The organism is Luteibacter flocculans (genome assembly GCF_023612255.1).
Taxonomy (GTDB): Bacteria; Pseudomonadota; Gammaproteobacteria; order Xanthomonadales; family Rhodanobacteraceae; genus Luteibacter; species Luteibacter flocculans.
On the sequence record NZ_CP063231.1, the window covers coordinates 1,883,037 to 1,940,707 of the forward strand.

Below are 57,671 nucleotides of genomic sequence, written 5' to 3' on the forward strand. Positions count from 1 at the left end.
GGCGAATGGCGCTTGCTGGACACCGCCGACGTCGCTCGTCTCTTCGGCACGGCCACTTCTGTCGCGTGAGCCGGCGCCTCGGGCATGGGGCTCTGGACGCTTCCTGCACGGCGGGTGCAGTATCGAAAGGTTCCCTCGACCCAAGGAGTGCGTACGATGAAACATCTCGCCCTGGCCGTGGCCGGTCTTCTCGGCTGCGCGGCCGCGCAGGCCGCCGATAAGAGTGTGACGGTACCCATGCATCTCGTAACGGCTGACGGTGCGGGTGCATCCGTCGGCAAGGTCACCGTGACGGAAACCGCGGGCGGCCTCGTCTTCACCCCCGAACTGAAGGGCTTGCCGCCCGGCGAGCACGGCTTCCACCTGCACGAGAAACCCAGTTGCGATCCGGGTGAGAAGGACGGCAAGAAGGGGGCGGCGCTCGCGGCTGGCGGTCATTACGACCCGGGCCACACCGGCAAGCACGAAGGGCCCGACGCGTCCGGCCACGAAGGCGATCTGCCGAAGATCACGGTCGCTGCCGACGGCACTGATACGACCGCCGTCACGGCGCCGCGTCTGAAGACGCTCGCCACGCTCAAGGGCCACGCGCTCATGATTCACGCTGGCGGCGACAACTACGCCGACGAGCCTCAGCCGCTCGGTGGCGGCGGGGCGCGGATCGCCTGCGGCGTCGTCAAGTAAGGATCCGATGTCTCAGGGCGGCTTGTTCGCTTCCGAACCGCTCGTGCTCGTCGATGACGAACACGGGCGGTTCGTCTATATGCCGGGCGCTGTGGCGCCCGAGCGTGCGAGCGCCTGGTTTGCCAGTCTGCTTGCGGATATCCCGTGGGAGGCACAGCGTCGCGCCATGTACGGCCGCGAGGTGGACGTGCCGCGGCTTACGCAGCACTACGCGCTCGACGATCCGTCGCTGCCGCGTGTGCTCGGCGAGGCGGGGCGCGCGATCGTCGACGTCACGGGTATCCCGTTCACCACGGTCGGCCTCAATCTCTATCGGGACGGCCGGGACAGCGTCGCGCCGCACAACGACCATCTTGAGGAGCTGACCGAAGGCGCGCCGATCGCGCTGCTGTCGCTTGGCGCGACGCGGCGCATGACGCTGCGCGAGCGCGGCGGCAGGAAGCGCAACTTCGATATCGACCTCGAGGCTGGCAGCGTGCTCACGATGAGCTACGCCACGCAGCATCACTACGACCACGGCATACCGAAAGTGCGCGCCGAAGTCGGACCGCGAATCAGCCTGGCGTTCCGGGTGCGGCCGGCAGGGAAGGCGCCCGGCCGACGTTACGCGCCCCAAGCCCGCTAGAACAGGTCGATGCTGCCCAGGGCGACTGGGGCGAGTTCGCCACGCGCAGAAAGCGCTTCGTATCCGTGCACGCTGTTGCGGCCGTTCTGCTTGGCGAAGTAGAGCGCCTTGTCCGCGCGATCGAGCACGATCTCGGGATAGTCGTTCTCGCTGATCCTCGCATAGCCGATGCTGACGGTCACGTGGTCTACCTGCGGGAACGCGTGTTCCGCGACGAGCTGGCGGAAGCGATCCAGCACGGCCCTCGCCGCACTTTCGTCCGGCGCCGCCAGCAGGATCACGAACTCCTCGCCGCCAAAGCGGAACAGTACGTCGCCCTGGCGGAAGCTCGCGCGCATCTGCTGGGCGAGCATCAGGATCACCTCGTCGCCGTAGACATGGCCGTAGGTGTCGTTGATCCGCTTGAAATGGTCGATGTCGAGAATGGCGAGAAACAGCTGCGCCTGGGTCTCGGGGGCATGCCGCTGTTCGGCGCGTCCCGGGGCGGGCCGGCTGCGCTGGCGGTGCAGCTTGAGCAGCCGCTGCAGTCGCTGTTCGAAACTCCGGCGGTTGTACAGGCCGGTGAGCTTGTCGCGCTCGCTTTCGTTGAGCAGGGCGATGTAGTTGCCATAGATGCGCGCGAAACCTTCGACCATCGAGCGCACTTCGTCGAGCGGTTCCTCGGCCTCGAGCATCAGGGCGCCGATGGCTGCGTGCTCGCGTTGGATCGGAATCACCAGGCGATTGACGCCGTGCTCCGTGACGTCACTGATCGCCTCGGAGGTTTCCAGTGCGCAGACGATGGTGTCGATCGCATCGCCGTCGCGGTCGGGATCGACGGCCTCCACGACGAAGCCGCCCTCGGGACCGGGCTTGCGCGAGCAGACGACAATGGAGTCCACCGGATGCGAGGGGTCTTCTCCGCACTTGCACAGGGTGACGCTGTTGACGGCCACCAACTCGGCCAGCGACAGCACCATGCTGTGGTCCAACGCGTCGATATCGCGGTGGTGGGTGAATTCCGCCACGGACGCGAGCAGGCGCGACTCGGGCAGGACGCCGGCAAGAGCGTGCCAGGCGGCTTTCATGGCCGCAGTTTCCGAGCGACCCATCGATCGCTATATGCACGCATGGCTGGCACCGACGACTCCTCCCCCGAGCGGGGCACGCAGGGCGCCCCTTTAGTCTTGATTACCGCGGGCCGACCGACCCGTTGGGGTGAGTGACGGCAGGCTGGCCGATAACTTTAGCGTATGAAGACCTTGAATGTCTCAAAAGGTGAATCAGCGCACGTTTTCAGGTCTTCACAATAATGAAAGGCTGAGGTAAGCCGGTCAGTCGCCATCGAGCCAGCCCCTCCATTTGAAGAACAGCACCGGCAACACGATGCTGATCAGGATGGCGGCGAGTGCGATGGCGTAACCGTGCGGCCAGGTCAGTTCGGGCATGTCCTTGAAATTCATGCCCCAGATGCCGGCGAGGATCACCGGGGGGATCGTCGCGACCGACGTCACCGTCAGCACCTTCATGACATGGTTCTGGTCCGTGCTGATGAAGCCAAGGCTTGCGTCGAGCAGGAACTGCAGCTTGTTGGTGAGCTGGTCGTCGAACTCGTCCAACGTGCGCAGATCGTGCTCCACCACGCGCAGGCGCACGGCGACGTCATCGGACATCCAGTCCGGCTGCTTGGCGCGAAGGAAGGACACGATCCGCTGCACGCCGAGCATCGACGAGCGATTGCGCGCCTGCTCGCCTTCGAGCCGCCCCACTTCGAGCATGCAGTTGCGCAGGGCCGGCGTGCCGAGGCGTTCGGGCGTAAAGATGCGATCCGACAGCTTCTTGAGGTCGGCCGAGACGTCTTCCATGCGCTTCGCGGCGACATTCACGACCGCTTCGATCAACGTGGCGAGCGCATCGGCGCTGGATTCCCAGCGATGTTCGGCGCAACTGTCGTTGGCGAGTTGGAAGGCGGGCGAATCCGCAAAGCGCAAGGTCAGCAGTATGTGGTTCGTCACCACGATGCCGACCGGCGTCGGTTGGTGGGCGCGGGTCGTGTCGGCGAAGTAGGGAATCGAGAGATACATCGCGTCGTCGTCGGTGCGGATGCGGCTCGACAGCGCCAGGCTCGTCAGGTCGCTGCGCTCTGGCACGCGCAGGCCGGTGCTCTCACCAGCACAGCGGCGTTCGTCTTCGGTGGGGTCCAGCAGGTCGATCCAGAGGGGGGCATCCGGCTTGCCCATGCCCGGTGTCCATTGGGTCGGGTGGGGCTTACCGTGTTCGTGGATGATCAGCACGTGCGGAGTGTCCTTGGGCGGCGGAAAGTACCGCCACGGCCGGCGGCGCGGGCAGTGTACGCTTCCGCTGTCGCCGGCACGTGCAAGGGTGTCGCGTCATCTCGGTGGTGCATGCGCAAGAACTCGCGCATGCTTGCAAGCGATGTATCCGTCAGGCCCCCACTCACTCCCTTCGGAGAACACGCATGAGCGACAACGCCAAGCCGCTGGACATCGTCCACGACAGCAAGAACGAAGTTTTCCAGGTCGTCGTGGACGGCCACACCTGCGAGCTGGCCTACCAGCTTCGCGGCAACGTGATGACGATCACCCATACCGGCGTGCCGTCGCCCGTCGGCGGTCGCGGCATTGCGAACCTGCTCACTCGCTTCGCCGTGCAGGCTGCCGAGGCCCAGGGCTGGAAGATCGTGCCGGCGTGTTCGTATGCGAAGGTCTGGTTCGAGCGCAACCCGGAATACGGTCGTCTGCTGGCCTGATCGCCCGGACCCCGCACGCGGCACGCGCCTACACAGAGTGTTCATGTGCGTGTAAGGTTTTGCCTTTCCCACGATCACAAGGCCAACCATGCGTACGAAGTGGATCGCCGCTGCCGTCGCGCTCGCCTGCGCGGGCGCTGCCCATGCCGACACCTCGAAGTCGGCGGACGATCCGCGCATCGCCGCGATCCTCGATGCGCTCGGCAAGGTTCGCACCATCGAATCGGTATCGCTGTCGCCCGATGCGCGGCATCTTGCCTGGACGGTGAAGACCGCCGGCAAGACCGTGCTCGAGGTCGCCGATGCCGATGGCCGCAACGCCCATCGGGTCACGGCGACGAAGGGATGCAGCGAGACGTCGGCCCTGTGGGCACCCGATTCCCGGCACCTGGCTTTCCTTTCCGACTGCGCGGGCAAGACGACCGGCGTGGACGAGGGCAAGCAGGACGACGTCAACGTGGTGGACATCACCACGAAGGCCGCGCCGAGACGGATCACGCACCTCAAGGGCTACGTGGACGGACTGGCGTGGCGGCCCGATGGCAAGGCACTCGGGTTTCTCTATGTGCCCAACGCCACGCGTCGCGCGAGCGCGACGGCAGCGGCCAAGCCGCAGCTTGGCGAGATCGGCGTCGAGGGCATCGAGGTGCAGCAGCTCGCCACGGTAGGGATCGAAGGCGGCGAAGTGCGAACGCTGACGCCGGCCGGGCTACACGTCTACGAATTCAGCTTCTCCAGCGACGGCGGACGCATCGCCTATGTGGCGGCCGAGCCGCCGGGCGACAACAACTGGTGGGTGGCAAAGCTCTACGTGCAGGCTGTCACCCCGGGCGCCAAGCCCACGACCGTCGTCGACACCGCGACGCTGCCGGGTCCGCTGAAGGATCTGCAGGTCGCGGTGCCGCGCTTCTCGCCGGACGGCTCGCGGATCGCCTTCATCGGCGGCCTCATGAGCGACCAGGGATCGACGGGCGGCGATATCTGGACCGTTCCCGCGGCGGGCGGTGCCGCCCCAGTGGACGTCACGCCCGGCATCACGACCACGCCGGCATGGCTGGACTGGGCCGCATCGGATCGTCTCATCGTCGGCGAACACGCCGCGGGCGCGAGTCGCGTGTCGAGCTATGCATTGCCCGCGAACGGTCCGGCCACGGCGCAGATCCTGTTCGAGGTGCCGATGACGATCGGCGACGGTCGCCTGTCGATGTCGCTCTCCCTCAGCGGCGACGCCGCCAAGGCGGCCTTCGTGGCGAGTTCGTTCGATAAGGCCGCGGAGGTGACGCTGGCCGACCTGGACGGCAAGACCTCGCCGAAGGCCGTCACCACCTTCAATGCCGCGCTGAAGCCCTCCTGGGGCAAGGCCGAATCCATTGCCTGGAAGAACGAAGGCCACGACGTCCAGGGCTGGCTGCTCTACCCGGCGAACTACGACCCGGCCAAGCGCTACGGCATGATCGTCTCGATCCATGGTGGTCCTGCCGCGGCGGTTACGCCGCGCTGGCCCGGCGTGGGCTACGGCGGCGCCCCGCTTTCGGCACTGGGCTATTTCGTCTTCATGCCCAACCCGCGCGGCAGCTACGGGCAGGGCGAGGCCTTCGTTCAGGCCAACCGCAAGGACTTCGGCTACGGCGACCTCCGCGACGTTCTGGCGGGCGTGGACGCCATCGAGAAGACCCATCCCGTGGACGATCAGCGTCTCGGCCTGACCGGCTGGAGCTACGGCGGCTTCATGACGATGTTCGGCGTGACCCAGACCACGCGATTCCGTGCAGCGGTGGCCGGCGCGGGTATCTCGAACTGGCAGAGCTACTACGGCCAGAACCTGATCGACCAGTGGATGAAGCCGTACTTCGGCGCCTCGGGCTATGACGACCCCGGCGTCTACGCCAAGAGCTCCGCGATCTCGTTCATCAAGCAGGTGAAGACGCCCACCCTGATCGTGGTCGGCGAGCGCGACGCCGAGACGCCAGCTCCGCAGTCGTTCGAATTCTGGCACGCGCTGCGGGCCCAGGGCGTGCCGACTTCCTTGGTGGTCTACCCCGGGGAAGGGCACGGATTCGCCCGCGACGCCAGCCGGCGTGATGTCCTGGCGCGGGCACTGGCCTGGTTCGACCGCTACCTCGGCGCACCGGGCCACTGACGGCGGCGGCCCGGTCGCGGGCCGTCGCGGAGATTGCGTTTTTTCGCCGAGGCAGCATCATGCGGGGAGGACCGGCGACCGGGCGCGTGCCTGGGAGCCGATGGAAACATTAAAGTCAGGGGCTGTGGTGGCCGATAACGCAAGGGATAAGTGGCATCGCGCCCCGGCCTTCCCCCGGTCCGGTGGCGCCACCCTTGAGCATGTCGCCAGATTCGCAGGCCGGAGCGTGGTGTGCTGACACATCGTGACGTCGAGAGCGGCATGCATTGGGCCGTATCGAATTGCGCACGCTGGTCCGTTTTCGGGCCGGGCGGTATGCCGGGCTGCGCGCGCTTCGGCACCGTCGGCGCCAGCCTCGGGTGGATGGTGGCCCTGGCGGTGGTGTGTTCGCTCGCGGCGGTGGTCATTGCCTGGCTGATCGGCCAGCGGCGGCGGCTGCACGCAAAGCTCGAAGACCCGCGTGAACAGGCCAGCCGCGCGCTGGCCTTCCACGCCTATCACGACACCCTGACCGGTTTGCCGAACCGCGCGTACCTCATGCGTGAGCTGGAAGAAGCGCTTGCCTCGTCCCGCGACGAGCCGCTGGCGGTCATGTTCATCGACCTGGACGGCTTCAAGTCCATCAACGACACGTTGGGCCACGAGGCAGGCGATACCTTCCTGCGCGCCGTGGCCACCTCGCTCCGCAGCAGCGTGCGCGCGCGTGACACGGTGTCGCGCTTCGGCGGCGACGAGTTCGTAGTGGTGGTCCAGGCCTACGGCGGCATGGAGAACCTCGTGCGGGTCTGCCGCAAGGTGCTCGATCTGGTGTCCAAGCCGGTGAACGTGAACGGCCAGTTTGTCGCGGTCAGCCCCAGCATCGGCGTGGCCGTGGCGCCGCAGGACGGCAACGTCGCCGCAGCGCTGCTGCGCAATGCCGATGCCGCCATGTATGCGGTCAAGGAAACCGGCAAGGCCGACTTCCGCTTCTATGAGGAAGGCATGCTGGAGCAGGCGCGCGAGCGCCTGGCCCTCACCGTGGAGTTGCGCGAGGCGCTCCAGGCCGGGGAGCTGACCGTGGAATATCAGCCCAAACGGAACCTGCGCGACGGCACCCTGGCCGGTGTGGAGGCGCTGGCTCGCTGGCCGCATCCGGTCCGCGGCGACGTGCCGCCGTCCGTCTTCGTGGCGATCGCCGAACGCTCCGGTTTGATCCATGCGCTAGGCGAGTACGTATTGCGCTCGGTACTCGGGCAGGTGCGCGCCTGGGACGCTGCGGGCACGGTCGTGGAATACGTGGCCATCAACCTGTCGATGCACGAGCTCACCCGCCCGGCATTCGTCGACACCCTGCATCGCGCCGTGCGTTCGTTCGGCGTGGACCCCACGCGCATCCGCTTCGAGCTGACCGAGTCCTCCGCCATGCGCCAGCCGGAGGAAACATTGCGCCAGCTTGTGAAGCTGCGCTCGCATGGGTTCGATCTCCTGATCGACGACTTCGGTGCCGGCTACTGGAACCTGAGCCACCTGCGTGAGCTGCCCGTCGGCACGATCAAGATCGACCAGTCGTTCGTGCGCGGCAGCTCGTCCAATCTTGCCGATCGCGAGATCACGGAAGCGATCGTCGGGCTCGCCAAGAAGCTCAACATGCGCACGATCGCCGAAGGCGTGGAAACCGAGGCCCAGGCGGAATGGTTGCGCGATATGGGCTGCGACATCGGGCAGGGCTTTTTCTTCGCGCGCCCGATGAGTGCCGACGCATTCAGTCGATACGTCGATCCGACGATGGCCTATGCAGGCTGACCGCCCGTCGCGGCCCGCTCGTTTCCCGCGTTTCCGAGCATGGTGGTGGGTTCTCGCGGGATGGTTCCTCTGCCTGGGTACGTTGCCTGCCAGCGCGCAGATGGCTCCCAGCGGTGCCGTCGATCCCTGGGCGGTGTACGAATCGGCATGGTTCGATACCGTCAGCGTCGCCGACGGCCTGCCGCATTCGACCACCACCGCCATCGTGCAGGACAAGCGCGGACTGATCTGGATCGGCACCTTCGGCGGCCTGGTGCGCTACGACGGCTACCGCATGCAGGTGTTCGGGCAGGAGCCGGACTCCTACGCCGGCGCCGTGCTGCCCGACTCCTACGTGCGCGCGATCGCACCGCTGGACGATGGCGGCCTGCTGATCGGGACCAACGCCGGCGGCCTGGTCCGTTTCGATCCGGGCACGATGCGCTTCCATGTCTATCCGATCGGCCCGGGCGGTTCGTCGAGCGGCAAGATCTTCTCGATCGCGCGAGCGCGCGAACCCGGCGTGTTCTGGATCGCCACCGAAGGAGGCGTCGATCGCCTCGACCTGGCCAGTGGCCGGATCACCCATGCCGCGCCGCGCGCAGGCGACGCGACGGACATGCTGCTGCGCACCTTCGTGGTCATGGAAGACAAGGCGGGCAACCTCTGGGCCGGCGCCGACAACGGGTTGTTCGTGCGCCGTCCCGGCGGCCATTTCGAGCGCATGCGATCGGCCGAGCCGGCCGTGGACGAAATCCTCCACGACCAGGTCTGGGCCCTTTTGCAGGACAGCCGCGGACGGATCTGGATCGGCACGGGCCAGTCCGGCGTGATCTATCTGGATGCGGAGAGCAAGGGACACCTGGTTCCGGGGTTCTCCGGCAAGAACGGCCTGGCACGTCGGCGCACGGTGCGTGCGCTGCACGAAACGCCGCAGGGCGTGCTCTGGGCGGCCACCGATGGCGCGGGCGTCGTCACCTACGACTTCTCCACCGGCCGCCTGCGCCCGCTGGCCCACGATGCGGCCATGCCGTCCTCCTTGCCGGGCGACATCACCCGCGACATCTTCCAGGACACGGCAGGGAACATCTGGGTCGCGACGGAGCTGGGCGCAGCGCATTACGACCCACACGGGCGCAAGGTGTTCTCGGTACTGCCGTCGCCGTTGGAGACGCACACGCTGTCGAATGCCAATGTGCATGCAGTATTCGTCGATCCGCGCGGACGTGTCTGGCTCGGCCTGGGCATGGGCCGGATCGATGTGCTCGATCTGTCCAAGGGCACCATGCACCACCTGCAGTTGGGCGGCGAGCAGGCCGAGCGTGACGTGCAGGCCTTCGTGGTGGCGCCGGACGGCTCGATCTGGGCCGGCGCGCAAGGCATCTCGCGGATCGATCCGGACACCTTCGAACTGAAGAGTTCGATGATTCCGAGCCTGGATGGCCGCTTGATCCTGTCCATGCAGCGCGACGGCGACGACATTCTGATCGGTGGCTACGATGGTCTGTTCCGCTATGACACCCGGCGCGGCACGCTGAACCAGATGCGTCACGACGACGCCGATCCCAAAAGCCTGGTCGGCGACCAGGTGCGCTATATCGTGCGCATGCCCGACGCGTGGTGGTACGCCACCATCAGCGGTATCAGCATTTCCTACGATGGCGAACGCGGCTTCGTGAACCTGCGTCACGATCCCGCCGATCCGAGCAGCCTGCCGCAGGACTACACCGGATCGATGGCGTTCGATTCGCACCACCGGCTCTGGCTCGGCACGTTTGGCGGTATCGCGTATCTCGACGACTTCAAGCCGCGTGGCCCCTTCCATTTCGGCGTCATCGGCGCGCGCGAGGGGCTGTCGAACACGAAGATCAACGCGTTGCTCATAGATCACGACGACCGCATCTGGGCGTCGATGGCCAATGGCGTGGCCATGGTCGATGCAGCGAGTCATCGCGTAGCGGATCTCGGCATCCGCGATGGCCTGCGCATCCCCAGCTACATCCACCGCGCCGCCGCCGAGGCGCCAGGCGGCGAACTCATGTTCGGCGGCCTGGGTGGGCTGACCGTCATCCGGCCTTACTGGGTGGCGCCGGTGACCGCGCCCGTGCGTCTTGCCGTCACCCAGGTGTCGGTCAACGAGAAGCCTCTGCCGCTGCGCCAGATGCCGGCGGAAGGCGAGGCGGTATCCATCGCGGGCGACGGACGTAACCTGCGCGTGGACTTCGCCCTGCTGGATTTTCGCGCCCCGCTGGAAACTCACTACGCGTATCGCATCGACGAACTGGACCGCGGCTGGAACGAGGTCGCGCGAGGCATTCCTCCCAGTGCCATCTACACGAACCTGCCCAGCGGCACGTATACGCTGCGCCTGCGCGCGACCACGCGCGGACTGGATGGCCGTACTGTCGAGACCTCGTTGCGCGTGGAGGTCACGCCGCGCTGGTACGAAAGCCCGTGGACGCTGCTCGGCGGCATCGTGCTTGGCGTGGTCGCTTTCTTCGGCCTGGTCTATCTGCGCACGCTCTACCTGCGTCGGCGTGCGGAGTTGCTGCAGGCACAGGTCGATGCACGTACGCGCGACCTGAAAGCCGCCAACGAGCGCCTCGATCATCTCGCCGGTACCGACGAACTCACCGGATCGCTCAACCGGCGCCGCTTCCTCGAACAAGCCGAACGCGTACGCCAGGGTGCCGCCAGCGACGGCATTCCGTTCAGTGTGGTGCTGATCGACATCGACGACTTCAAGGTAGTCAACGATACCTTCGGGCATCTGGCCGGCGACACGGTCATCCGCGAGACGATGCGGGTGATTTCCTCGATGTGTCGCGCCGATGACCTGGCAGGCCGTTTCGGCGGCGAGGAGTTCATCCTCTGCCTGCCCGGCGCGCTGGCAGAGCACGCCCTGGACATCACCGAGCGAGTGCGTCACGCGCTCGGTGACATGGTGATCGCCCACGGCGACTACCGCATCCGCATCACCGTCAGTGCGGGCGTGGCGATGTGGCGCGCGCCCGAATCGCTAAATTCGCTGCTGGGCCGCGCCGACGAAGCGCTGTACCAGGCGAAGAACGAAGGCCGCAATCGCAGCCGTATCGCGGGGCTATAACGTCGCAGCGCCTTGCGGCGCCGCCGGTTGCGGAGTGCCTGCCCCGATCGGTGGGAGCCGCCGGTTGAGGCGTGATATGTGGGAGCCGCCATGGCGGCGAGGGCAATCGGCCTCACCGCTTCACCTTCGCGTGCCCGCAAGTTTCCGGCTTCGCCGCTCCGTTGGCTTCTCGCCGCCATGGCGGCTCCAACAACATCGCTCCGGAACTTGCCGGTGGGAGCCAGCCTGCTGGCGACGGGAGCTAGCCGGTGGGGGCCAGCCTGCTGGCGATGGAGACTTGCCTCGCCGCTACACCGCTTCGTTGGTTTTTCGCCAGCAGGCTGGCTCCCACCGCGCTTTTGGCTTTTCGCCACTAGAGTGGCCCCCACCTCTGCTCCGGCCTCTCGCCGCCATGGCGGCTCCCACAGATTAGTCGCGGAAGTTCTCGAACTGCAGCGGGACGTCGATGTCGGCCTTGCGCAGCATCGCCATGGCGGCCTGGAGGTCGTCACGCTTCTTGCCGGTCACGCGGACCTTTTCGCCATTGATCTGCGCTTCCACCTTCAGCTTGGCTTCCTTGATCTTGGCGACGATCTTCTTCGCCACGGGCTGCTCGATGCCCTGCTTGATGGTGATCTTTTGCCTGGCCTCGGCGAGGTTGGTTTCGACCTTGCCTTCTTCGGTGGCGCGCACGTCGATGCCGCGGGCGGAGAGGCGACCACGCAGGATGTCGAGCATCTGCTTCAATTGGAAGTCGTTGTCGGCCTTCTGCGTGATGACGTTTTCCTCCAGCTCGAACTTCGCGGACGTGCCGCGCAGGTCGAAGCGGGTGGAGACCTCGCGATTGGCCTGATCGACTGCGTTGGTCAGTTCGTGGGTGTCGACTTCCGAGACGATGTCGAAGGAGGGCATGGGCAGGTTCCTTGTCGAGGGGAGCGGCGGACGAGTTTACGCGAGGGCGGTATCATGTGCGTTTGCACATGGAAAAGCCCAGCATGGAATACGACGTCCTCGTCGTCGGGGCCGGTGCCGCAGGTCTCATGACAGCCATCGTGGCCGGGGGCCGCGGGCGCCGCGTTCTCGTCGTGGATCACGCCAATCGGCCCGGGAAGAAGATCCTGATGTCCGGCGGCGGCCGCTGCAACTTCACCAACACCGGCACGACGCCGGGGCATTTCATCTCCGCCAACCCGCATTTCTGCAAGTCGGCGCTGGCGCGCTACACGCCGTGGGATTTCATCGCCATGGTGGATCGGCACCGCATCGCGTGGCATGAAAAGTCGCCCGGCCAGCTCTTTTGCGACGACTCCTCCAAGCAGATCGTGCGCATGTTGCTTGACGAATGCGCCGCGGCGGGCGTCCGGGTGGAAACCAGCTGTCCTCTCTCGAACGTACGCGCCACCACGGACGGTTTCGTCGGCGAAACGCCTTTGGGGCACGTGCGAGCCGCATCGCTCGTGGTGGCGACGGGCGGATTGTCCATTCCCAGCCTCGGCGCCTCCGGATTCGGGTACGCGCTCGCGGAACAGTTCGGTCACAGCATTCTGCCGCTGCGCGCGGGTTTGGTTCCGCTGACGCTGAGTGGCAAGCACCAGGAACGCTACGACGGTCTTGCCGGGGTGGCCTTGCCGGTCGAAGCGCGTGTGCCGGGAGCGAGCTTTCACGACGCCATGCTTTTCACTCACCGTGGCTTGAGCGGTCCTGCGATCCTGCAGGTGTCGTCGTACTGGGAAGCGGGCGCCGATTTGCGTCTGGATCTTCTGCCCGGACTGGACGCGGCGCAGGCCCTGCGCGAGGGCCGTGTCGAACGTCCTGGCGTGGAACTGAAGACCCTGCTGTCGAGCCTGTTGCCGCGGCGCTTCGCGGAGCGCCTCTGCGAGGTCTGGTTGCCCAACCGGCCGATGCGCCAGTATCGTGACGCCGAATTGAACGCCATCGGCGCACAGTTGGCCGACTGGCCGGTGGTGGCGAGTGGTACGGAAGGCTATCGCACGGCCGAGGTCACACTGGGCGGCGTGGATACCGACGAGGTCTCGTCCACCACGATGATGTCCCGGCGCCAACCGAATCTTTACTTCGTCGGCGAAGTGCTTGACGTCACCGGCCACCTCGGTGGCTACAACTTCCAATGGGCCTGGGCCTCCGGCCATGCCGCCGGCCTGGCCGTCTGATACGGAGTAGAACAATGCGCATCGGTTTCATCGGTCTGGGTAGCATGGGCGTCGGCATGGCCGGCAACCTCATCAAGGGCGGCCACGCGCTGACGGTATGGAATCGCTCGGCGGATGCGGCGAAGCCGCTGGCCGAGCTGGGGGCCAAGGTGGCCGCGACCGCCGCGGAGGCCGCGGCAGGTGCCGACGCGCTGCACAGCATGCTCGCCAACGACGCCGCCGTGCGTCAGGTGATCCTGGAAGGCGGCGTGCTGGACACGCTGCCGCAGGGAGCCGTGCACGTGAACCACGCCACGGTGTCGGTGGCGCTGGCGCGTGAGCTTGCCGACGCGCATGAGCGTCGCGGCATCGGCTACGTCGCGGCGCCGGTGTTCGGGCGTCCCACGGTGGCGGCGGCAGGCGAGCTGAACCTCGTGGTTTCCGGCAAGCCGGACGCCGTGGCGAAGGTGCAGGGCCTGCTCGAGTTGCTGGCGCGCAAGGTGTGGCCGATGGGCGACGATCCCGTGCGTGCCACGATCGTGAAGATCGGTGGCAATTTCCTCATCGGCGCCGCCATCGAGAGCATGGCCGAGGCGACGACGCTGACCCGCGCGCACGGCGTCTCGGCGAAGGATTTTCTCGCTGTGATGTCCGGTTCGCTGTTTGCCTCACCGATCTACCAGGTCTATGGCGGTTTGATTGCCGACGAAACCTATTCTCCCGCGGGCTTCAAGATGAGCCTGGGGTTCAAGGACATCGGCCTGGCTCGTGCAGCGGCTGAAGCGGAGCGGGTGCCTATGCCGTTCGCCAGCGTGATCCACGACGCGCTGCTCGAAGCCCTCGCGGCTGGCGATGGCGAACTGGACTGGTCGGCGATGGCACGCGTGGCCGCGCGCCGGGCCAACCTGGACGATTCGCAGGATTGAATCGTTAGATCGTTTTTACGCACGTCTTCACAATCGCTAGGCCGATGGGTCCGCGACAATCGATCCGCACGCTTTGTGCGGACGAGGGTAGATCTCATGTCGGCTAGCTGGAAAACGGTATACGAGGGACAACACGAAGGGCGCTCGGTCACGGTGCGTGAGTCCAACGACGGCACCTTCAAGGTGCTGACCAAGCAGACCTTCTACGAGGAAGGCATCGCGTACCAGGACGGCAAGACCTTCGTGCACGTGTCCCCGAGCAGCGTCGGCGAGCAGGTCGAGAGCGAGGTCAATTCGCGCGACTCGTTGAAGGAAGCCCTGATGGAACTGCATTTCTCGGCGGACAGCGTCGAGACGATCTGCGCCAAGCTGAGCTGACCGGACTGGGGCTCCCTAGGCCGATGGCCGATCGGTGCGGCGACGCGCCAGCCACTTGTCCAGTTCGTTCGCGAAGGCCTGACGGTCGCGCGGATGCATGGCGGCAGGGCCGCCCGTGTCCACGCCCGCACCGCGCAGTTCCTCCATGAAATTGCGCATCGACAGCCGGGCGGCAATGGTGTCCCGGGTGAACATTTCGCCCCGCGGATGCAGTGCCAGCGCGCCTTTCTCGATCGCGAACGCTGCCAGGGGAATGTCCTGGGTCACGACGAGATCGCCGGGCGCCACGCGGCGCACGATCTCGTCGTCGGCGACGTCGAAGCCGCCGGGCACCTGGATCGAACGGATGAATCGCGAGGTGGGTGTGCGTATCCACTGGTTCGCGACCAGCGTCACCTGCACTTGTTCACGCTCGGCGGCGCGAAACAGAATGTCCTTGATGACGTTCGGGCAGGCATCCGCGTCGACCCAGATGGCCGCGGTCACGCCGCGGGCTCCCACTCCTGCCAATCCACGTGCCCATCGATGATGGTGTTGGTCCGCCCGCCGACCCACACGGCGTCGCCGTCGATGCGGATGATGATGCGGGCATCGTGGCCCACTTCGCGACCCTGGCTTACCACGTAGCCCGTCGCCAGCGCGCCGGTGGTGTCGCGTTCGGCCACATACGCGGCGATCAGGCCGTTGGCGGCACCCGACGCCGGGTCTTCGACGATGCCGACGCCTGCGGGGAACGCCCGCACCGCAAGGCCTTCGGCCGAACGCGCGAAGACGCAGAGTCCCAGCGTGTCGGTAGCGAGGGCGAGCGCGCGGATCGCCGCGTGATCCGGCCGCCAGCCGCGCAGCACCGATTCATCCGCGAATTCCGCGACCCACCACCGCCGGCCGCCTTCGACACAGGCCGGAGCGAGCGCACCGAGCTTCACCCCGTAAAGCACGGCCGAGAGCGTTTCGCCGCCGCGGGACGCATCGCCCACGATCCGGGCCTTCGGTGACTGCACGAACAATTCGCGCGTGGGACCGTCACCTTCGACACGAATGGGCAGCACGCCCGCGCCGCACTCCTGCCACACGATGCCGGCGGCGTCCGGTGTGACGAGCCCGGCGTCGAGCGCGGCATGCGCGCTGCCGATCGTGGGATGGCCGGCGAAGGGAATTTCCTTGGTCGGCGTGTAGATACGGGCCCGGTAATCCGCACCGTCGACGCGTGGCGGCATGAGAAAGGTGGTCTCGACCAGGTTGGTCCAGTGCGCGAAGCGTTGCATGCGCGAATCGGACCAGCCCTGTGCGTCGACGACCACGCCCAGTGGATTGCCGCCGCCGTGGCGGGCGGCGAAGACGTCGAGCTGCTTGTAGCGAATGGGAGACATCGATGGAGCCGGGATCGGGGAAGGCGACATGATAGCCGCGCGAAGGGCGCGGACGGCACCGCGGCGGCTGCGCGCATTCGACATCGGCCCTCGTTACCGCCAAGATGCGCGCTGGCTCGACGCGTAGGACGTTGCATCAACGCATGATCACGCTGCTCATCATTCTCGTGACCTCGGTGGTCTCGATCGTCGCTTTCCGCAACCAGCGCCTGCTGGACGACCTCATCCTGTGGCCCCCTGCGCTCAGCCGCAGCCGCGAGTACTACCGGCTCGTGACCTATGGACTCGTGCATGCGGACGGCGCGCACCTGTTCTTCAACATGATCTCGCTGTACTTCGCCGGGCGGATCATGGAGGCGTTCTTCAGTGCCGCGATGGGCCCGTTTGGGTTCCTCACCTTCTATATCGGGGCACTGGTCTTCTCGATCCTGCCGTCCTACCTCGCCAATCGACGCAATGCGGGATACCGGAGCCTCGGCGCTTCGGGCGCGGTGTCGGCCATTCTCTTCGCCTTCATCCTGCTGGCGCCGTGGTCGCGCATCTACGTCATCGTGATCCCGATGCCGGCGATTCTCTACGGCGTGTTGTTCGTGGTGTATTCGATCTACATGGATCGGCGCGGGGGCGACAACGTCAATCACAGCGCGCACCTCTGGGGAGCCCTTTACGGCGTGCTCTTCACCATTGCACTGCGGCCGGAAGCGTTGCTTAACTTCATCGGTACACTGACGCAGCCCCGGCTTTTCTGACGACGAACCTGAACTTTTCTGCCGAATGCATGTGACTTCGGCCGACGCCTGTTACATCATGCGTTCGACCGGAACGAAGACCGACCGATTGTTGTCGTCCGGCATGTACGCGAGTTCCCCCCGGGGGGGCGGTTCGCGTCGGCTACTACCGCAGGAGGAACGAGCGCATGGCAACGACCCGAAAGTCCGCCGCGAAGAAGTCCGCGGCACGCAAGACGGCTACGAAGAAATCCACTCGCAAGACCGCAGCCGCCAAAAAGGCGGGTACGCGCGGCGCAGCGAAGACCGCTGCCAAGAAAACCGCAAGAAAGACCGCCGCCAAGTCGACGCGCTCGGTTGCGAAGAAGAGCACCGCGCGCAAGAGCGTCGCCAAGAAAGCCGCCGCCAAGAAAGCCACCGCGAAAAAGACCACGGCGCGCGGCGCGGCGGCAAAGAAGGCTTCGGCACGCAAGGCGGCAACGACCAAGCGCTCCACGCCAAAGACCGCGGCTCGCAAGGCACCCGCGAAGAAGACAGCGGCGAAGAAGGCGGTTGCCAAGCGCGTCGTTGCCAAGAAGGCTGTAGCGAAGAAGGCAGTCGCCAAGAAGGCCGTAGCCAAGAAGGCCGTAGCCAAAAGGGCCGTAGCCAAGAAGGCAATATCGAAGCGCACCGCTGCCACGAAGGCCCCCGCGACCACGGCTCGCAAGGCCGCCCCGGCGCCAGCGGTTCGGAAGGCGCCGGCACGCAAGTCCCCGGTCGCGAAGGCCGCGCCGAGCAAGCGCGCCGCGCCGGTGACCAAGGTGACGTCCCCGGTCGCTACGCCGCCGACGCCGAAGAAGGCTCCGCGCCCGAAGCCGGCCGCTGCGAAGCCGGCATCCAACGAGGCGCCGATGCAGCAGCTGAGTCAGGAAGAAGCCGTGGCGCACATCCAGGCCTTGCTTGATGCAAAGCGCGAGCGCGACCGGCAGCCGCCCAACTGGCCGACGGATGAGCACCATGCCGCCGGCACGCTCGATGTCGTTCCAGGCAGCGGATCGCACGTGTCCTCCACGCCATCGGCGCACGATGACGACGAGTGAGCGTGAAAGCTGAATGAAAGGAAAGGGCCGCCTGCGCGGCCCTTTCTTTTTTTAGCGGCCATTCAATCCAGCGAGCGCAACGTCGGCATCGCCACTCGGAGACCCTCCATGCGTCGAGCGCACTCGCTGTTTCTTGCCTTGGCGGCTTGTCTGCCACTGGCGGGCTGCTACTACGATCCGGATTACGGCTACGTCCGTAACGGTTCCGGCGCCGACACGTATTACGGCGAGGAGACGACCGTGGTGTCGCCCGGTTATGCACCTAGCTACGGCTACGACGGCTATGGCCCGGGTTGTTGCTATTCAAACATCACGGTCGGCACGGTCTGGTACGACGGCGACGGCAGGCGTCGCTACAATCGCGGCGATCGCGATTGGCATGGTCATCCGCCCCCGCGTGGTGGGTGGCACGATCGCGACGGCGATCATGGTCCAGGTGGATGGCGCGACCGCGATGGCGACCACGGTCGTCCAGGCGGGTGGCAGGGAGGGAATAGCCCGGGCGATTCGCATGGCGGACGCGGCGACGGCCGGCCGGATCGCGGTCCGCCTGGCGGAGCACCGCGCGGCGATCGCCCGACGCGTGGCGGCTGGCAGGGTGGCGACCGACCGACACATGGCGGGCAGGGCGGCGATCGTCCGCCGGGCCCCTGGCGTGGCAGACGTCCGAACGGCGACCACTAGCCACCATCCACGGGCTCGCGTCCTGCACGCCCTGAGTGGAGCCCCCTCGACGGTGATGCGCTCTTGAGATGCCGTTGTCAGCGGTGGGAGCCAGCCTGCTGGCGATAGGGGTAGCCGGAACGCATCATCGGTAGGTCGGCCGTGGCGACTGCGATAGGCGAAGAAAGACTTGGCCTCCGGCAGACTGACACGCGAATCCGGTGCAGGCGCCCAGCGCAGTTCCTTCCCCAGCGGTACGGACTGACGCCAACGCGTGGGCTGTCGCCCACAACGGCGCACGGCCCACACATTGAAAGTTCGGGCCTAGGCTGGACTTCGCCGTTGCCTCCCGTACCGTGCCGTGCCTCGTGTTCCCTTTTCCCTCGTTACCGTCGCCGCGGCTGCCGCACTTGGTTGCGTCGCCGTGCAAGGGTGGGCATCCCTGCCTCATGCGACGTCGTCGGCCTGCGTGCTCCTGGTCGCGATCGTTGCGCTGTGGTGTGTACCGCAAGCGTGGCTGCGCCTCGTGGCGGTGGTGGCGCTCTTCGCCGCGTGGGCGGCGCTGCGTGCGGCACTCGCCATGGACGCACGCTGGCCGGCAGCTCGCGACGGTGAGGACGTGGTCGTCGTCGGGCGCGTCGTCGAACTGCCCCGCCGCGCGGGCGCCGATGTGGCCTTCCTGTTCGACCCCGATCGCGCACGCGGCGATCGCACGCTGCCTCGCGGTCGTCTGCGCCTCACCTGGTACCGCGCCGCATCGGCGCCTCAGTCGTGCGATCGATGGCGCTTGACCGTGCGGTTGCGTCGTCCGCGTGGCCCCGTCAATCCCGGCGGCGCCGATGCCGAACGCGGCGCGTTGCAACGCGCGATCGTGGCGACGGGTTATGTGCGCGAAGCGAAGGCGAACGCGAAGTTGTCGTCGGGTACGTGCATCGATGGCTGGCGCAACGCGCTTGCCACATCGCTTGATGCGCGGCTGGGCGAACACGATGCCCGGGTGCTGAAGGCATTGGCGGTGGGTGACACGCGCGGTCTGACGCCCACCGATTGGGACGTCGCACGTGCCACCGGCGTGTCTCATCTCATCGCGATTTCCGGCTTCCATGTCGGCGTGGCTGCCGGCGGCGGCGTGCTGCTCGCGCGGCTGTTCTACGCGTGCCTGCCATGGTTCGCCTTGCGGGTACCGCGACCGCTTGCCCAAGCCGCGCTTGGTCTGGCCGTCTCGACGGCCTACGGCATGCTCGCCGGCATGGGCCTGCCGACCGTGCGTACCTTGCTGATGATCGCCGTCGTCATGCTGGCGGGCCTCGGTCGGCGAAAAGCCGGTGGCGCATCGTTGCTGGCGGTGGCCCTGCTGGTCGTGCTGACGGCCGATCCCCTCGCCGCGCTCTCGCCGGGCTTCTGGCTTTCCTTCGCGGGCGTGGGATTTCTCATGTTCTGCGTGGCGCCGCGTTCCGCCGGCTGGCGAGGCTGGCTCGGCGAGCTTCTGCGAGCCCAGGCAGCGATGAGCGTCGCCTTGCTGCCGATGTCGCTGTGGTGGTTCGGTAGTGCCTCGCTCGTGGGCTTCCTGGCGAACCTGCTCGCCGCGCCGCTGGTGAGCTTCGCCATCGTCCCGCTGACGTTGCTGGGTTGCGTCGGGCTCGCCGTAACTCCCATCGCCGATGTGTTGCTGAGGCCTGCGGCATGGCTGATGGATTGGCAATGGCGCCTTCTCGAAGCGATGGCCGACTGGCCGGCCGCCCGGCTCACGGTGGCGGAAAGCTCGCTCGCGATCACGGTCCTGGCGACGTTCGGCGCTGCGTGGTTGTTCGCGCCGCGAGGCGTCCCCTTGCGCGGCTACGGCGCGCTGTTGTTCCTGCCGTTGGCGTTGCCGTCTCGCGATCTGCCCGCGCCTGGCGCGTTTCGGGTGTGGGTGCTGGACGTAGGGCAGGGCCTCGCCGTGCTCGTGCGGACACGCGCCCATACCCTGGTCTACGACGCCGGTCCGGCTTACGCGGGTGGCCGCGATGCGGGTATCGGCATCGTGCTGCCGGCCATCACCGCGCTTGGCATCGGCCCGGTCGATCATCTGGTCGTGAGTCATGGCGATGCCGACCATGCCGGTGGTGCCGCGTCGGTGATCCAGCGCTATCCCCAGGCGCAGCGATCGTCCGGAGAGCCGAAGCGTCTTTCGTTCGAATCAGCGGCATGTCAGGCCGGCGATGCATGGTCCTGGGATGGTGTGGTGTTTCGTTTTGTCGAGGTGCCTCGGGCAAGCCATGGAAAGACCCCGGGTAACGATCGCTCCTGCGTGCTTGCCGTCGAAGGCGCGGCAGGTCGGCTCTTGCTCACCGGCGATATCGGTCGTGCCGCGGAGCAACGCATGTCGCGCGACAGCCTCGCCTCGCGCTTGCCTACGGTGACCACGATCGCGCACCACGGCAGCCGGCATGCCTCGACCGCGTCATGGCTTGCCGCCGTCCGCCCGACGCTGGCGATCGCTTCGGCGGGTTGGCGAAACCGCTTCGGTCACCCGCATCCCCACGTCGTGGACCGGCATGCCGAGATCGGCAGCCCGGTCTACGTGACCGCACGCAGCGGCGCGGTCCGCATCGATTTCCCCGCCGACGCAGCGCCCCAGGTCACACGCGAATGGCGTCGTCCGGTGAGGCGTTACTGGCGCGATTGAGGAACGAATCGGCGCCTCCGCGCGCGACCATAGACGCGCTCCGCCCTGCGCCGTTGTGCTGCACCGCGGTTTGACATCCTGAATTTAGAACGATTTAAATGCGGGCTTCCGCAGACAAGGGGACGCCGCGTGACGGGATCGAAGCAGGCTTGGGGGCGGGCGGTGCTCGCCCTGGCGACGGCTGCAGCCGTGGTACCGGTGGGCGCCGTCGCGGCGGATCGTCAGTTCGATACATCGTTCGAGCCGGGCAATCCCGCGTTCGCGACTGCGCAGGTCGGTGGTCTCGACGTTCGCATCGTCGGCGGCCCACCTGCCGATGCGGTGCTTACGGCGAAGCCCGACGTAGGTTTCACCGGCACGCATTCGCTGCGCTATGCCGGCACGGCCAGCGGCAAGGTTGTCGTGAAGCTGTTCGATACCGATCTGCGCGTCTCCGACGGCACGGTGCTCTCCTGGCTCGTCTTTCCGCGTTCCAACAAGGACGACCTGACCAACCCGGCGAACTACGCCAGTGTGGACCTGGTGTTCGACGACGGTTCGCGACTTTCCGCTACCGGCGCGCACGATCAGCACGGGGTACCGGCCACGGCAAAGGGGCAGGGCGAAGGCCGCGTGCTCTATCCCGATCAATGGAACTACGTGAGCGTCGATCTGGGCGCCGTGGCGAAGGGGCGTCGCGTGCGCGCCATCGAACTGGCCGTCGATGCGCCGGCAGGCAAGACCTTCGAGGGCTATCTCGACGACGTGCGCATCGGCAAGGTCAAGCCGATCGACAGCACGCATCCCACCGACTATGTCGATACGCGTCGTGGCTCGAATGCCAACGCGAACTTCTCCCGCGGCAACAACTTTCCCGCGGTGGCGATGCCGCACGGTTTCAATTTCTGGACGCCGACGACCAACGCCGGCTCGAACTGGATCTACCAGTACCAGGAGCGCAACGGTGCCGATAACCGTCCGCGCATCGAGGCGTTCAGTCTTTCGCACGAACCGAGCCCGTGGATGGGCGAGCGGCAGACCTTCCAGGTGATGCCGGCCGATGCCGAAACGGGTGCGCCGCCGTTGAAGCGCGAGACGCGCGCGTTGGCCTTCTCGCACGACGCGGAAGTGGCGCATCCCGACTACTACCGCGTGCGCTTCGACAACGGCATCACCACCGAGATCACGCCGACGGATCACGCAGCGATGTTCCGTTTCACCTTTGCCGGGAAACGCTCGCAGCTGGTGTTCGACAACCTCGATGGCCATGCGGCGGTCACGCTCGATCCGGAACACCGCGCCATCCACGGCTGGTCGGACGTGAAGAGCCGCCTTTCCACCGGGGCCACGCGCCTGTTCTTCTACGCGGAGTTCGATCGGCCGATCAGCGAGAGCGGTCGCCTCACCGGTGAGGGCCGTGACGACGCCTCCGCGTGGGTCGGTTTCGATACGGCGAAGGGCGGCGGCGCCGTCACCATGCGCATCGCCACCTCGCTCATCGGCGTTGAGCAGGCCAAGGCCAACCTTGCGCAGGAAATCGCTCCGAACGACGATTTCGACAGCGTGCATGCACGTGCGCGCGACGCCTGGGACAAGCGCCTGGGCATCGTCAGCGTGGAAGGTGCGACGCCCGACGAACGCACCATCCTGTACTCGAATCTCTATCGCCTGTTCCTCTATCCGAACCAGGCGTACGAGAACACGGGCAGCAAGGAACATCCCGTGTATCGCTACGCCAGCCCGTTCTCGGCACCGGCCGGCGAGAACACGCCGACGCATACCGGCGCCCGCATCGTCGACGGGAAGCCGTACGTCAATAACGGCTTCTGGGATACGTACCGCACGGCGTGGCCGGCCTATGTGCTGCTGACGCCGACCGAAGCAGGCCGCATGATCGACGGCTTCGTGCAGCAGTACCGTGACGGCGGCTGGATCGCGCGCTGGTCGTCGCCGGGTTACGCCGATCTCATGGTCGGTACCAGTTCCGACGTGGCCTTCGCCGATGCCTGGCTGAAGGGCGTGCGCAACTTCGACGTCGCCTCGTTCTATCAATCCGCCATCCGCAACGCGTCTACCGTGAGCGACGTGAAGGGTGCCGGGCGCAAGGGCATCGAGCGCTCGTTGTTCAATGGCTACACCGACGACACCGTGAGCGAAGGCCTGTCGTGGTCGATGGATGGCTACATCAACGATTTCGCCATCGGCAATCTCGCGGCGGAACTCGCGAAGGCCGCACCGGGCGGTGACGCCTATCGCGGTTATGCGGACGACGCCCTGTGGTATCGCTCGCGCGCCCTCGGCTACGCGAACTTGTTCGATCCAGCCGTCGGCTTTTTCGTCGCGCGCGATCCCGCAGGCAAGTGGCGCTGGGACGCCAAGGACTTCAACCCCACGCGCTGGGGTGGCGACTACACCGAGACCGACGCGTGGAACATGGCCTTCCATGCGCCGCAGGACGGTGCGGGTCTCGCTGCCCTCTACGGCGGCCGCGAAGCACTCGGCGCCAAGCTCGACCAGTTCTTCGCCACGCCTGGCACGTTCGACGTGGGCGACTACGGCGATGTGATCCACGAAATGCTCGAGGCGCGCGACGTGCGCATGGGCCAGTACGGTCACTCCAACCAGCCGTCGCACCACATCATCTGGATGTACGACCAGGCCGGCCAGCCGTGGAAGGCGCAGGACAAGCTGCGCGACGCCGTGTCCCGGCTGTACGTCGGCAGCGAGATCGGCCAGGGCTATCCGGGCGACGAGGACAATGGCGAGATGTCGGCGTGGTGGCTGTTCGCCGCGGCCGGCTTCTATCCGTTGCGCATGGGTAGCCCCGACTACGTGATCGGCGCGCCGCACTTCCCGCGCATGACCATCACGCTGGAGAACGGCGCGCGCATCGACATCCGTGCGCCCGGCGTCAGCGACGTCAACCGGTATGTTCAGTCGCTCAAGGTCAACGGGCAGCCGTGGGACAACCTGAGTCTTCCGCATGCGCTGCTCGCCAAGGGCGCCACGCTGACCTTCGAGATGGGGCCTGAACCCTCCCGCTGGGGCACCGGGGCGGCGGCTCTTCCGCCGTCGCTGAGCGCCGAAGGGCAGAAGCCCGCGCCGTTGCACGACGTGCTACGTAGCGACGAAGTCAGCATCGAGGGCGCCGCCAAGGGTTCGCCGAAGGCGGCCATCGACAACGACAGCGGCACGGAACTGGCGCTGCGTGCAGGCGCGGTTCTGCGCGACCGGTTGCCGTCGCCAGCCGTCGTCTCTCTGTACACGATCACCTCGCCGGCCAAGGCGGCAGAGGCGCCCTCGGGCTGGAAGCTCGAAGGCTCGGCCGACGGCAAACAGTGGACGGTGCTCGACGAGCGCAAGAACGAGACGTTCCCGTGGAACCGCCAGACGCGCGCCTTTGCGGTCGCGGATCCGCAGGCGTTCCGCCAGTACCGCCTCACGTTCGCGGGCAGCGCGACGGCCAAGGTGGCGGAGGTGGAACTCCTGGCACGCTGACGATGGCGCCGCGCCCAATGTGAATGCGTCCTCAGTCCGAATCGCGGGCCCTGCTATCATGCGCGCTCGCATTCGGTAATCCGGGGTTCACGTGCTCGAGATCCTTCTGGCTGGCGGCTGGGCATTGCTGCCGATCCTCATCTGTTCGCTCGTGGCGCTGGCGATCGTGCTGGAACGTTTCTGGGCCCTGCGCCGCGCGGCCGTGCTGCCGCCGGGGCTGGGCGCCGAGGTCCGCGAATGGGCCCGGTCGGCCAAGCTCGACGCCGCCCATCTTGCCGCCCTGGAGAAGGGCTCGCCGCTGGGCGAACTGTTTGCCGGCGCGCTCGCCGTGCGCGATCGTCCGCGCGAGATCATCAAGGAGCGCATCGAGGACACCGGCCGCCATGTCGTCCACCGCATGGAGCGTTACCTCAACACGCTCGGCACGATCGCGCTGATCGGCCCGTTGCTCGGCCTGCTCGGCACCGTCATCGGCCTCATTCGCATGTTCCTGAACGTGATGGCCGGTGGCATCGGCGACCCCACGAAGATGGCCGGCGGCATCGGCGAGGCGCTGATCTGCACGGCGTTCGGCCTCGTGGTATCCATTCCCGCGTATGTGCTGCACCGCTACTTCCGCTCCAAGGTCGGCGGCTACGTCGTCCAGATGGAAAAGGAGGCCACCGCGCTGCTGGACGATCTCTCGGCCCCGCGGCCCGCGCCGCGCCGCCGCGCTGCCGCGCCGGAAACCGCCGCGCAGGCCGATTGATCCCATGCGTATCGGTTCCCGTCGCGAGGACGACTTCGAGATCAATGTGATCTCGCTGATCGACGTCCTGCTTACCCTGCTGATGTTCTTCGTGCTCAGCACCACCTTCATCGAGCACTCGCGGCTCAAGGTCGATCTGCCCAAGGCGGGCGCCGAGGCACGCGAGGCCACCGACAATGCGCTGACCCTGGTCGTCGATCGCGACGGCCAGTACGCCGTGGGTAGCGACGAGGTGCAGGGCGAAGGCATCGATGCGTTGAAGGCCACGATCGAGCGCGTGGCCGGTCCCGACCGGGGGCGTCTCGTGGTCATCCGTGCCGACGCCAATACCGCGCATCAGAACGTGGTGCGGGCGATGGACGCACTGGGCCAGCTCGGCTTCACGCGGCTCTCCATCGCCACCACGCCGAGCGACGCGGCGGCCAGCCGGTGAGTACGCAGAAAGTCTCGGTGTGGGACGTCCGCACCTGGCAGACGTACAAGCGCCTGCTCAGCTATACGAAGCGGTTCCGTACGGCCGGCATCATCGCCATCATCGGCATGATCATCGATCCGGCCTGCCTGTCGCTGTTCACCAACCTGCTGCAGCCGCTGATCGACAACCTGTTCATCGCGCGCGATCCGTACACGATCTTCTGGATGCCGATCTGGATCATCGGCATCTTCGCGGTGCGCGGCGTCGCCTCGTATTGCACCGACTACGGTATCGCCTACGTCGGCCGCAACGTCGTCCAGGCGATCCGCATCGACGTATTCGCGGCCTATCTGCGCCTGCCGTCCACGTTCTTCGCCAAGGAGCCGTCAGGGCAGCAGATCTCGCGCATCACGTATACGAGCGAGCAGGTCGCCGCGGCGTCGTCGGATTCTCTGAAAGTCGCCGTGACAGAAGGGCTTACCGTCGTCGGCCTGCTGGCGGTCATGCTCTACCAGAGCGCCTATCTCGCGATGGCGTTGCTCGTGCTGGTGCCGTGCGTGGTGGTCATCGTCACCATCATCAGCCGCCGCTACCGCAAGATCAGCAAGCGCATCCAGGGCAATATGGGTACCGTGACCAGCGCGGTAGAAGAAGCCGTCGCGGCCAACCGCGAGGTGCGTATCTACGGCGGACAGACCCGCGAAGGCGACCGCTTCGGACAGATCGCCGACCGCCAGCGCCGGCTCAACCTCAAGGTGTCTGCCACCAGCGCCGCGTCCAGCGCCACGATCCAGACGGTCGGCGCGATGGCGCTGGCCACCTTGGTCTACCTGGGCACGCGCCCCGGCGTCATCGAGACGATCACCCCTGGCGTATTCACCGCCGTGCTCACGGCCATGGGCGGCATGCTGCCGTCGCTCAAGCGTCTTGCCGGCATCCAGTCCAACCTGCAAAAGGGCGTGAGCGCGGCGGAAGATCTCTTCGCCATCATCGACGAACCGCCCGAGGTCGATAACGGTAACGAAGAACTCGTCCGCACGAAGGGCGACATCCGTTTCGAGAACGTCAAGCTGGTCTACGAGCGCAACAACCACACAGCCCTGCGTGGCGTCGACCTGGTCTGTGCGCCGGGCACGGTCACGGCGCTGGTGGGTCGTTCGGGCAGTGGCAAGTCGAGTCTCGTGAGCCTGCTCCCGCGTTTCTACGAACCGACCGAAGGCCGCATCCTGATCGACGGCCGCGACTATGCACAGTACACGCTGGCGTCGTTGCGTCGGCAGATCGCCTGGGTCGGCCAGAACGTGATCCTGTTCGACGACACCGTGGCCGCCAACATCGCCTACGGCGAGATGGCCGGCGCGTCGGAAGCCGACATCGTCGCTGCCGCGCAGGCCGCGAACGCGATGGAATTCATCGAGCGACTCCCGCAGGGCTTGCAGACGCCGATCGGGCAGGGCGGCAATTCGCTTTCCGGCGGTCAGCGTCAGCGCATCGCGATTGCGCGCGCCATTCTGAAGAACGCGCCCATCCTCGTGCTCGACGAGGCCACCAGCGCCCTCGATACCGAGTCGGAACGCCTGATCCAGGACGCGTTGACCCGCCTGATGCGCGATCGCACCACGCTGGTCATCGCACATCGTCTGTCCACCATCGAGCACGCGGACCAGATCGCGGTGATGGAGCAGGGCAGGATCATCGAACTGGGTACGCATCGTGAGTTGATCGAACGCGGTGGCCAGTACGCGGCGCTGCATCGCATGCAGTTCCACGAGCAGGCATCGGCGGGCTGAGCGCGTGGCCCTCGGCGCGTCGTTGCAACGGCGTTGGTATGGCGATACACCGCCACCGTGGTGGACGCGTCCGCTGGAAGCGCTGTATCGCTTCGCCGTACGACGTCGTGCGGATCGTTACCGTAACGATCCTGCCGCTGTGGTTCGCCTGCCCGTACCGGTCATCGTGGTCGGCAACATCACGCTCGGTGGCACCGGCAAGACACCGCTGATCGCCGCGCTCGCTGCGGCCATGGCAGAGCATGGATTCAAGCCCGGCGTCGTCAGCCGCGGTTATGGCGGCAGCGAACGCGGCCCCTATTTGCTGACTGGCGAGGACGACCCGGCCAGGGTCGGCGACGAACCGAGCCTGATCCGCCAGAGCGGCATTCCCGTCGCCATCGGTCGTCAGCGGCCGGAGGCGGCACAGCTACTTGTGGAGGCGGGCTGCGACCTCATCCTCGCGGACGACGGCCTGCAGCATCACCGTCTGGGGCGCGATGTGGAGATCTGCGTCATCGATGGCGAGCGCCGCCTCGGCAATGGACACCTCCTGCCTGCCGGCCCCCTGCGCGAACCAGCGAGCCGGCTCGCTGACGTCGACTTCGTGGTCGTCAATGGCGGGGTACCCCGTGAGGGCGAGATAGGGATGACGTTAGAAGGCGGCGTTGCCGTGAACATGCACGACCCGATGAAGACCACGCCGCTGGCGGATTTCGCGGGGCGCCCCGCGCATGCGGTAGCGGGTATCGGGAATCCGGCGCGGTTCTTCGCAAGCCTTGCGGCGCAGGGCATCGCGGTGGATGGGCATCCGTTCGCGGACCACCATGCCTTCACGCGGGACGATTTCACCTTTGCCGATGGCTGTCCGGTCCTCATGACCGACAAGGACGCCGTCAAATGCCGCCGCTTTGCGCGGCCGAACTGGTGGCGCGTGCCGGTGCGCGCCGTGCTCCCACCGTCGTTCTACGACGCTGTGGCGGCTCGCATCGCGGAAGCGAAACTGCGCTGAATCACCACCGCCGCGTGCTGGGACGCGGCGGTGGTCGGAGTGCCTGCGACGCGCTTACTGCACGCGCTGCACGTTGCCCTGCTCGTCCACTACGACGATGTCGCCTTCGCGAATGGCCGAAGCGTCCTTGACCTGCACGTTGGTGTAGCCACCCGTGCCCATCTTGAGACGCAACGTGTAGCTGTCGCTGCCACCGCCCTTGCCGATGGCGTTACCGGCAAAACCGCCGCCGACGGCGCCGCCAACCGTGGCGAGGGTGCGGCCCTTGCCCTTGCCGACCTGGTTGCCGAGCACGCCGCCGGCGATGGCGCCGATGACGGCGCCGGCCGTGCCGTGTTCACGGCCAGCGGTGACGTTGTGTTCGATGCTCTGCACCACGCCGCACTGGTCGCAGCGCACGTAGATGCCGTCGCTGCGCGTCAGCACGGCGGCCGATGCAGGAGCGACGGCGGCCGTGGCGAGCAAGGCGGCCAGGGGAAGGCCGAGGACGGTCTTGATGTTCATGGTATCTCCTTGTGGACGACCGGGAGGGGGCGTCGGCGATACAGTCTAAGCATGCCGACTGAATGAAGATCGAGCACGATGCTTACGTGGCATGTTGATGGATACTACGCCGATGAGTACTGCCATCGTATGGTTCCGCCGCGATCTCCGTCTTGCCGATAACCCCGCCTTCGATGCCGCCGTTCGCGCGCACGATCGCGTGATTGCCGCGTACGTGCACGCGCCAGAGGAAGAGTGCGCTTGGGCGCCGGGCGCGGCGAGTCGCTGGTGGCTGCATCACTCGCTCAAGGCGCTGGAGGCATCGCTCGCCAAGCATGGGGGGCATCTCCATGTCGTCGCCGGCCCCAGCCTGGCCTCGTTACGCGATCTGATCGCTGCCAGCGGCGCCACGACCGTCTATTTCAATCGCCTCTACGAGCCCCGCATCGTCCGCCGGGACAAGGCGGTGCGCCGGGCCTTGGAGCAGGACGGCGTGGCCGTGGCCTCGTTCAATGCCGCCTTGTGGTGCGAACCCTGGGACGTCGAAACGAAACAAGGCGGCCCGTATAAGGTCTTCACCCCGTTCTGGCGACACCTGCGCACGCGGATCGATGGCGTCGAGCCATTGCCCGCGCCCTCCCGGCTGAGCTTTGCGGAGGTGGGCGGCGGCGGGAGCGACGCGATCGACGATCTGAGCCTGCTGCCGACGCGCGATTGGGCGCGCGGTTTCTCCATCTGGCATCCCGGCGAAGCCGGTGCATGGGAGATGCTGAGCCTGTTCGCCGACGATGCCCTGGCCCATTACGCCGAGAGCAGGGATCTTCCGGCGCGACATGGCACCTCGCGGCTCTCGCCGCACCTGCACTGGGGTGAGATATCGCCGTTACAGGTCGCCGCGTACCTGCGCGAGCAGGCCGCACGGCAGCGGAATGCGGCGGATATCGAGCCCTACCTGCGACAGTTGGGTTGGCGCGAGTTCGGCCACCATCTGCTCTACCACTTTCCGAAAACGCCGACGGAAAGCTTCAATCCGGCGTTCGATGGCTTTCAGTGGGCCGAACGGGACGCGCACGCCCTGCGCCGTTGGAAGCAGGGCCGCACGGGCATCCCGATCGTGGACGCCGGCATGCGCGAACTATGGGCTACGGGCTGGATGCACAACCGCGTACGCATGCTGGTGGCGAGCCTGCTTACGAAAAATCTGCGCCAGCACTGGGTGCTCGGGGAGAAGTGGTTCTGGGACACCCTGGTCGACGCCGATCTCGCGAACAATGCCATGGGTTGGCAGTGGGTCGCGGGTTCCGGCGCGGACGCGGCACCGTATTTCCGCATCTTCAATCCGGTGACCCAGTCGGAGAAGTTCGACCCGGAAGGCGCCTATATCCGTCGCTGGGTCCCCGAACTCGCCGATGCACCGGGGCGACTGGTGCATGCGCCGTGGGAAGACGAGGCCTTCCTCGCGCGCAGCGGCTACCCGCGGCCGATGGTGGACCTCAAGACGTCCCGCGAGGCAGCGCTGGGCGCGTACCAGGCGCTGCGCGAAAAGCGTGACGCAGCGAGAAACTAACGCAGCGACTGTGGGAGCCGCTAAAGCGGAGAGAAGCCTATGAAGCGAAGGTGGGAGCCACCCTGGTGGCGAAAAGCCAACGAAGCGGTGTAGCCGTGAGGTAATCGCCCATCGCCAGCAGGCTGGCTCCCACCGGCAAGTCTCCATCGCCCCACCATAGTGGTTCCTCCTGCAAGTCCCGCACCGCTATAGCGGCTCCCACAGACAAGTTCCCCCGCCGCCATGGCGGCACCTCGCCGGGACGGACTTACGCTTCTGCCGCCGCACGCGGATCGCGCAGGCGGCTGAAGATCCAACTGGCCGCGAGTGTGATCAGACCGAGCACGACCACCGACCAGTGGAACGCGAGCACGTAGCCTTCGGCGTCGCGCGTTTCGAGGAAGCCGGCCATCAGCAGCGACGCGAACGCGATGCCGAAACTCATCGAGAGATATTGAGCGGTCGATGCCATCGACGAGGCCATGGAGGCGTATTTCACGTCGAGATCGACATAGGTCAGGGTGTTCATCGACGTGTACTGCAACGACATCACGGCGCCGTAGATGTACACGAAGACCACGACAAGCCACGGGGGCGCCTGAGGCGACAGCAAGGCGAAGGAACACAGCACCACCGATACCGCAATGGTGTTGCCCAGCAGCAGGCGGCGATAGCCGAAGTGGGTGAGCAGGCGATCGATGAACGGCTTCACCGAGATCGATCCAATGGCTTGCGGCACCATCATCAGGCCCGCCGCCAGTGGCGACCAGCCGCAGCCGATCTGCAGGAACAGCACCAGTAGCAGGTACATGCCCGACACGCCCAATCGCGTGAACAGGTTGCCTGCCAGCGACACCCACACGCTACGCACCTTCAGCAGCGACAGATCGGTGACGGGATAGGCCGTGCGCCGGCTGTGCCACACATAGGTCACGCCCAGTGCCAGCGCGCCAAGGGCATAGATCACCACCGAGAACCAATGACCGTCGCCGCCCGCCGTTTCGGCAGCCATCAGGCACAGCGCGGAGGCGCCGGCAAACAACAGGAATCCGCCGATGTCGAAGCGGTGTGCGCGGTCGAGGCGATAGTCGGGCATCTCGCGGCGGTTGAGCAGGAAACCGGCGATGCCGACGGGCACGTTGATAAGGAAGATCAACCGCCAGTTCGTGAATTCCACCAACGCACCGCCGAGCAACGGCCCGAACACCGAGCCGAGCAGGCCGAAGGTGGCGACCGTGGTCATGGCGCTGACGAACTCGCGGCGGTCGATGCTGCGCACCATCACGTAGCGGCCCACCGGCATCAGCGCTGCGCCGCCCAGGCCCTGAATGATCCGGGAGAGCACGAGCTGCGGCAGGCTCTGTGCCAGCCCGCAGAGCAGCGAGCCCAGAGAGAACACGAGAATGGCGCCGCCGAATACGCGCCGCGTGCCGAACCGGTCGCACAGCCACGGGCTCATGGGTATGAAGATCGCCAGCGTGAGCACGTAGCTGGTGAGCGCCGTACGCATGCTGAGCGGCGTGACGCCGAGCGCCCCCGAAATGGCGGGCACGGCGGTGTTGACGATCGTCGAGTCCAGCGCCTGCATGAAGAAGGCGGCGGATACCAGCCAGATCAGACCGCGATAGCGCGCCTTGCTGGTGGGGGCAGCCGGGGCGAGGGCGGGGCGGTCGGTTGGCAGGGGTGGACGTCGGTCGGAGCGGGTCTGTCGATGACGTCATTAACGGGCATGGCCCCACAATTATAGCGGATGGCATCCTTGCTTTTGCCGCGCCTTCGTCCGACAGTTCAGGGTCGCGTCGGTCAAGCGCACCATCACGGACCCTGCACATGCCACAACCCATCGCCCCCGAAGCCGTCGAGCGCGCCGAAACCCTGCGCCGCCGCATCGAGGATGCGAATTATCGCTACCACGTGCTGGACGAGCCGGACATCGCCGATGCCGACTATGACCGCCTGATGCGGGAGCTGGAAGCGCTGGAAGCGCAGTACGCAGATCTCGCCAGCGACGACTCCCCACGCGTCGCGTGGGGGCGCGTGCGACGGGCGGCTTCGCGGAGGTCGTGCATGCCGTCCCCATGCTGTCGCTCGGTAATGCTTTCGAGCAGGACGGCGATACCGATCGGGAAAAATATCGCGAGGTAGCGGATTTTGAACGGCGCATCGAACAGACGCTTGACCGCAAGGCACCGGTGTTCTCTGTGGAACCCAAGCTCGACGGTCTGGCGATCAGCCTGCGCTACGAAGATGGCGTCTTCGTGCAGGGCGCCACGCGTGGTGACGGTGCCGTGGGCGAAGACGTCACGGCGAACCTGCGCACGGTGAAAGCTATCCCGCTTCGCCTGCGCGGTACGGGCTGGCCGCGCGTGCTGGAAGTGCGCGGCGAAGTCATCATGCCGCGTGCTGCGTTCGAAGCATTCAACGAGCGCGCCCGTGCGGCGGGCGAGAAACCGCTTGCGAATCCCCGCAATGGCGCCGCCGGTTCGCTGCGTCAGCTCGATCCCGCCGTGACTGCCAAGCGACCGCTCGCGTTCTTCGCGTATGCGGTGGGACGCGTCGAAGGCGGCGAGCTGCCGGATACCCATTCCGCCACGCTGGCGAAGCTGCGCGACTGGGGTTTTCCGGTGTCGCCCGAGGTCGACACCGCGACCGGCTTCGACGGCCTCATCGCCTATTTCCGCCGCATCGGCGAAAAGCGCAACAGCCTGCCGTACGACATCGACGGCGTGGTCTACAAGCTGGACGATTACGCGGGACAGCAGGACATGGGCTTCGTCTCGCGCGCGCCGCGCTGGGCGATTGCGCACAAATACCCTGCGCAGGAACAGACGACCACGGTCGAGGCCATCGAGATTCAGATCGGCCGTACTGGCGCTGCCACGCCCGTGGCGCGGCTCACGCCCGTGCAGGTCGGCGGCGTTACCGTCACCAACGCTACGCTGCACAACGCCGACCAGGTAGCACGTCTCGACGTGCGCATCGGCGACAGCGTCATCGTGCGCCGCGCGGGCGATGTGATTCCCGAAGTGGCACGCGTGGTGATGGAGCGCCGCCCAGCGAACACCGTACCGTGGAAGATGCCGTCCACGTGTCCCGTGTGCGGTTCGGAGTTGCTTCGCGAGGAAGGCGCTGCCGCGTATCGCTGCTCGGGCGGTCTGATCTGCGCCGCGCAGCGCAAGGAAGCCCTGATTCACTTCGCCTCGCGCCGCGCGATGGACATCGACGGACTCGGCGATCGTTTCGTGGATGCGCTGGTCGAATTCGACATGGTGCATACGCCGGCCGATCTCTACGCGCTCACCGTGGAAAGCTTCGTGCGCATGAAGGCGCTGGCGGACGAGCGCGACGGCTCCATACCGGAGACGGTGAAGCAGGGCCGCATCGCTACCAAGTGGGCGGAAAACCTCGTCGCCCCGATCGAGGCGAGCAAGCGCTCCACGCTGCCGCGCTTCCTGTTTGCGCTGGGCATCATGCACATCGGCGAAAGCACCGCAAAGACGTTGGCGACGTGGTTGGGCTCGCTGGAACACGTCCGCCACACACCGGCGCCGGTGTTGCGCGTCTTGCCTGATATCGGCGACGAGGTTGCCACGTCGATCGCCGCGTTCTTCGAGCAGGAAGGCAACCAGGCGGTGGTCGATAAGCTGCTGGCCGCTGGCGTGGTCTTCGCCGACGAGGGCGCTCCTTCGCCGAAGCTGCGCGATCGACTCGGCCTCGACGTGCTGCTCGACGCCGCCAAGGTGCCGAAGCTTGGCCCCAAGAGTACGGCGACGCTGGCGAAGCACTACGACAGCCTGGATGCCCTGGTGAAAGCGGGCGAACACCAGTGGATCGTCGCGGGTGTGCCGCAGGCCGCCGCGACGAATCTCGCCACCTATCTGGCCGACGCCGAGCACCTCGCCGCGCTTTGCGCGACGCGGATACCGCGATGCGCCGGCTCGCGGCGGCGTTGCCGGCAAAAGCCGCGTCGGCCTTGCCGCTGGAAGGCATGACCTACGTCATCACTGGCACCATGGAAACGCTCAAGCGCGACGACGCCACTGAACGCCTCGAATCGCTTGGCGCGAAAGTCGCGGGATCGGTGTCGAAGAAAACGACTGGGGTGTTCGCCGGTGAAGCGGCCGGCTCGAAGCTCGACAAGGCGAAGGAACTCGGCGTGCCGGTCCACACGGAAGCCGATCTCGTCGCCTTGCTCACGCAACACGGAGTGGCCCCTTGAACGACCTGGGCTCCCTGCGGCTGCGTGCCGATACCTATGGGCGCATTCGCGCTTTCTTTGCGTCGCGTAGCGTGCTGGAAGTGGAGACGCCCATCCTCTCCGCCGCCGGTAACACCGACCCTAACATTCAGAGTTTCAGCACGCGTTTCCACGGACACGTCGATGCCGGAGCGCGCGTGCGCTGGATGCGTACCTCGCCGGAATTTCCGTTGAAGCGCCTGCTCGCGGCAGGCGTCGGCGACTGCTACGAACTCGGCCGCGTGTTTCGCGACGGGGAAGCCGGTGGCCGGCACAATCCCGAGTTCACGATGCTCGAGTGGTACCGCGTCGGCTGGGACGAGGCACGGCTCGCCCGCGAAGTCATCGACCTGTTGGAAGTTCTTCTGCTGCACGCCGGTCGCACGATCGACGTTGTGGAAACGACTTACCGCGCACTCTACCGCGACGTGTTGGGCGTCGATCCGCTGGTCGATCCCATCGATCGGTTGCAGGCGCCGCTCGCCGACGCGGGCATCGATCCCGCTGGACTGGAGCGCGACGACTGGCTGGACCTGTTGATGACGCATCGCATCCAGCCCGCGTTTCCGCGCGACCGGATCACCGTCATTTCCGACTACCCCGCCAGCCAATGCGCGCTCGCACGCATCCGCGACGGCGATCCGCCCGTGGCGAAGCGCTTCGAGGCGTATGTCGGTCCGTACGAAGTCGCCAACGGCTATCACGAGCTGAACGACGCGGCGGAACAACGCCTCCGCTTCGAGCGCGACAACGCACGCCGTCGTGAGCGCGGGCTCGACGAGGTGCCGCTCGACGAGAACCTGCTCGGCGTGCTCGATCGCTTGCCGGATTGCGCAGGCGTTGCGCTGGGCGTCGAACGTCTGCTGATGGTACTGGCGGGCACCGATGCCATTGCCGACGTGCTGGCGTTTCCCTTCGCCGAGGCCTGACCCCGATGCTCGAAGCCATCCATCACGTGGCGCTTATCTGCTCCGATTACGCGCGCTCGAAGGCCTTCTACACCGAGGTCCTGGGCCTGAAGGTCCTCCACGAGGCGTACCGCGAGGCGCGCGATTCGTGGAAGCTCGATCTCGAAGTAAGCCCCGGTGTGCAGTTGGAACTGTTCTCGTTTCCGTCGCCGCCGAAGCGGCCGTCACGCCCGGAAGCGCAGGGCTTGCGGCATCTCGCCTTCAGCGTGCGCGACATCGATACCGTGGTAGCGACGCTGCGCGACCGCGGCGTCACCTGCGAGCCCATTCGCGTGGACGAATACACGGGCCGCCGCTTCACCTTCTTCGCCGATCCCGACGACCTGCCGATCGAGCTTTACGAAACGATCGAGCCTGCCTGACGGTCGGTTCGAAGCGAAGGTGGGAGCCACCCTGGTGGCGATAAGCCAACGAAGCGGTGTAGCGGCGAGGCAAGCTCCCATCGCCAGCAGGCTGGCTCCCACCTGCGAGCCTGCGTGACTGTCGATCCGAAGCAAAGGTGGGAGCCACCCTGGTGGCGATAAGCCAGCGTAGCGATGTAGCACTGAGGCAGGTTCCCATCGCCAGCAGGCTGTCTCCCCACTTGCGAGCCTGCGTGACTGTCGATCCGAAGCGAAGGTGGGAGCCACCCTGGTGGCGATAAGCCAACGAAGCGGTGTAGCGGCGAGGCAAGCTCCCATCGCCAGCAGGCTGGCTCCCACCTGCGAGCCTGCGTGACTGTCGATCCGAAGCGAAGGTGGGAGCCACCCTGGTGGCGATAAGCCAACGGAGCGGTGTAGCGGCGAGGCAAGCTCCCATCGCCAGCAGGCTGGCTCCCACCTGCGAGAGCCTGAGTGACTGTCGGTTCGAAGCGAAGATGGGAGCCACCCTGGTGGCGATAAGCCAACGAAGCGGTGTAGCGGCGAGGCAAGCTCCCATCGCCAGCAGGCTGGCTCCCACCTGCGAGCCTGCGTGACTGTCGATCCGAAGCGAAGGTGGGAGATCCTATGTTGAGGCGCAAGCGGCAGCGAAGCGTTCGGGGTCGAAGGGCTGACCTTTAGTGAGGATGGCGTGGGCGAGTCGGATGATCTTCCGAGCCAGGATCACGAAGACGGCGGTGGCACTGAGTCCGCGCGCGCGGTAGCGCGCGTAGAGTGCTTGGCCGACCGTATGCCGAGCGAAGGTGGCCGCCGCCATGTAAGTCGTCGTCGAAATTCCGCCTCGCCCCGCTTGGAGAGCTTACGCGTGCCGCGGTAGCTGCCGGACTCCCGGGGCCGAGGGTCCAAGCCGATATAGGCAATCAGCGCCTCGGCGCCAATGCCTGGCAGGCGCCAGAAAAGGCTCAGCAAGGCCGCACTGCTAAGCGCCCCCACGCCGGGAATGGTGCGCAGCAGTTCGCGTTGTTGTTGGCGCGCCCGATCGGCGGCGACCTGCTCATCGATGAGTCGGTCGATCTGGGCCAGGGCGGCTTTGTACTGCGCCAACAAGGCATCGATAGCGGGCAGCGGCGCGTCCTGGAAACCTAACCGCAGGCTGCCTTGCTGCCTCACCAGCAAGGCCCGTCGCCGCAGCAGCCATTCCAGGCTGGCCGCATGCTCTTCCGGCGCGGTATAGCGTCGTAAATGGTCCTGCTCGCGCTCCAGATAACGGGCAATGACTTGGGCGTCGACCCGATCGGTCTTGGCCCGTCGCCGCAGGCTCTCCGCGTAATGGCGCACGTCCCGCGGATTGAGCAGGTAAATGGCCCCCTTGGCCACCGCACGCTGCAACAACGTCTGATGGCAGGCGCCGCTGGCTTCCACGGCCAGCACGCTGCGCGGCGGCAACTCATCCAGCCACGCATCAATGGCCGGCGGGTCGTTGCCGATCCGCCGCGTCTGACCCGGCACTTGGTGGCAAGCCACCGTCAGAGCCGCCTTGTCGATATCGATCCCGAAATGACGTACTGGCTTCATGGTCCCACTCCTCGTAGTCTCAAGGACGGCTGGGGTGAAGCCCATCGACGCGTTAGCTTGTTCATCGGCGATCGGATCGCCAGATCCTTCATCGACGCTCACGATGGGTCGGGATGTCTCTCACTGTCGGTCTCGTTGGTCGAGCCGATACCACTAGCGTCCCACACCCCAGCCCTTTATCCCTCGCCTTGCCGGCGAGAGAAAGGGGCGGACACAACATACAAGCCACCCTGGTGGCGATAAGCCAACGGAGCGGTGTAGCGGCGAGGCAAGCTCCCATCGCCAGCAGGCTGGCTCCCACCTGCGAGCCTGGTGACTGTCGGTTCGAAGCGAAGATGGGAGCCACCCTGGTGGCGATAAGCCAACGGAGCGGTGTAGCGGCGAGGCAAGCTCCCATCGCCAGCAGGCTGGCTCCCACCTTCGAGCCTGCGTGACTGTCGATCCGAAACGAGGGTGGGAGCCACCCTGATGGCGATAAGCCAACGGAGCGGTGTAGCGGCGAGGCAAGCTCCCATCGCCAGCAGGCTGGCTTCCACCAGCGAGCCTGCGTGACTGTCGATCCGAAGCGAAGGTGGGAGCCACCCTGGTGGCGATAAGCCAACGGAGCGGTGTAGCGGCGAGGCAAGCTCCCATCGCCAGCAGGCTGGCTCCCACCTGCGAGCCTGCGTGACTGTCGATCCGAAGCGAAGGTGGGAGATCCTATGTTGAGGCGCAAGCGGCAGCGAAGCGTTCGGGGTCGAAGGGCTGACCTTTAGTGAGGATGGCGTGGGCGAGTCGGATGATCTTCCGAGCCAGGATCACGAAGACGGCGGTGGCACTGAGTCCGCGCGCGCGGTAGCGCGCGTAGAGTGCTTGGCCGACCGTATGCCGAGCGAAGGTGGCCGCCGCCATGTAAGTCAGTCGTCGAAATTCCGCCTCGCCCCGCTTGAGAGCTTACGCGTGCCGCGGTAGCTGCCGGACTCCCGGGGCCGAGGGTCCAAGCCGATATAGGCAATCAGCGCCTCGGCGCCAATGCCTGGCAGGCGCCAGAAAAGGCTCAGCAAGGCCGCACTGCTAAGCGCCCCCACGCCGGGAATGGTGCGCAGCAGTTCGCGTTGTTGTTGGCGCGCCCGATCGGCGGCGACCTGCTCATCGATGAGTCGGTCGATCTGGGCCAGGGCGGCTTTGTACTGCGCCAACAAGGCATCGATAGCGGGCAGCGGCGCGTCCTGGAAACCTAACCGCAGGCTGCCTTGCTGCCTCACCAGCAAGGCCCGTCGCCGCAGCAGCCATTCCAGGCTGGCCGCATGCTCTTCCGGCGCGGTATAGCGTCGTAAATGGTCCTGCTCGCGCGCTCCAGATAACGGGCAATGACTTGGGCGTCGACCCGATCGGTCTTGGCCCGTCGCCGCAGGCTCTCCGCGTAATGGCGCACGTCCCGCGGATTGAGCAGGTAAATGGCCACCCCTTGGCCACCGCACGCTGCAACAACGTCTGATGGCAGGCGCCGCTGGCTTCCACGGCCAGCACGCTGCGCGGCGGCAACTCATCCAGCCACGCATCAATGGCCGGCGGGTCGTTGCCGATCCGCCGCGTCTGACCCGGCACTTGGTGGCAAGCCACCGTCAGAGCCGCCTTGTCGATATCGATCCCGAAATGACGTACTGGCTTCATGGTCCCACTCCTCGTAGTCTCAAGGACGGCTGGGGTGAAGCCCATCGACGCGTTAGCTTGTTCATCGGCGATCGGATCGCCAGATCCTTCATCGACGCTCACGATGGGTCGGGATGTCTCTCACTGTCGGTCTCGTTGGTCGAGCCGATACCACTAGCGTCCCTCACCCCAGCCCCTTATCCCTCGCCTTGCCGGCGAGAGAAAGGGGCGGACACAACATACAAGCCACCCTGGTGGCGATAAGCCAACGGAGCGGTGTAGCGGCGAGGCAAGCTCCCATCGCCAGCAGGCTGGCTCCCACCTGCGAGCCTGCGTGACTGTCGATCCGAAGCGAAGGTGGGAGCCACCCTGGTGGCGATAAGCCAACGGAGCGATGTAGCAGTGAGGCAGGTTCCCATCGCCAGCAGGCTGTCTCCCACTTGCGAGCCTGCGTGACTGTCGATCCGAAGCGAAGGTGGGAGCCACCCTGGTGGCGATAAGCCAACGGAGCGGTGTAGCGGCGAGGCAAGCTCCCATCGCCAGCAGGCTGGCTCCCACCTGCAAGTTGCCACCTACCTGCAAGTTGTCATCTACCTGCAAGTTGTCACCTACCTGCAAGTTTTCTCCCACCCGCAGGGTTTCTCCCTAGAACTCCAGCTCCTGCGCCGCGCAGAGATAATCCACCATCGGCGCGAGCCGCTTGAAGTGGTCCACAACGAACGGCAGCAGGTCGGGCGAGCAGGCCATCGCTTCGTCGAAGTCGCGGCCCGCGGCGAAGTTCTTGCGCTTCAAGTCCTCGATCAGCTCGTGGTTTGCATCGAATCCTCGCGGTGGCCGCGACAGGCTCTCACCCCAGAAGCTGAAACGCTCGCGGAACGCCTTGGTCTGCGTGGCGCGCTTCCACGCACCGGGATTGTCCGCGAGAAACTCGCGCAGCTTCTTCAGCACCGGCGGCTCCGGATGCCACATGCCGGCGCCGACGAAACACTCGCCGGGCTGGATGTGCAGGTAGAAGCCCGGTGCCGGGATCTCGTGGCGCCGCTCGTGGAAAAACCGCGAGCCCTGCCAGTTCTTGTACGGCTGCTTGTCGTTGGCGAAGCGCGTGTCGCGGTGAATGCGGTAGAGGCTGCCGCCGACCTTGCGCGGGTCCGCGCGGAAGTGCGGGCTGATCGCATGCAGCGGCGCCGCGAGATCGCCGATCAGCGCAATGAACGGCTCCCGCACATGGCGCTCGTAGTCGTCCTTGTGCTCGTGGAACCATTCGCGGTTGTTATGGCGTGCCAGCGCGTTGAAGAAGCGGAAGGTGGCAGGCGTGAAGTAGGCTTTTTTCGGCATCGTATCGGTCAAGGCAGTTCGCGGCCCCATGCTTCCAGGGCGTCGAGCAGGGGCAGCGGGGCGTCGGGCAGGGCGCGCAGGGCGGCCAGTTCGCGAGTGTATTCGTCGAGCGTGAGCGTCGTCAGCGGGCCGCTACGGGTCAGCCGATCATGGCGGAAGGTCTCCCAGCGCTGCTGTTCGTCCAGGCTCAAGGTATGCGGCCAGTTGCGCGCGCGATAACGGAACAGCAACTCGGGGTAGCGCGGATCGCGGAAAGGGAACGAATGGCCGCCCAGCCGCTCCGGCGGCGTAGCGCGCACCTCGGCCAGCAGACGACGGTCGGCATCGGGCAGGAACCCGCCGTAGAGACCCAACTCCGGATCGGCGGCGGGCGGCAGGTCGCCCGCATGCGCGTAGACGCGACGCAGCTTCTCGGCCAGGCCGGTGGCGGTGCGCAGCGCGTCCAGGTGGCGCTCTATCGCCGCCATGTCCACACCGAGACGTGCATGGTCGGCGCCCTTGAGCACCGACAACGGGGCCAGGGCCGGCGCATGGTTCGCGCGAACGGTGCGCAGGGCGATCCGCTCCACGCCTTCGGGGAGATCGGCGCGCGAAGTGAACACGCGGTCGGCGATGTCGCCGTCGTCGAGCCGAAGCAGGTCGGTGGGATCGGCGGCGAGATCGTAGACGATGATCTCGCCCGGCCGTGCGGGATGGGCGGCCAGCGGTGCGATCACGGCGAGGCACTGGCGGCTGGCCGGATAGCGCGACGACACGTGCACGATCGGCGTCATCGCCGCCACGTCCAGCAGCTCGAATACGCGCTGCTTGCGGCGCAGGGCGAAGTACCAGTCCCACAGACGCGGTTGCTTCTGCCGGATCAGACGGGCCAGGGCGATCAGCGCTTCCACATCGGACAGCGCATCATGCGCGCGATCCTGTTTCAGCCCGTTGGCGGTCGCGAGGTGCTCGAGCTTGAAGCTGGGCGTGCCGTCATCCCGCGTCGGCCACACGATGCCTTCCGGCCGCAGCGCCTGGCACATGCGTACCAGATCGATGAGATCCCAGCGCGAGTTGCCGTTCTCCCATTCGCGCCCATACGGATCGTAGAAGTTGCGGTACAGGAGATGCCGGGTGAACTCGTCGTCGAAGCGCAGCGAGTTGTAGCCGACGGTGCAGGTGCCGGGCAGGGCGATCTGCTCGTGGATCGCCGCGGCAAAGTCGGCTTCCTTCAGTCCCTCGCGCTCGGCGTGCTGCGGCGTGATCCCGGTGATGAGACAGGCGACCGGCTGCGGCGGCATGTCGCGCGGCGGCTTGCAGTAGATCATCAGCGGCTCGCCGACCACCTCCAGGTTGGCGTCCGTGCGGATGCCGGCGAACTGGCTGGGGCGGTCGCGTCGCGGATCGGCGCCGAAGGTCTCGTAGTCGTGCCAGTAGAAGGTCGGTTCGGCCATGCGGCGATGATCTCACGTTCCGTCGACATCGTCGGTCCGGAACTCGCATGCGCTCCTACGCGCGCCCTCGGCAGGTTAGACTCAGCGGCACCGAAGGAGACCTCATGACACCGGTACACGACGACAACCTCATCTGGATCGACCTGGAGATGACGGGTCTGGACACGGACAACGACTCCATCCTCGAAATTGCCACCATCGTGACGGACAAGGATCTGAACGTGCTTGCCGAGGGACCGGTCTTTGCGATCTCGCACGCCGACGTCCGTCTGCAGAAGATGGACGCATGGAACCGCAATCAGCACATGCGCTCCGGCCTCTGGGGCCGCGCGGTGGAATCCGACACCACGCCCGAGCAGGCCGAAGAAGCGACGATCGCCTTCCTGCGCCAGTGGGTGCCTGCGGGCAAATCGCCGATGTGCGGCAACTCGATCTGCCAGGATCGCCGTTTCCTGCACCGCGAAATGCCGAAGCTGGAGCGCTATTTCCATTACCGCAACCTCGACGTCTCCACTTTGAAGGAGCTGTCGCGGCGCTGGTCGATGGAGATTTCCCGCGGCTTCGCCAAGGAATCCGCGCATACCGCGCTGTCCGACATCCGCGACTCGATCGACGAGCTGCGCTATTACCGCCGTTTCATGGGCCCGCTGGGCGGCCAGCAGCCGGGCTGACGGCATGAGCTTCGATCCGTTCGCTCCGGTCCTCGATTGCAATGGTCGCGCCCTGGTGCTCGATCGGCCGCGCGTCGTCGGCATCGTCAACGTCACACCCGACTCGTTCTCCGACGGCGGCCAGCATGCCTCGCTCGACGAGGCCTACGCCCATGCGATGCGCCTGGCGGAAGAGGGCGCCGACATGCTCGACGTTGGCGGCGAGTCCACCCGCCCCGGCGCCGACGACGTCACGGTCGAGGAAGAAATCCGTCGCGTCGTGCCGCTGATCGAGCGGCTGGCGGCGGCGACCACACTGCCGATTTCCGTGGACACCTCCAAGCCCGAGGTCATGCGCGCGGCCATCGGCGCAGGCGCGGGCATGATCAACGATGTCTACGCGCTGCGCCGCGAGGGCGCGCTGGACGCAGCGGCCGACCTGCGCGTGCCGGTCTGCCTGATGCACATGCAGGGCGAGCCGCGGACGATGCAGGACGCGCCGGCGTACGACGACGTGGTCGGCGAGGTTCACCGTTTTCTGACCGATCGGCTGTTCGCCTGCGAGCTGGCCGGCATCGAGCGCCGTCGTGTTCTGGTCGATCCGGGTTTCGGCTTCGGCAAGACGCTAGAACACAATCTCGCCCTGCTGCGCGCCACCGCGCGCTTCGCAGAGCTGGGGGCGGGCGCCTATATCGGCGTATCGCGCAAGGGCATGATCGGGCAGCTCACCGGTCACCAGGAACCCGCGGCGCGCGTGCACGGCTCCGTGGCAGCGGCACTGGTGGCCGTGCAACGGGGTGCCGTCATGGTGCGCACTCACGACGTGGCTGCCATGGTGGATGCCCTCGCCGTGTGGGCCGCCATCAAGGCGGGGGATACCGCGCCGCGCCAGGACAAGCCGGCGATGCCGCGCTGGCCGGACGACGACTGAACCGAGCCGCGGCAGCTCTGCGCTGCCGGAGTATCCTCGGCCGATCCTGGAAGGACGAACACCCATGAACGAACGCAAGTATTTCGGCACCGACGGCATCCGTGGCCGGGTCGGTACCTATCCGATCAGTGCCGATTTCATCCTGCGCCTGGGCCGTGCCGCCGGCGCGGTGCTCGCCAGGCGCCGCGCGGCCAGCCAGCAAGCCACCACCGACCGTCGCGACCAGGGTCGCCGCGTCACGGTGGTGATCGGCAAGGACACCCGCGTTTCGGGCTACATGTTTGAAGCCGCGCTCGAAGCCGGTCTCGTGGCTTCCGGGGCCGACGTGCGCCTGCTCGGCCCGATGCCGACGCCCGCCGTGGCCTTTCTCACCCGTTCGCTGCGCGCGGACGCGGGCATCGTCATCAGCGCGTCGCACAACCCGCACCAGGACAACGGCATCAAGTTCTTCTCCGGCCACGGCGAAAAACTGGACGACGCGCTGGAAGCGGAGATCGAGGCGGAAATCGAGGCCGAATTCGTCACCGTGGCCTCCGAGGCACTGGGCAAGGCCAGCCGCATCGATGACGCGGTCACCCGTTACGCCGAGTTCTGCAAATCCACGGTGTCGGACGACTTCTCGTTGCGCGGCATGAGCCTCGTGCTCGATTGCGCGCACGGCGCGACCTATCAGGTGGCGCCCAAGGTGTTCCGTGAACTGGGCGCCGACGTGTTCACTATCGGCGCCGAGCCGGACGGCCTCAATATCAATCGCGGGGTGGGTTCGACCGATCCAGCCGCCCTGGCGGCGAAGGTGGTAGAGCGGGGTGCGGACCTCGGCATCGCCTTCGACGGGGACGGCGACCGCGTGCGTGTGGTAGACGCGGACGGCACGGTCACCGACGGCGACGACATGCTCTACGTGATCGCCCGCCACTGGAAACGTCGCGGGGCACTGCCCGGGCCGGTCGTCGGCACGCTCATGAGCAACTATGGCCTGCAGCGCGCGCTGAAGGCCATGGACATCCCCTTCGTCCGAGCCAACGTCGGCGACCGCTACGTGCTGCAGCAGCTCAAGGAGCATGGCGGCATCCTCGGCGGCGAGACCTCGGGCCACGTGCTTTGCCTCGATCGCTTCACCACGGGCGACGGCATCGTTGCCGCGCTGGCACTGCTGGAAACCCTCGCCGAGGCGGGCGAGACCTTCGCCGAAGCGCGCGCGGGCCTGGTCAAGTTGCCGCAGACCATGGTCAACGTGCGCGTCGAGGGCGCCAAGGCAGCCCTGGCGAAGGACTCGGTGAAACAGGCGCTGGCCGAGGTAGAGGCTGCGCTGGAAGGCCGCGGCCGGGTCGTGCTGCGCGCCTCGGGCACCGAACCGCTGGTCCGGGTGACCATCGAGGCGGCCGATGCCGCCGAAGTGGAACGGCTGGCGGGGCAACTGGCCGACGCCGTAAAATCGGCGGCCCAGGCCACGGCCTGACCCATTCCCTCCGCTGGCGGACGGTGCAACGTGCGCCGGGTTCGTCACGACCGAAACGCAGGCCACTTCATGAAGAAGGTTCCCACCCTCGATATCCGCCGCTACGAGACCGACCGCGAGGCCTTCGTGGCCGAGCTGGGCGCCGCGTACCGCGAATTCGGTTTCTGCTGCATCAGCGGCCATGGCATCCCCAAGGAAGCCATCGACGGGGCGTACGACGCCTTCAAGCGCTTCTTCGCGCTGCCGGACGAGACCAAGCGCAAGTATCACATCCCCGGCGGTGGCGGCGCGCGCGGCTACACGCCATTCAAGGTGGAAACGGCCAAGGACAGCAAGTTCGCCGACCTCAAGGAGTTCTGGCACATCGGCCGCGAGATCCCGCGCGATTCCCGCTTCGCCGATGTCATGCCGCCCAACGTGTGGCCGGCGGAAGTGCCGGACTTCAAGGAAAAGGGCTACGGCATCTACGAAGCGCTCGACCAGCTCGGTGCCCGCGTGCTGCGCGCGCTGGCCCTGCACATCGATCTGCCGGAACACTTCTTCGACGACAAGATCGATTCGGGGAATTCCATCCTGCGTCCGATCCACTATCCGCCGATCGAGCAGGCCGACGTGCCGAACGTGCGTGCCGGTGCGCACGAGGACATCAATTTCATCACGCTGCTGGTGGGCGCCAGCGCGGAAGGGCTGGAAGTCCTTACGCGCGAGGGCGAGTGGCTGCCGATCACGACCGAGGGCGATGCCATCGTGGTCAACATCGGCGACATGCTGCAGCGCCTGACCAACCACGTGTATCCGTCCACCACGCATCGCGTGACCAACCCGCAGAACGATAACGCGCGCAAGCCGCGCTATTCGGTGCCGTTCTTCCTGCATCCGAATCCGGACGTGGTCCTCGACGTGCTGCCGTCCTGTGTCACGCCGGACAATCCCAAGCGCTACCCCGAGCCGATCACGGCGCATGAATACCTGCAGCAGCGCCTGCGTGAGATCAAGCTGATCTGACGCGCTCTTAGCGGGGTCTTCACCGGGCGGGCCGGAGCATCGGTCCTCCCGGTACCGCTCTCGGAGCATCCCGTGAAACCGACCCCCGCGCCTGCGCGAACCCGCGTCACACCCCGCAAGAAGTCCGTCAATCGGTCACTGGCCCAGCGCGCCCGCCGCCAGCGGACCATGCGCGCCCGCGGTCGCGCCTGATTGCTAGGGTTTGTTTTCAGGTTCATCGCGGATTACCGGGGCGTTGGCGGTCTTGCTGGCTCTCGCCTCACCGTCCGAGCCAACGGTCACCCTAGGAAACAACCCGCGCTTCGGCGGACTCGGGCACGCGAGTAACGCCGGGTCGGGGTAGTTCGTAGTCACGATAACGCCCCGGATCGCCCGTCATGCCTGCTTCGGCGGCTTTGGCGATGTTGTACATCTCGCGCGCCGTCACATAGTGCAGGGCGTAATTGCGGCCGTCGTTGTAGGTCGATTCGAGATACGTGTGCATGTCGTCCACCGGCTTGCCGAGCAGGGTGTCCATGTCGCGTTCCTGCGTGCCGTGCGTGTGCACCTTCACAAACACCCATTCGGGCCGACCCTCGACGTGGATGCCGGTGCGCACCCATTGATCCACGCGCGATTGGCTCGGGGGACAACCGCGGCGAACGTCCGAGTTCTCGATGCGCGGCACGATGCCGAAGCGGCGCTCCTTCCAGTTGAGGCCCAGCGGACCCTGGATGATCAGCAGATCGCCGCTTGGCGTGCCGCCCACGCGCATCGGCACGCCGGTGTCGTGCGACTTGGGCGCATGCGGATCGTCGGTGGCGTAGTAGATCGCATTGGACAGGCGCGTCTGCGTGTCGCTGGGTGCCGAGGGCAGGGTGAAGTCGGCATAACAACCGAGTTCGCGCAGCAGGATCAGTTCGTTGTCGATGCCGCACCAGCGCCCGTCGGCACGCGAGTTGTCCAGGCACCAGTTGCCGTGGATGAAGGCGAAGCGCAACTGCCCGGTGACGGGATCGCGCGGCAGTGCACTGTGCTTCTCGTGCAACAGTCGGTTGAAGCGGTCCATCGTGGCGACGAAGTTCTCGGGCGTGTCGTTGTCGTGGTGCAGATGGATCTCGATCTCGCCGTAGCCGTCCGCACAGAGCGCCGCGAGCTTGTCCAGGTGTTCCTCGACGTACTCTTCTTCGGGATAGAAGAAGCTGTGCTGCGGCATGCAGCCGTCCGCGTCGCGGTGGCGCGAAGCCATGGCGCGGTACTCGTTGCACCAGCGGTCCACGCGATGGCGCTGCGTGTCCATGTCCACGCGTCCCCAGTTCGGCTCGAAGTGATCCACGAAGCAGAACAGCACATGTACCGTCCCTTCGGGGCGCGGCGGTCGACGACGGGTGAGGTAGCCCCACAGCCAGTACTGCATGTTGCGCGCGCGTATGGCGAACGTCAGGGCGGCCGCGGCGGCAAGCACCAGGGCGAAGAGAACGGCGGCGATCATGCGGCGGCTCCGGTGGGCACCAGCGTCAGCAATTGTTCGGCGTTGTTGCGCCATTGCCGTTCGCTGGCAATGTAGTCGCGGGCGGCTTCACCCACGCGCCGACGCTCGTCCGCACGCTGGGCAAGTTCGAGCACGCGTTCCACGCAGGCGGTCGCATCACCGTGCGGAAACAGCCAACCGGTACGGCCGTCGGCAATCACCTCCGCCACCGGTGCGTAATCCGGTGCGACCACCGCCACGCCCATGCCCATGAACTCGAAGAGTTTCATCGGTGAGCCGTAGTGGTTGGAGTTCGGCAGCACGGCGTAATCCATGCACGCGATCCAACTCGCGACGTCGTCGTGCGGCACGCGGCCCGGCAACAGCACCCGATCGGCAAGCCCGCGGGCGGCGATCAGTTCGCGTACCGCAGGCAAGGTCTTGCCGTCGCCGACGAAGACGAGCGCGAGGTCCGGCACGCTTTCCAGCCGGTGGGCGATGGCCTCGACGAAACCGTCCACGCCGTGCCAATGGGCGAACGCGCCGATGTGGCCGCAGACCGTGCGGCCCGTGAGCCCGCGTTCGGCGCGCAGGCGTTCGCGGTCGAAACGGGCCGGATCGAAACGGGGAAGATCCACCGCGTTTGGCGAGACCACGGACGGTGCGATGGCGCCGTAGGCGCGCGTGGCGACATCGCGGAAATAGGTGGAGATGAAAACCAACCCTGTCGCTTCGCGAAAGCACCAGCCCTCGATGCGGCGCGCCAATCCGCGCATGCCCAGCGGGCGTACGCGCTCGACGAGTGCGGAATCGTTGATTTCCAGCACCAGCGGAATACCACGGCGCCGGGCCAGCCAGATCGTGGCGAACAGGAACAGCGAATAGCGTTCGTAGATCAGCTGCGGCGGCGATGTGCGCCACGCGCGCTGCATGCGCACGAACGTGACCGCGTTGTACAGCAACTCGAACAGTTCGAAGACGACGCCGGGCAGGCGCGTCACCAGCGCGGCAAGACGGCTCTTGCGGGTCGCGGCGGGGCTCTCGGCATCGTGCTCCGGATCGGCGCCCGGAAAGGACATGACGCTGACGTCGTGCCCCAGTTCGCGCAGGGCGCCGACGATGCCGCGGATGTGTACGCCTTCCACGTGACGGCCGCGCGTGCGGTGATGGTAGAGAATCCTCATGACGCGTTGCCCGGCAAGGCGGCGAAACGCATGCCCTGGGCCAGCCATTCGGGCAGCAGCACGTCGAGCGCTTCGGCGGCTTTGTCGCTGTCGTCGTGCATGAGCACGATGTCGCCCGCGGCGGGCGGGTCGTCGCGCAGTCGGGAGATCAGCGTTTCCACGGGGCGGTCCTGGTAGTCCAGGCTGTCGTAGGACCAATACACGAGACTGCGCCGCTGCCGCGCGAAATGGGCGAGAAGCTGTGCGCCCACGTACCCATGCGGCGGACGCATGCGATGGTGCGGACGCTCGTCGAAGCGGCGCAACAGCGCATCGGTGCGGTAGACCTCGTCGAGCTGCTTCGCCAGGTTCATGTTGCGGAACGACCAGTGGCTGTACGAGTGGTTGCCGATCATATGCCCTTCATCCACCAGACGTTGCACGATCTCGGGGTGGCGTTCGATCTTCTCGCCGACAAGGAAGAAGCTGGCTTTCACGCCGTGCTTCGCAAGGGTGTCCAGCAGCTTCGGCGTATGTGCCGGCTCAGGGCCGTCGTCGAAGCTGAGGTAACGAACGGCCTCTTCGCGCGTGCGTGTGAGCACCAGGTGGCCGGGAAGCAGGCCGAGCAGATCGTGTTTCTTGGGTTTCCAGTTCATGGGTGGTATCGATGCCCGGGGCGACTGGCGAGAGAGCGAGGGGAAGGGCGGCCGATGTGCGCAGGCAGGCGCTCAGCGGCGCGGGCGAGGATGCGTTCGAGCCGGTCAATGTTGTCGTCCCAGCGGAAGGTTGCCGCATGTTCGGCGATGGCTACGGGATCGAAGTGGCGTTCGAACGCTTCCACGAGTGCCACGCCCAGTTCATGCGGCTGTCGCGGCGGTACGAGGATTCCCGCGTACTCGGGTACCACCTCCGGAATGCCGCCGACGGCGGTGGCGACGATGGGCGTACCGCAGGCCATGGCTTCCAGCACCACGTTCGGCACGCCCTCGTTGTGGCTCGGCAGGCAGAGCACGTCGGCGGCGCGGAACCAGTCCGCCAGCGCGGCATGCTCGACGGCGCCTTCGAAGCGCACCGCGGGTGCGCAGCAGAGCGATGCCGCGCGATCTTCGAGGCTGGCGCGATCGGGGCCGTCGCCGACGTAGATCAGGCGCGCGTCGTGGTGCCGGGATACCAGAGTCGGGAAGGCCTGCACGAGGTCATGGCAGCCCTTGCTCGCCTTGAGGTTGCCGACGTACAGAACCACCGGCGTCTCCGGCGGCAGCCCCAGCCGGCGTCGTGCCTCGGTTCTGTCGCCACGCTGGAACAGATGCCCATCCACGCCGTTGTAGACCGTGTGCACCGTATCGTCGCGCGCGCCGAGTTCCATGGCCTTGCGTGCCAGTGCCTCGCTGACGGCGACCACTGCCGCTGCCCCGCGCAGCGCAGCGCGGATCTGCGGGCGACGCAGGCGCGATGCCGCCTGCACGTTGAGGTCGCTGCCGTGCACTTTCACCACGTACGGAATGCCGAACAGGCGCGCGACCCACGCGACACCGGCCGCGTCCGGATAGGCCCAACTCGCCAGAATCACGTCGTAGCGCGCGCGGCGCAGTTCGGCACCGCGCTGCCACAGAATGCACGCAAAGAAACACAGTGCATTGAGGAACCGCCCGATACCCGGCGGGTGATAGAAGGTGAAGTAGTCGGCGCGCACGCCGGGCACGTCGGCGCTACCGCGCCGCTCGCCCATGCGTTCGCGGAAATCCACGGCCGTGAGCACGTCCACCTCGTGACGCTCGGCGAGCCGCTGGAACTGCTGCCGATTGAAGGTGCCGCGGCGCGGATCCCAAGGCGTGGGAAACAGGTTGGTGACGACAAGAACCTTCATCGGGCCTGATCCACGTCGCCGAAGTAGAGCCGCCCGTAGCTCGCCGCCATGGCTTGCAGGGAGCCGTGCGTCTCGACCCAGGTCCGTGCGGCCGTGCCGAGCCGCGATGCGCGCTGCGACGCGCGCAGCAGGTCGAGTATCGCTGCGGCCATGGCGGGCGGATCGCACGGCGGCACCAGGCGACCGGTGGCCTCGTCGCGCACGATCTCGGCGTTGCCGCCCACGTCCGTAGCGACGATCGGCAAGCCGGCCGCGCAGGCTTCCAGCAAGGCCATCGAATAGCCCTCCGTCACCGACGAGAGCGCAAACAGATCGAAGCCTTGCAGCAGATCGCGCACGTCGTCGCGATCGCCCAGGAAGTGGACGCACCCCGCAATGCCCTCATCGAATGCACAGGCACGCAGCGTCTCGCGCAGTTCGCCGTCGCCTACCAGAACCAGTGCCGTATCGGGCATGGCATGGCGCACGATGCGGAAGGCGCGGATCAGGCCGGCCTGATCCTTGGTCCAGTTGAGGCGGCCGACGCTGCCGATGATCCGCGTCCCGCGTGGCACACGGATGAGGCGAGCGAGCCGCTCGTGCATCGCATCGGAAGCCACGTCGAAGCCTTCGAGCACGATGCCGTTGGGCACCACGCAGGTCTTGGCGGCCGGTACGATGCCGCGGCGCACGGCATCGCGCCGCGCGGCCTCGCACACGGCGACGACGGCATCGGTCGCCTTGAGTGCTCGGCGGAACAACCATTCGCGTCGGCCGGGCTTCTGCTGCGCGCCCATGCCGTGCCGCGTATTCACCACCTGGCGGAGACCCATGCCCACGCTGGCGAGTACGGCCTGGTAGTGCGCCACGGCGTTGTGCGTGTGCATGACGTCGGTGCGCTGGTCGGCCAGTGCGCAGCGCAGGCGACCGAGGGCGCGCAGGTCGAAGCCCTTGCGCTTGCCGCAGGCGATGACGGGGATGCCGAGTGCCTCCAGCTCGCCAGCGAGCGCACCACGTTCGAACAGGCAGAGGACCTGCACCTGGTGGCCCTGGCGTCGCTGTTCCTTGACCAGATCGAGCACCATGCGCTCGAGACCGCCGCGATTCAAATTTTCCACGACGTGGGTGATGTTCACGACGCAAGCTCCGATACGGTGACGCGCAGCTTGCCGCTGCGGGTGAGAGGGATGTCATCGACGAAATGGCAGTGCAGTTCGGCGCTGTCGCCGAGCACCTTTGCCACCTCGGCACGGATGTAGTCGAGCGAGGCATCCTCGAAGTCCCTGCCGCGCACGATCGACAGATCGAGACGATCCAGGCGGCGCTGCACGAGCTGGAAGCGGGCCAGGCCCGGCACATCCTTCAGCATGTGCGGGAAGAATTCGCCTGGCAGCAGGTGACCGGCAGGGGTGCGGATGGCGTCCAGCTTGCGGCCATCCACGGACGCGAGCATCGGCAGCCCGCGTCCGCACGTGCAGCGCGACGTGGCCTGCGTGGCCATGTCGCCGTTGACGTAGCGGATGAACGGCATGCCGTAGTTGAACAGGTCCGTGACCGCAACCTCGCCGCTGCCCGTATGCGTCGGCACGCCGTCGTGCAGCGTCTCCACCACAAGGTGATCGGCATTCACGTGCAGGCCGTGGCGCTGTTCGCATTCGGAGGCGATCAACATGAATTCGCGGCAGCCGTACGTGTTGTAAGCCGGTGCGCGAAACGCCCGCTCGATGAGGTCGCGTTGGAATGGGTGCAGCGCTTCGGCCGCGCCGATGACCGAGGCCGGTCTCGCCACCTCTCGTCCCTGCGCGATCAGCCATTCGGCCAGACGGACCAGCGGTCCGACGTAACCGACGATCACCTCGGGGCGCGAGGCGTCGATGGCGTCGGCATAGCTCGCCATGTTGCTTTCGCTCATGTGGAAACTATCGAGCATCCGTCGCGCGAACACGGCGTTGTAGATGCGGTCTTTCATTCGATGCGCTGCGCTGGGGTTACCGACTGCGCCGCCCCAGAGAAACAGCGTCCGCCGACCCATTCGCGAGCCGGCCCAGCCGTAGCCGCGCCACATCACCGCGATGCGCCGGTCATTGCTCTCGCGGGTGAAGCCGAAGCGCAGCGGTTCCCCCGTCGAACCGCCCGTGGCCTTGTACTGCAGCGAATCTTTCAGCGACGTGGCCTTCAGTTCATCCGCGTTGTCGCGGATGTCGGCCTTGGTCAGCACCGGCAGGGAGGCGAAGTCCGCCATGTTGCGGATGTCGCGCGGCACGATGCCGAGCGCATCCCAGCGGCGGCGGTAGTACGGCACCTCGCGATAGCACCATTCCAACAGCCGAGTCAGACGCTGGAACTGCAGCGCCTGGATTTCTTCGGGAGCCAACCACTGGTCGCGTTCGTAGCGGCGCATGTAGCGGGGCGTATCGCGACGGCGCAGCCCGCCTTCGTAGGCGGGCCAGAGCACATGTCGAAACAAGGTCTCGTAGGCTTTCATGTGGTTCGCAGCAGCACGGCAACGAGGACGAAGAGAACGAAGACGCCGCCGGCACCTGCAGGCACCCAGCGCCAACCGCCCTCGGACAGGCGGAACATCCGCAGCTCGGGCCAGCGTCGGCGCGCGCCGAGGTAATGGCCGGCGACCAGTGCCGCGATGAGGTAGAGCACCACCATGTAGCTGCGGCTGAGGAAAAAGGCCGCGACGAACAGGCCGCATTGCGACAGAAGCAGGGTCAGTGCGATCTGCCGTTCCGTGGTCCAGGCGGCTTCCATTGCGGCATCGCCGCTCGGTGCACGCTCGTGGCGCACGATGGCGAGCATCATCAGAAAGCCGTAGCAGACGAAGGCCAGCCAGAGCACGAAGCCGATGAATCCGGTTTCCGCGAGCACCAGTACGAACGAGTTGTGCGCGGTGAGTTCGTGGTATTCGGTGAAGTTGCCGGCGCCGACACCCAGTGCCGGATGATCGCGGAACATCTCCAGACCCGAGTACCAGGCATCCACGCGTCCGGCAGCCGATTCCTCGCCCGCATCGAGTTCGCTCATGCGCGAGGACAGCAGTTTCATCGCGGCCAGCCCCGCCACGCCAAGAACGCCGGCGATCGCGATGCCCTTGCGATACCAGAGATAGCAACCTGCCACCAGCAACACGGCGAGCAATGCACCGCGCGAGTTGGTGAGATAGGTGCCATAGAGAAGCAGCAATGCGGCGCCCAGCCATACCGGGCGCATGGCCCCCGCGCCGCGACGGCCGAGGAACACGGCCATCGGCAGCGTCGCGGCAAACAGCAGGCCGAGATCGTTGGGATCGTTGAAGATACCCACGTACTGGATGCGGCCGCCTTCGCTCAAGGGGATGCCTGTCCAACCTGTGCCGGTACGCGCCTGTTCCACGCCGTGTAGCGCAAGGATCGCCGCGCAGGCGACGAACACGCCCATGGCGACGGTCACCCGGCGCTGGGTGTGGCAAGCCGAGGCGAGCACGAAGAACGCCGCTACGACGGGGCCGAAGCGCGCCAGCTCGTCCATCGCACCGCCGGTCCAGCCATTGACGACCTGCGAGGCCATAAGGACCAGCAGGAAGGCCGGCAGGATCACGAACTGCGGCGCCTCGAAGTTCTTGGCGTTCGAGATCAGCCAGGCAACGAATGCCAGGGCGAGCACGGCAGGAAGCACGGGCACGTTCTCCATGCCCGGCAGGTAGTCCTGCGGCCGGAGAATAGTGAGTGCGACATAGAGCAGGATCAGGGGGAACATGGGCGCTCCGACGGGCCGGTCGCCGCATGCGCGGCCGTGGGATAGCTCATCAGCTGCGGCAGGGCGAGCATGGCGGCGAACCAGCCCGGCCCCATATTGCTTTCCACCGGCAAGCGGTAGAGGGCGTAACGGTTCTCGCTCGGCTCCGGATTCGTGCCGCAGATGTAGCTGCATGCGAGTTGGAACCCGGCGTTGCGCGTCGCCGCGATCACATCATCGTTGTATGCGCGGTCACCGCCGACGGGATACGACATGAGGATGGCCGGATGGCGCAGTTCACGGTCCAGCGTGGCTTTCGATTCACGGACCTCGCGCTCCATCTCGTCGCGGGGCAGGCGGGCGAGCATGCGGTGATGCACGCCGTGCGAGCCGAACTCGAAACCGGCTGCTTCCATCTCGCGCGCCTGGTTCCAGGTCATTGGATGGCAATCGACCGGCCGTGCGTTGAACGACGGCATGTTCCACTCCGCCTCCAGCCGTTCGGTCATGGCACTTTGGTCGCGCGCGTCGAGCCATTTCATGCGCAGGAGCACAGTGGCGGCGATGCGCCGGCGCAGGCTGCGCTCGGCTGGCAGCGCCACGTCGATCGACAGCTCGGGCAGCACCAGCCGCGTCGCTGTCGTCAGCAGGATCATGTGGACGAGCCAGTCGTAGGCGTACGGCCTGCCGGTGTCCACGTGGCCGGTGGACACGAAGAAGGTGGCGGGCACGCCGATCTCGTCCAGGATCGGGGCAGCGATGTGGTAGTTGTCGTCGTAGCCGTCGTCGAACGTCACCGCGACCGTGTCGGGTGGCAACGCCTCGCCCGCGTCGAGTGCCGCAACGATGTCGGTGAGGCGCATCGGTCGGAAGTGCCTCTTCAGCCGCAGCATCTGTTCGCGAAAATCGTCAGGCGTCGTGCTGATGAGTTCCAGGTCGAACTCGTAGGTATCCGGGTCCGGCAACGGCATCACGCGGTGATAAGCGAGGATGCGCAGGTCGCGTTGCCACCAGGCACGCACGCGCTGCAGCGGATGCAGCAGGCCGCTGGCGTAGCACATTTCGCCAAGTCGGCCGCGGATGCCGGGCGCGCCGCGCACGGTCGTGAAGTTCACCATAGGTGGAGCCTGCGATTGCGCGCGAAGGCCACCAGCGCCTGGGCCGCGAAGAGGTTGAGGTAAAAGAAGGCGAGGGCGATGCGCAGGGGCGGCAACCGTCCGAGCCGCGACGGCAGCAAGGCCAGCCCGACCATCAGCATGCCGGTCACCAGGGCGCCGAATGCCGTGGCGTACATGGCATGACGTGTCACCAGCAGCCCGCTGCTGATCGTGAGTGCCACGATCAACCACGGTGCCAGCAGGCGCAGGAGCTTGTGGCTCACGAAGCGGAACCACAGGGGATTCGACCAGGGCACGAGCAGCCAAGGCGCCATCTGGATCAACTGATAGTTGCCCGCGAGCGTGCGGATCTTGCGGCGGCGCTCTTCGGCCGGTTGCTGCGACGGTTGATCCCAGGCCATCGCCTTCGGCTCGAAGACGACGCGCTTGCCGAGCGCCGCGACGCGCATGGGTACGAGTACGTCGTCGAGCACGGTGCCCGGCGGCAGAGGTCGGAACAACGAGCGACGCATCGCATACAGTGCGCCGGTAACCCCGATGGTGGAGCCCGAGAGACTCTCGGCGTGGCGGATACCCTTTTCGTAGCGCCAATAGAAATCCACGCCCTGGGCAAAGCCGCTGCGCACGTTCTCCATGTGCAGCTCACCGGTCACTGCGCCGACCTCGGGATCGCCGAGGTTGGCGACCAGTTCCTTCACCGCCATGGGCGAGAGGCGCTGGCGCACGTCGGTGAAGAGCAACACCTCGCCGCGCGTGAGCGCCACGGCGTCGTTGAGACACGCTGCCTTGCCGCGACGATTGGGATGATCGAGCACGGTCAGACGCGGGTCGGTGGAGCGCCGTGCGATCGTCACGGTGGCGTCGTGACAACCGTCGCAGACGAGCACGATGTCGATCAGTTCCGTCGGATAGTCGAGCTGGCGCAGGTTGGCGAGCTTCGCGCGCACGAAGCGCTCGCCATCGTGCACGGCAATCACGATGCTCACCGTGGGCAGGATCGCGCGCCGGGCCACCGGCCTCGGACGCACGCGGGCCTGCAGCCAGACCAGCACGGGGTATCCGACGAACACGTGGAGCAGCAGCGCGGCCGAGCTCCAGCAGATGAACCAGGCGATAGGTGTCATGGCGGCGTTCCCCCCGGGCGCCTGGATCAACCGCGCCCGAGCAGGCGACGGAACAGGCCGCGTTTGGGCGCGGCGTTCGTGGTGGGCGGCGCCGCAGCCAGTTCCGCGGCCAGCGTGCCGAGCGTGCCGTTGGCAATGTCGAGCAGATTGAGCTGCACGCCGGTCAGCGCCTGCACGCGCATGGCCATATCCACGGCAAGCAGCGAGTGGCCGCCGACGTCGAAGAAGTTGTCGCTGGTGCGTACCTTCGGCATGCCGAGCAGTTCCTTCCACACGCCCGCAAGCAGCTGTTCGCTGTCGCTGTGCGGCTCGTTGGTGTCCACCGTTCCCGCGCGTGGCTCCGCCGGGATCGGCAACGCCGCGAGATCCGGCTCGCCGGTCGGCAGCAGCGGCAGGGCATCGAGGACGATCACGTGCGCTGGCATCGACCACACCGGCAACTCCGCCGCCAGTGCGGCGGACAGGCCGTCCGTGTCCAGCGGCGTGCCGGGTGCGCCGACGACATAGGCATCGATGTGCGGGAGACCGTTGACACCGATACGCGAGAGCGCGAGCGCGCGAACCACGCGCGGCTGTGCGAGCAGCAGCGATTCGATGGCGACAGGCTCCACGTCCATGCCCAGCTTGCGGACGCGTCGGTCATCGCGGTCGAGCACCTGAAGCGCGCCCCCTGCCAGCCAGCGGCCACGGTACCCGGTACGTCGCACCCGTTCCTCGCAGGGTTGGCGCTCGGCGTTTGCGCGTTGTCCGAAGGACTCGGTAAGCCCGGTGCCGGCAACGGCGATATGGCCGGTTGCGCCGATGGGGCAGGGTTCGCCCTGCTCGTCGAGGATCCATACCTGCGCGTGTGCGATCGGGCGGCCCTCGTGCAGCGCGTCGGCCACGTGTTCCACGCGTCCGCAGGTCACGACCGGCGCCGTGCCGGTATCGCCGAACACGGTCCACAGCCCTTGCGTGCGCGAGGCGATGCGTGCGGCGAGATCGGGGCTCGGTACACCACCGGTCACGACAGCGCGCAAGCCATCATGGCCGGGCCATTCCCGTTCGAGCAGCGTCTGCCAGGTATCCGGCGTGGCGAACCAAAGATTTTGACCTGCCGGGGTGCCATGCATTGCATCGACGTGCCAGTGCGCGCCATGTGTCAGCGCGACCAGGGGCTCGATCACCGACATGGGGTCCGAAGGCAGTGCGTCGCCTGCGACGCCCT

At 66.5% G+C, this 57,671-nt stretch carries 48 protein-coding genes and 1 pseudogene (2 of these 49 cut by a window edge); 27 read left to right on the forward strand and 22 right to left on the reverse strand.

The genetic code is table 11. The annotated features are described in order from the left end of the window. The 3 genes from IM816_RS08005 to IM816_RS08015 form a co-directional block, all read left to right on the forward strand. On the forward strand, window positions 1-69 hold the 3' end of the coding sequence (locus tag IM816_RS08005) for a pseudouridine synthase (protein ID WP_250340475.1). 648 nt of this gene lie to the left of the window's left edge; only the last 69 of its 717 coding nucleotides appear in the window; the start codon falls outside the window, past its left edge; its stop codon occupies window positions 67-69. 87 nt (window positions 70-156) lie between these two features. Then, window positions 157-684, forward strand: coding sequence for a superoxide dismutase [Cu-Zn] SodC (sodC, locus tag IM816_RS08010; protein WP_250340476.1), 528 nt, complete (start codon window positions 157-159; stop codon window positions 682-684). Between the two features lie 7 nt (window positions 685-691). Beyond that, on the forward strand, window positions 692-1,309 hold the full coding sequence (locus IM816_RS08015; protein ID WP_250340477.1) for an alpha-ketoglutarate-dependent dioxygenase AlkB family protein: 618 nt from the start codon (window positions 692-694) through the stop codon (window positions 1,307-1,309). On the opposite strand, the gene IM816_RS08020 is transcribed toward IM816_RS08015, so the two are convergent. Together IM816_RS08020 and IM816_RS08025 are read right to left on the reverse strand one after the other, a co-directional pair. Further along, entirely contained in the window at window positions 1,306-2,376 is a 1,071-nt protein-coding gene (locus tag IM816_RS08020; RefSeq protein WP_072320798.1) for a GGDEF domain-containing protein, read from the reverse strand. The genes IM816_RS08015 and IM816_RS08020 overlap by 4 nt on opposite strands. 246 nt (window positions 2,377-2,622) lie before the next feature. Further along, complete coding sequence (locus tag IM816_RS08025) at window positions 2,623-3,582, reverse strand: CorA family divalent cation transporter (protein ID WP_177257346.1); 960 nt, start codon at window positions 3,580-3,582, stop codon at window positions 2,623-2,625. A 185-nt stretch (window positions 3,583-3,767) separates the two neighbouring features. Here IM816_RS08025 and IM816_RS08030 point away from each other — a divergent pair, with 185 nt between their 5' ends. The 4 genes from IM816_RS08030 to IM816_RS08050 all read left to right on the forward strand — a co-directional run bounded on the left by IM816_RS08030 (window position 3,768) and on the right by IM816_RS08050 (window position 11,065). Next, a complete protein-coding gene (locus tag IM816_RS08030; RefSeq protein ID WP_250340478.1) occupies window positions 3,768-4,058 on the forward strand; it encodes a GNAT family N-acetyltransferase in 291 nt (96 codons plus the stop codon). 88 nt (window positions 4,059-4,146) lie between these two features. Next, the gene (locus IM816_RS08035) at window positions 4,147-6,198 is read left to right on the forward strand and encodes a S9 family peptidase (RefSeq protein WP_250340479.1); all 2,052 of its coding nucleotides are present in this window, start codon (window positions 4,147-4,149) and stop codon (window positions 6,196-6,198) included. A 231-nt stretch (window positions 6,199-6,429) separates the two neighbouring features. Then, the gene (locus tag IM816_RS18745; protein ID WP_305884079.1) at window positions 6,430-7,980 is read left to right on the forward strand and encodes a putative bifunctional diguanylate cyclase/phosphodiesterase; all 1,551 of its coding nucleotides are present in this window, start codon (window positions 6,430-6,432) and stop codon (window positions 7,978-7,980) included. Continuing rightward, on the forward strand, window positions 7,970-11,065 hold the full coding sequence (locus IM816_RS08050) for a ligand-binding sensor domain-containing protein (RefSeq protein WP_250340480.1): 3,096 nt from the start codon (window positions 7,970-7,972) through the stop codon (window positions 11,063-11,065). The genes IM816_RS18745 and IM816_RS08050 overlap by 11 nt, the downstream gene beginning before the upstream one ends. Window positions 11,066-11,473: 408 nt before the next feature. Here IM816_RS08050 and IM816_RS08055 read toward each other — a convergent pair whose 3' ends face one another. Beyond that, on the reverse strand, window positions 11,474-11,956 hold the full coding sequence (locus tag IM816_RS08055; protein ID WP_072320804.1) for a YajQ family cyclic di-GMP-binding protein: 483 nt from the start codon (window positions 11,954-11,956) through the stop codon (window positions 11,474-11,476). 83 nt (window positions 11,957-12,039) lie between these two features. Here IM816_RS08055 and IM816_RS08060 point away from each other — a divergent pair, with 83 nt between their 5' ends. The 3 genes from IM816_RS08060 to IM816_RS08070 all read left to right on the forward strand — a co-directional run bounded on the left by IM816_RS08060 (window position 12,040) and on the right by IM816_RS08070 (window position 14,498). Continuing rightward, window positions 12,040-13,215 carry a BaiN/RdsA family NAD(P)/FAD-dependent oxidoreductase gene (locus tag IM816_RS08060; protein ID WP_250340481.1) on the forward strand — a complete coding sequence of 392 codons (1,176 nt, stop codon included), beginning with the start codon at window positions 12,040-12,042 and terminating at the stop codon, window positions 13,213-13,215. Between the two features lie 14 nt (window positions 13,216-13,229). Beyond that, window positions 13,230-14,120: an NAD(P)-dependent oxidoreductase gene (locus IM816_RS08065; protein ID WP_250340482.1), complete on the forward strand. Its 891-nt coding sequence runs from the start codon at window positions 13,230-13,232 to the stop codon at window positions 14,118-14,120. A 96-nt stretch (window positions 14,121-14,216) separates the two neighbouring features. Continuing rightward, entirely contained in the window at window positions 14,217-14,498 is a 282-nt protein-coding gene (locus IM816_RS08070) for a hypothetical protein (protein WP_072320807.1), read from the forward strand. Window positions 14,499-14,513: 15 nt separating this feature from the next. Here the strand turns inward: IM816_RS08070 and IM816_RS08075 are convergent, their stop codons facing one another. Both IM816_RS08075 and IM816_RS08080 read right to left on the reverse strand, forming a co-directional pair. Beyond that, window positions 14,514-14,984 (reverse strand): YaiI/YqxD family protein, encoded by a 471-nt coding sequence (locus IM816_RS08075; protein WP_250340483.1) that lies wholly within the window; start codon window positions 14,982-14,984, stop codon window positions 14,514-14,516. After that, window positions 14,981-15,868, reverse strand: a complete 888-nt coding sequence (locus IM816_RS08080; protein WP_250340484.1) for a PhzF family phenazine biosynthesis protein — start codon at window positions 15,866-15,868, stop codon at window positions 14,981-14,983. Before IM816_RS08080 ends, IM816_RS08075 begins: the two co-directional genes overlap by 4 nt. A gap of 143 nt (window positions 15,869-16,011) precedes the next feature. Here IM816_RS08080 and IM816_RS08085 point away from each other — a divergent pair, with 143 nt between their 5' ends. The 9 genes from IM816_RS08085 to lpxK all read left to right on the forward strand — a co-directional run bounded on the left by IM816_RS08085 (window position 16,012) and on the right by lpxK (window position 28,427). Next, window positions 16,012-16,617, forward strand: coding sequence for a rhomboid family intramembrane serine protease (locus IM816_RS08085; protein ID WP_250340485.1), 606 nt, complete (start codon window positions 16,012-16,014; stop codon window positions 16,615-16,617). Between the two features lie 167 nt (window positions 16,618-16,784). After that, the gene (locus IM816_RS08090) at window positions 16,785-17,675 is read left to right on the forward strand and encodes a histone H1-like repetitive region-containing protein (RefSeq protein ID WP_250340486.1); all 891 of its coding nucleotides are present in this window, start codon (window positions 16,785-16,787) and stop codon (window positions 17,673-17,675) included. 108 nt (window positions 17,676-17,783) lie between these two features. After that, window positions 17,784-18,359 (forward strand): hypothetical protein, encoded by a 576-nt coding sequence (locus IM816_RS08095; protein ID WP_250340487.1) that lies wholly within the window; start codon window positions 17,784-17,786, stop codon window positions 18,357-18,359. Between the two features lie 340 nt (window positions 18,360-18,699). Further along, window positions 18,700-21,006, forward strand: a complete 2,307-nt coding sequence (locus IM816_RS08100) for a DNA internalization-related competence protein ComEC/Rec2 (RefSeq protein WP_250340488.1) — start codon at window positions 18,700-18,702, stop codon at window positions 21,004-21,006. Window positions 21,007-21,135: 129 nt separating this feature from the next. After that, window positions 21,136-24,483: a GH92 family glycosyl hydrolase gene (locus IM816_RS08105; protein WP_250340489.1), complete on the forward strand. Its 3,348-nt coding sequence runs from the start codon at window positions 21,136-21,138 to the stop codon at window positions 24,481-24,483. A gap of 91 nt (window positions 24,484-24,574) precedes the next feature. Further along, window positions 24,575-25,231 carry a MotA/TolQ/ExbB proton channel family protein gene (locus IM816_RS08110; protein ID WP_425602622.1) on the forward strand — a complete coding sequence of 219 codons (657 nt, stop codon included), beginning with the start codon at window positions 24,575-24,577 and terminating at the stop codon, window positions 25,229-25,231. 4 nt (window positions 25,232-25,235) lie between these two features. Next, on the forward strand, window positions 25,236-25,664 hold the full coding sequence (locus tag IM816_RS08115) for an ExbD/TolR family protein (RefSeq protein WP_250340490.1): 429 nt from the start codon (window positions 25,236-25,238) through the stop codon (window positions 25,662-25,664). Then, entirely contained in the window at window positions 25,661-27,436 is a 1,776-nt protein-coding gene (gene msbA / locus IM816_RS08120) for a lipid A export permease/ATP-binding protein MsbA (protein WP_250340491.1), read from the forward strand. Before IM816_RS08115 ends, msbA begins: the two co-directional genes overlap by 4 nt. 4 nt (window positions 27,437-27,440) lie before the next feature. Further along, complete coding sequence (lpxK, locus tag IM816_RS08125) at window positions 27,441-28,427, forward strand: tetraacyldisaccharide 4'-kinase (protein WP_250340492.1); 987 nt, start codon at window positions 27,441-27,443, stop codon at window positions 28,425-28,427. 54 nt (window positions 28,428-28,481) lie between these two features. Here the strand turns inward: lpxK and IM816_RS18750 are convergent, their stop codons facing one another. Beyond that, on the reverse strand, window positions 28,482-28,931 hold the full coding sequence (locus tag IM816_RS18750) for a glycine zipper 2TM domain-containing protein (protein ID WP_143144430.1): 450 nt from the start codon (window positions 28,929-28,931) through the stop codon (window positions 28,482-28,484). A gap of 112 nt (window positions 28,932-29,043) precedes the next feature. Between IM816_RS18750 and IM816_RS08135 the strand changes: the two genes are divergently transcribed. Continuing rightward, window positions 29,044-30,477, forward strand: coding sequence for a cryptochrome/photolyase family protein (locus tag IM816_RS08135; RefSeq protein WP_250340493.1), 1,434 nt, complete (start codon window positions 29,044-29,046; stop codon window positions 30,475-30,477). Between the two features lie 247 nt (window positions 30,478-30,724). Here the strand turns inward: IM816_RS08135 and IM816_RS08140 are convergent, their stop codons facing one another. Further along, window positions 30,725-32,137: an MFS transporter gene (locus tag IM816_RS08140; RefSeq protein ID WP_250340719.1), complete on the reverse strand. Its 1,413-nt coding sequence runs from the start codon at window positions 32,135-32,137 to the stop codon at window positions 30,725-30,727. A 149-nt stretch (window positions 32,138-32,286) separates the two neighbouring features. On the opposite strand from IM816_RS08140, the pseudogene ligA reads away from it, so the two are divergent. From ligA to gloA2, 3 genes and pseudogenes are all read left to right on the forward strand, one after another. Continuing rightward, window positions 32,287-34,675 (forward strand): annotated as a pseudogene (gene ligA / locus IM816_RS08145) (NAD-dependent DNA ligase LigA). Then, entirely contained in the window at window positions 34,672-35,622 is a 951-nt protein-coding gene (epmA, locus tag IM816_RS08150; protein WP_250340494.1) for an EF-P lysine aminoacylase EpmA, read from the forward strand. Before ligA ends, epmA begins: the two are co-directional and overlap by 4 nt. Window positions 35,623-35,627: 5 nt before the next feature. After that, on the forward strand, window positions 35,628-36,023 hold the full coding sequence (gene gloA2 / locus IM816_RS08155) for an SMU1112c/YaeR family gloxylase I-like metalloprotein (protein WP_250340495.1): 396 nt from the start codon (window positions 35,628-35,630) through the stop codon (window positions 36,021-36,023). Between the two features lie 720 nt (window positions 36,024-36,743). Here gloA2 and IM816_RS08160 read toward each other — a convergent pair. The 5 genes from IM816_RS08160 to sbcB all read right to left on the reverse strand — a co-directional run bounded on the left by IM816_RS08160 (window position 36,744) and on the right by sbcB (window position 41,995). Beyond that, window positions 36,744-37,595, reverse strand: coding sequence for an IS110 family transposase (locus tag IM816_RS08160; protein ID WP_250340496.1), 852 nt, complete (start codon window positions 37,593-37,595; stop codon window positions 36,744-36,746). An 896-nt stretch (window positions 37,596-38,491) separates the two neighbouring features. Continuing rightward, window positions 38,492-38,839 carry a transposase gene (locus IM816_RS08165; protein ID WP_250340497.1) on the reverse strand — a complete coding sequence of 116 codons (348 nt, stop codon included), beginning with the start codon at window positions 38,837-38,839 and terminating at the stop codon, window positions 38,492-38,494. Further along, window positions 38,836-39,078, reverse strand: a complete 243-nt coding sequence (locus IM816_RS18865) for an IS110 family transposase (protein ID WP_425602636.1) — start codon at window positions 39,076-39,078, stop codon at window positions 38,836-38,838. The genes IM816_RS08165 and IM816_RS18865 overlap by 4 nt, the downstream gene beginning before the upstream one ends. A gap of 794 nt (window positions 39,079-39,872) precedes the next feature. Further along, on the reverse strand, window positions 39,873-40,562 hold the full coding sequence (locus IM816_RS08175; RefSeq protein WP_250340720.1) for a DUF2461 domain-containing protein: 690 nt from the start codon (window positions 40,560-40,562) through the stop codon (window positions 39,873-39,875). Window positions 40,563-40,570: 8 nt separating this feature from the next. Then, the gene (gene sbcB, locus IM816_RS08180; RefSeq protein WP_250340498.1) at window positions 40,571-41,995 is read right to left on the reverse strand and encodes an exodeoxyribonuclease I; all 1,425 of its coding nucleotides are present in this window, start codon (window positions 41,993-41,995) and stop codon (window positions 40,571-40,573) included. 104 nt (window positions 41,996-42,099) lie between these two features. Between sbcB and orn the strand changes: the two genes are divergently transcribed. From orn to IM816_RS08200, 4 genes are all read left to right on the forward strand, one after another. After that, window positions 42,100-42,666, forward strand: a complete 567-nt coding sequence (orn, locus tag IM816_RS08185) for an oligoribonuclease (protein ID WP_072320821.1) — start codon at window positions 42,100-42,102, stop codon at window positions 42,664-42,666. Window positions 42,667-42,670: 4 nt separating this feature from the next. Next, window positions 42,671-43,576 (forward strand): dihydropteroate synthase, encoded by a 906-nt coding sequence (folP, locus tag IM816_RS08190; RefSeq protein WP_250340499.1) that lies wholly within the window; start codon window positions 42,671-42,673, stop codon window positions 43,574-43,576. Window positions 43,577-43,640: 64 nt separating this feature from the next. Continuing rightward, the gene (gene glmM, locus IM816_RS08195; RefSeq protein ID WP_250340500.1) at window positions 43,641-45,035 is read left to right on the forward strand and encodes a phosphoglucosamine mutase; all 1,395 of its coding nucleotides are present in this window, start codon (window positions 43,641-43,643) and stop codon (window positions 45,033-45,035) included. A gap of 69 nt (window positions 45,036-45,104) precedes the next feature. Next, window positions 45,105-46,040 (forward strand): isopenicillin N synthase family dioxygenase, encoded by a 936-nt coding sequence (locus tag IM816_RS08200; RefSeq protein WP_250340501.1) that lies wholly within the window; start codon window positions 45,105-45,107, stop codon window positions 46,038-46,040. A 283-nt stretch (window positions 46,041-46,323) separates the two neighbouring features. Here the strand turns inward: IM816_RS08200 and IM816_RS08205 are convergent, their stop codons facing one another. The 10 genes in view from IM816_RS08205 to IM816_RS08250 are tightly spaced (at most 26 nt apart) and all read right to left on the reverse strand, a layout consistent with a single transcriptional unit that may run on beyond the window. Then, window positions 46,324-47,511: a hypothetical protein gene (locus IM816_RS08205; RefSeq protein WP_250340502.1), complete on the reverse strand. Its 1,188-nt coding sequence runs from the start codon at window positions 47,509-47,511 to the stop codon at window positions 46,324-46,326. Further along, entirely contained in the window at window positions 47,508-48,674 is a 1,167-nt protein-coding gene (locus IM816_RS08210) for a glycosyltransferase family 4 protein (protein WP_250340503.1), read from the reverse strand. The genes IM816_RS08205 and IM816_RS08210 overlap by 4 nt, the downstream gene beginning before the upstream one ends. Continuing rightward, complete coding sequence (locus IM816_RS08215; RefSeq protein WP_250340504.1) at window positions 48,671-49,309, reverse strand: polysaccharide deacetylase family protein; 639 nt, start codon at window positions 49,307-49,309, stop codon at window positions 48,671-48,673. The genes IM816_RS08210 and IM816_RS08215 overlap by 4 nt, the downstream gene beginning before the upstream one ends. Then, window positions 49,306-50,520, reverse strand: coding sequence for a glycosyltransferase (locus IM816_RS08220; RefSeq protein ID WP_250340505.1), 1,215 nt, complete (start codon window positions 50,518-50,520; stop codon window positions 49,306-49,308). Before IM816_RS08220 ends, IM816_RS08215 begins: the two co-directional genes overlap by 4 nt. After that, window positions 50,517-51,635: a glycosyltransferase gene (locus IM816_RS08225; protein WP_250340506.1), complete on the reverse strand. Its 1,119-nt coding sequence runs from the start codon at window positions 51,633-51,635 to the stop codon at window positions 50,517-50,519. Before IM816_RS08225 ends, IM816_RS08220 begins: the two co-directional genes overlap by 4 nt. Further along, the gene (locus IM816_RS08230; RefSeq protein WP_250340507.1) at window positions 51,632-52,984 is read right to left on the reverse strand and encodes a phenylacetate--CoA ligase family protein; all 1,353 of its coding nucleotides are present in this window, start codon (window positions 52,982-52,984) and stop codon (window positions 51,632-51,634) included. Before IM816_RS08230 ends, IM816_RS08225 begins: the two co-directional genes overlap by 4 nt. Continuing rightward, a complete protein-coding gene (locus IM816_RS08235; protein WP_250340508.1) occupies window positions 52,981-54,243 on the reverse strand; it encodes an O-antigen ligase family protein in 1,263 nt (420 codons plus the stop codon). Before IM816_RS08235 ends, IM816_RS08230 begins: the two co-directional genes overlap by 4 nt. Further along, a complete protein-coding gene (locus tag IM816_RS08240; RefSeq protein ID WP_250340509.1) occupies window positions 54,231-55,340 on the reverse strand; it encodes a polysaccharide deacetylase family protein in 1,110 nt (369 codons plus the stop codon). Before IM816_RS08240 ends, IM816_RS08235 begins: the two co-directional genes overlap by 13 nt. Then, window positions 55,334-56,464, reverse strand: a complete 1,131-nt coding sequence (locus IM816_RS08245) for a glycosyltransferase family 2 protein (protein WP_250340510.1) — start codon at window positions 56,462-56,464, stop codon at window positions 55,334-55,336. Before IM816_RS08245 ends, IM816_RS08240 begins: the two co-directional genes overlap by 7 nt. 26 nt (window positions 56,465-56,490) lie before the next feature. Continuing rightward, window positions 56,491-57,671, reverse strand: partial view of a non-ribosomal peptide synthetase gene (locus IM816_RS08250; RefSeq protein ID WP_250340511.1) — the 3' portion only. Its footprint extends 5,170 nt past the window's final position; the window shows 1,181 of its 6,351 coding nt (coding positions 5,171-6,351); its start codon lies off the right edge, out of view; its stop codon occupies window positions 56,491-56,493.

Bases quoted from the DNA above. Each gene is read 5' to 3' on its own strand.
- IM816_RS08240 (WP_250340509.1), bottom strand. From the start codon at position 55,340: ATGGTGAACTTCACGACCGTGCGCGGCGCGCCCGGCATCCGCGGCCGA.
- IM816_RS08050 (WP_250340480.1), top strand. From the start codon at position 7,970: ATGCAGGCTGACCGCCCGTCGCGGCCCGCTCGTTTCCCGCGTTTCCGA.
- IM816_RS08020 (WP_072320798.1), bottom strand. From the start codon at position 2,376: ATGAAAGCCGCCTGGCACGCTCTTGCCGGCGTCCTGCCCGAGTCGCGC.
- IM816_RS08090 (WP_250340486.1), top strand. From the start codon at position 16,785: ATGGCAACGACCCGAAAGTCCGCCGCGAAGAAGTCCGCGGCACGCAAG.
- IM816_RS08060 (WP_250340481.1), top strand. From the start codon at position 12,040: ATGGAATACGACGTCCTCGTCGTCGGGGCCGGTGCCGCAGGTCTCATG.
- IM816_RS08080 (WP_250340484.1), bottom strand. From the start codon at position 15,868: ATGTCTCCCATTCGCTACAAGCAGCTCGACGTCTTCGCCGCCCGCCAC.
- IM816_RS08205 (WP_250340502.1), bottom strand. From the start codon at position 47,511: ATGATCGCCGCCGTTCTCTTCGCCCTGGTGCTTGCCGCCGCGGCCGCC.
- glmM (WP_250340500.1), top strand. From the start codon at position 43,641: ATGAACGAACGCAAGTATTTCGGCACCGACGGCATCCGTGGCCGGGTC.
- IM816_RS08135 (WP_250340493.1), top strand. From the start codon at position 29,044: ATGAGTACTGCCATCGTATGGTTCCGCCGCGATCTCCGTCTTGCCGAT.
- IM816_RS08070 (WP_072320807.1), top strand. From the start codon at position 14,217: ATGTCGGCTAGCTGGAAAACGGTATACGAGGGACAACACGAAGGGCGC.
- IM816_RS08245 (WP_250340510.1), bottom strand. From the start codon at position 56,464: ATGACACCTATCGCCTGGTTCATCTGCTGGAGCTCGGCCGCGCTGCTG.
- IM816_RS08115 (WP_250340490.1), top strand. From the start codon at position 25,236: ATGCGTATCGGTTCCCGTCGCGAGGACGACTTCGAGATCAATGTGATC.
- orn (WP_072320821.1), top strand. From the start codon at position 42,100: ATGACACCGGTACACGACGACAACCTCATCTGGATCGACCTGGAGATG.
- IM816_RS08175 (WP_250340720.1), bottom strand. From the start codon at position 40,562: ATGCCGAAAAAAGCCTACTTCACGCCTGCCACCTTCCGCTTCTTCAAC.
- IM816_RS08220 (WP_250340505.1), bottom strand. From the start codon at position 50,520: ATGAAGGTTCTTGTCGTCACCAACCTGTTTCCCACGCCTTGGGATCCG.
- sodC (WP_250340476.1), top strand. From the start codon at position 157: ATGAAACATCTCGCCCTGGCCGTGGCCGGTCTTCTCGGCTGCGCGGCC.
- IM816_RS18750 (WP_143144430.1), bottom strand. From the start codon at position 28,931: ATGAACATCAAGACCGTCCTCGGCCTTCCCCTGGCCGCCTTGCTCGCC.
- IM816_RS08230 (WP_250340507.1), bottom strand. From the start codon at position 52,984: ATGAAAGCCTACGAGACCTTGTTTCGACATGTGCTCTGGCCCGCCTAC.
- IM816_RS08200 (WP_250340501.1), top strand. From the start codon at position 45,105: ATGAAGAAGGTTCCCACCCTCGATATCCGCCGCTACGAGACCGACCGC.
- IM816_RS08055 (WP_072320804.1), bottom strand. From the start codon at position 11,956: ATGCCCTCCTTCGACATCGTCTCGGAAGTCGACACCCACGAACTGACC.
- IM816_RS08085 (WP_250340485.1), top strand. From the start codon at position 16,012: ATGATCACGCTGCTCATCATTCTCGTGACCTCGGTGGTCTCGATCGTC.
- IM816_RS08235 (WP_250340508.1), bottom strand. From the start codon at position 54,243: ATGTTCCCCCTGATCCTGCTCTATGTCGCACTCACTATTCTCCGGCCG.
- IM816_RS08210 (WP_250340503.1), bottom strand. From the start codon at position 48,674: ATGAGGATTCTCTACCATCACCGCACGCGCGGCCGTCACGTGGAAGGC.
- IM816_RS08160 (WP_250340496.1), bottom strand. From the start codon at position 37,595: ATGAAGCCAGTACGTCATTTCGGGATCGATATCGACAAGGCGGCTCTG.
- IM816_RS08065 (WP_250340482.1), top strand. From the start codon at position 13,230: ATGCGCATCGGTTTCATCGGTCTGGGTAGCATGGGCGTCGGCATGGCC.
- sbcB (WP_250340498.1), bottom strand. From the start codon at position 41,995: ATGGCCGAACCGACCTTCTACTGGCACGACTACGAGACCTTCGGCGCC.
- IM816_RS08030 (WP_250340478.1), top strand. From the start codon at position 3,768: ATGAGCGACAACGCCAAGCCGCTGGACATCGTCCACGACAGCAAGAAC.
- gloA2 (WP_250340495.1), top strand. From the start codon at position 35,628: ATGCTCGAAGCCATCCATCACGTGGCGCTTATCTGCTCCGATTACGCG.
- IM816_RS08215 (WP_250340504.1), bottom strand. From the start codon at position 49,309: ATGAACTGGAAACCCAAGAAACACGATCTGCTCGGCCTGCTTCCCGGC.
- IM816_RS08015 (WP_250340477.1), top strand. From the start codon at position 692: ATGTCTCAGGGCGGCTTGTTCGCTTCCGAACCGCTCGTGCTCGTCGAT.
- folP (WP_250340499.1), top strand. From the start codon at position 42,671: ATGAGCTTCGATCCGTTCGCTCCGGTCCTCGATTGCAATGGTCGCGCC.
- IM816_RS08035 (WP_250340479.1), top strand. From the start codon at position 4,147: ATGCGTACGAAGTGGATCGCCGCTGCCGTCGCGCTCGCCTGCGCGGGC.
- IM816_RS08095 (WP_250340487.1), top strand. From the start codon at position 17,784: ATGCGTCGAGCGCACTCGCTGTTTCTTGCCTTGGCGGCTTGTCTGCCA.